Annotated in this window: 36 protein-coding genes (1 of these 36 running past the window's edge); 20 read left to right on the forward strand and 16 right to left on the reverse strand. The window is 50.7% G+C overall.

The features are described from left to right. The 5 genes from eno to AAIG39_RS02525 all read left to right on the forward strand — a co-directional run. Nucleotides 1–334: the end of a phosphopyruvate hydratase gene (eno, locus tag AAIG39_RS02505; RefSeq protein ID WP_343193119.1), read on the forward strand. 938 nt of this gene lie to the left of the window's left edge; the window shows 334 of its 1,272 coding nt (coding positions 939–1,272); its start codon lies beyond the left edge, outside the window; the stop codon is at nt 332–334. Between the two features lie 131 nt (nt 335–465). Continuing rightward, nucleotides 466–1,776, forward strand: a complete 1,311-nt coding sequence (tcuC, locus tag AAIG39_RS02510) for a tricarballylate/proton symporter TcuC (RefSeq protein WP_139223022.1) — start codon at nt 466–468, stop codon at nt 1,774–1,776. 69 nt (nt 1,777–1,845) lie between these two features. Beyond that, entirely contained in the window at nt 1,846–2,805 is a 960-nt protein-coding gene (locus tag AAIG39_RS02515) for a D-2-hydroxyacid dehydrogenase (protein WP_249572694.1), read from the forward strand. 29 nt (nt 2,806–2,834) lie between these two features. Further along, nucleotides 2,835–3,617 (forward strand): 2-keto-4-pentenoate hydratase, encoded by a 783-nt coding sequence (locus AAIG39_RS02520; RefSeq protein ID WP_090082779.1) that lies wholly within the window; start codon nt 2,835–2,837, stop codon nt 3,615–3,617. A gap of 27 nt (nt 3,618–3,644) precedes the next feature. Further along, a complete protein-coding gene (locus AAIG39_RS02525) occupies nt 3,645–4,409 on the forward strand; it encodes an HpcH/HpaI aldolase family protein (RefSeq protein ID WP_090082781.1) in 765 nt (254 codons plus the stop codon). A gap of 71 nt (nt 4,410–4,480) precedes the next feature. Here AAIG39_RS02525 and AAIG39_RS02530 read toward each other — a convergent pair whose 3' ends face one another. Then, nucleotides 4,481–5,509 carry a LacI family DNA-binding transcriptional regulator gene (locus tag AAIG39_RS02530; RefSeq protein ID WP_343193120.1) on the reverse strand — a complete coding sequence of 343 codons (1,029 nt, stop codon included), beginning with the start codon at nt 5,507–5,509 and terminating at the stop codon, nt 4,481–4,483. A gap of 434 nt (nt 5,510–5,943) precedes the next feature. Here AAIG39_RS02530 and AAIG39_RS02535 point away from each other — a divergent pair, with 434 nt between their 5' ends. Both AAIG39_RS02535 and AAIG39_RS02540 read left to right on the forward strand, forming a co-directional pair. After that, entirely contained in the window at nt 5,944–7,326 is a 1,383-nt protein-coding gene (locus AAIG39_RS02535; RefSeq protein ID WP_343193121.1) for a D-arabinono-1,4-lactone oxidase, read from the forward strand. Continuing rightward, nucleotides 7,323–8,156 (forward strand): glycosyltransferase family 8 protein, encoded by an 834-nt coding sequence (locus tag AAIG39_RS02540; protein WP_343193122.1) that lies wholly within the window; start codon nt 7,323–7,325, stop codon nt 8,154–8,156. The genes AAIG39_RS02535 and AAIG39_RS02540 overlap by 4 nt, the downstream gene beginning before the upstream one ends. An 85-nt stretch (nt 8,157–8,241) precedes the next feature. Here the strand turns inward: AAIG39_RS02540 and AAIG39_RS02545 are convergent, their stop codons facing one another. The 3 genes from AAIG39_RS02545 to dgcN are packed head-to-tail and all read right to left on the reverse strand — an operon-like array spanning nt 8,242 to nt 11,095. Next, on the reverse strand, nt 8,242–9,090 hold the full coding sequence (locus AAIG39_RS02545) for a D-amino-acid transaminase (RefSeq protein WP_249572700.1): 849 nt from the start codon (nt 9,088–9,090) through the stop codon (nt 8,242–8,244). A 26-nt stretch (nt 9,091–9,116) separates the two neighbouring features. Further along, on the reverse strand, nt 9,117–10,094 hold the full coding sequence (gene dgcA, locus AAIG39_RS02550; protein ID WP_090082795.1) for an N-acetyl-D-Glu racemase DgcA: 978 nt from the start codon (nt 10,092–10,094) through the stop codon (nt 9,117–9,119). Beyond that, nucleotides 10,094–11,095, reverse strand: a complete 1,002-nt coding sequence (gene dgcN, locus AAIG39_RS02555; RefSeq protein WP_249572701.1) for an N-acetyltransferase DgcN — start codon at nt 11,093–11,095, stop codon at nt 10,094–10,096. Before dgcN ends, dgcA begins: the two co-directional genes overlap by 1 nt. A 651-nt stretch (nt 11,096–11,746) precedes the next feature. Between dgcN and AAIG39_RS02560 the strand changes: the two genes are divergently transcribed. From AAIG39_RS02560 to AAIG39_RS02590, 7 genes are all read left to right on the forward strand, one after another. Then, nucleotides 11,747–12,883, forward strand: coding sequence for an ABC transporter substrate-binding protein (locus AAIG39_RS02560; RefSeq protein ID WP_090082801.1), 1,137 nt, complete (start codon nt 11,747–11,749; stop codon nt 12,881–12,883). Nucleotides 12,884–12,909: 26 nt separating this feature from the next. Then, complete coding sequence (locus AAIG39_RS02565) at nt 12,910–13,809, forward strand: branched-chain amino acid ABC transporter permease (RefSeq protein WP_047371670.1); 900 nt, start codon at nt 12,910–12,912, stop codon at nt 13,807–13,809. Beyond that, nucleotides 13,809–14,858, forward strand: coding sequence for a branched-chain amino acid ABC transporter permease (locus AAIG39_RS02570; protein ID WP_090082804.1), 1,050 nt, complete (start codon nt 13,809–13,811; stop codon nt 14,856–14,858). The genes AAIG39_RS02565 and AAIG39_RS02570 overlap by 1 nt, the downstream gene beginning before the upstream one ends. Then, nucleotides 14,845–15,627: an ABC transporter ATP-binding protein gene (locus AAIG39_RS02575; RefSeq protein ID WP_090082806.1), complete on the forward strand. Its 783-nt coding sequence runs from the start codon at nt 14,845–14,847 to the stop codon at nt 15,625–15,627. Before AAIG39_RS02570 ends, AAIG39_RS02575 begins: the two co-directional genes overlap by 14 nt. Beyond that, nucleotides 15,620–16,315 (forward strand): ABC transporter ATP-binding protein, encoded by a 696-nt coding sequence (locus AAIG39_RS02580; RefSeq protein ID WP_090082808.1) that lies wholly within the window; start codon nt 15,620–15,622, stop codon nt 16,313–16,315. Before AAIG39_RS02575 ends, AAIG39_RS02580 begins: the two co-directional genes overlap by 8 nt. A 230-nt stretch (nt 16,316–16,545) precedes the next feature. After that, nucleotides 16,546–18,237, forward strand: coding sequence for a hypothetical protein (locus AAIG39_RS02585; RefSeq protein WP_090082811.1), 1,692 nt, complete (start codon nt 16,546–16,548; stop codon nt 18,235–18,237). Nucleotides 18,238–18,264: 27 nt separating this feature from the next. Next, on the forward strand, nt 18,265–21,102 hold the full coding sequence (locus AAIG39_RS02590; protein ID WP_343193123.1) for a DUF4062 domain-containing protein: 2,838 nt from the start codon (nt 18,265–18,267) through the stop codon (nt 21,100–21,102). A gap of 6 nt (nt 21,103–21,108) precedes the next feature. Here the strand turns inward: AAIG39_RS02590 and AAIG39_RS02595 are convergent, their stop codons facing one another. From AAIG39_RS02595 to AAIG39_RS02605, 3 genes are all read right to left on the reverse strand, one after another. After that, entirely contained in the window at nt 21,109–24,825 is a 3,717-nt protein-coding gene (locus tag AAIG39_RS02595; protein WP_343193124.1) for a tetratricopeptide repeat protein, read from the reverse strand. Between the two features lie 77 nt (nt 24,826–24,902). Further along, nucleotides 24,903–26,258 (reverse strand): MFS transporter, encoded by a 1,356-nt coding sequence (locus AAIG39_RS02600; protein WP_090082818.1) that lies wholly within the window; start codon nt 26,256–26,258, stop codon nt 24,903–24,905. 117 nt (nt 26,259–26,375) lie between these two features. Beyond that, nucleotides 26,376–27,419 carry a sialidase family protein gene (locus AAIG39_RS02605; protein ID WP_343193125.1) on the reverse strand — a complete coding sequence of 348 codons (1,044 nt, stop codon included), beginning with the start codon at nt 27,417–27,419 and terminating at the stop codon, nt 26,376–26,378. Between the two features lie 553 nt (nt 27,420–27,972). Between AAIG39_RS02605 and AAIG39_RS02610 the strand changes: the two genes are divergently transcribed. The 4 genes from AAIG39_RS02610 to AAIG39_RS02625 all read left to right on the forward strand — a co-directional run bounded on the left by AAIG39_RS02610 (nt 27,973) and on the right by AAIG39_RS02625 (nt 33,119). Continuing rightward, nucleotides 27,973–28,482: a hypothetical protein gene (locus tag AAIG39_RS02610; protein ID WP_343193126.1), complete on the forward strand. Its 510-nt coding sequence runs from the start codon at nt 27,973–27,975 to the stop codon at nt 28,480–28,482. A 165-nt stretch (nt 28,483–28,647) separates the two neighbouring features. Beyond that, nucleotides 28,648–29,052 carry an MBL fold metallo-hydrolase gene (locus tag AAIG39_RS02615; RefSeq protein WP_343193127.1) on the forward strand — a complete coding sequence of 135 codons (405 nt, stop codon included), beginning with the start codon at nt 28,648–28,650 and terminating at the stop codon, nt 29,050–29,052. A gap of 137 nt (nt 29,053–29,189) precedes the next feature. Then, nucleotides 29,190–29,771, forward strand: a complete 582-nt coding sequence (locus tag AAIG39_RS02620; protein WP_343193128.1) for a histidine phosphatase family protein — start codon at nt 29,190–29,192, stop codon at nt 29,769–29,771. A gap of 405 nt (nt 29,772–30,176) precedes the next feature. Continuing rightward, complete coding sequence (locus AAIG39_RS02625) at nt 30,177–33,119, forward strand: ligand-binding sensor domain-containing diguanylate cyclase (protein WP_343193129.1); 2,943 nt, start codon at nt 30,177–30,179, stop codon at nt 33,117–33,119. 94 nt (nt 33,120–33,213) lie between these two features. On the opposite strand, the gene AAIG39_RS02630 is transcribed toward AAIG39_RS02625, so the two are convergent. The 5 genes from AAIG39_RS02630 to AAIG39_RS02650 form a co-directional block, all read right to left on the reverse strand. Further along, on the reverse strand, nt 33,214–33,597 hold the full coding sequence (locus AAIG39_RS02630) for an STY0301 family protein (RefSeq protein ID WP_343193130.1): 384 nt from the start codon (nt 33,595–33,597) through the stop codon (nt 33,214–33,216). A 155-nt stretch (nt 33,598–33,752) separates the two neighbouring features. Further along, nucleotides 33,753–34,118, reverse strand: a complete 366-nt coding sequence (locus AAIG39_RS02635; protein ID WP_343193131.1) for an STY0301 family protein — start codon at nt 34,116–34,118, stop codon at nt 33,753–33,755. Further along, nucleotides 34,105–34,506 (reverse strand): BPSL0067 family protein, encoded by a 402-nt coding sequence (locus AAIG39_RS02640; protein ID WP_090082834.1) that lies wholly within the window; start codon nt 34,504–34,506, stop codon nt 34,105–34,107. Before AAIG39_RS02640 ends, AAIG39_RS02635 begins: the two co-directional genes overlap by 14 nt. 246 nt (nt 34,507–34,752) lie before the next feature. Further along, the gene (locus AAIG39_RS02645) at nt 34,753–36,057 is read right to left on the reverse strand and encodes a type II restriction endonuclease (RefSeq protein ID WP_249572710.1); all 1,305 of its coding nucleotides are present in this window, start codon (nt 36,055–36,057) and stop codon (nt 34,753–34,755) included. A gap of 210 nt (nt 36,058–36,267) precedes the next feature. Next, a complete protein-coding gene (locus AAIG39_RS02650) occupies nt 36,268–37,287 on the reverse strand; it encodes an alpha/beta hydrolase fold domain-containing protein (protein WP_343193132.1) in 1,020 nt (339 codons plus the stop codon). Nucleotides 37,288–37,898: 611 nt separating this feature from the next. Between AAIG39_RS02650 and AAIG39_RS02655 the strand changes: the two genes are divergently transcribed. After that, complete coding sequence (locus AAIG39_RS02655) at nt 37,899–39,542, forward strand: hypothetical protein (RefSeq protein WP_343193133.1); 1,644 nt, start codon at nt 37,899–37,901, stop codon at nt 39,540–39,542. Nucleotides 39,543–39,754: 212 nt separating this feature from the next. Here the strand turns inward: AAIG39_RS02655 and AAIG39_RS02660 are convergent, their stop codons facing one another. Continuing rightward, nucleotides 39,755–40,909 (reverse strand): MFS transporter, encoded by a 1,155-nt coding sequence (locus tag AAIG39_RS02660; RefSeq protein ID WP_343193134.1) that lies wholly within the window; start codon nt 40,907–40,909, stop codon nt 39,755–39,757. A gap of 135 nt (nt 40,910–41,044) precedes the next feature. On the opposite strand from AAIG39_RS02660, the gene AAIG39_RS02665 reads away from it, so the two are divergent. Next, nucleotides 41,045–41,533, forward strand: a complete 489-nt coding sequence (locus AAIG39_RS02665; protein ID WP_343193135.1) for a MarR family winged helix-turn-helix transcriptional regulator — start codon at nt 41,045–41,047, stop codon at nt 41,531–41,533. 419 nt (nt 41,534–41,952) lie between these two features. Here AAIG39_RS02665 and AAIG39_RS02670 read toward each other — a convergent pair whose 3' ends face one another. The 3 genes from AAIG39_RS02670 to AAIG39_RS02680 all read right to left on the reverse strand — a co-directional run. Continuing rightward, complete coding sequence (locus AAIG39_RS02670) at nt 41,953–43,407, reverse strand: hypothetical protein (RefSeq protein WP_343193136.1); 1,455 nt, start codon at nt 43,405–43,407, stop codon at nt 41,953–41,955. A gap of 27 nt (nt 43,408–43,434) precedes the next feature. Further along, nucleotides 43,435–44,160 (reverse strand): hypothetical protein, encoded by a 726-nt coding sequence (locus AAIG39_RS02675; protein WP_343193137.1) that lies wholly within the window; start codon nt 44,158–44,160, stop codon nt 43,435–43,437. A gap of 2,253 nt (nt 44,161–46,413) precedes the next feature. Next, nucleotides 46,414–48,465: hypothetical protein (locus AAIG39_RS02680; protein ID WP_343193138.1), on the reverse strand; the 2,052-nt coding region annotated here is incomplete at its 5' end.

Consider the following 48,465-nt stretch of genomic DNA (forward strand, 5'->3'; position numbering starts at 1 on the left):
TTTCGTGACAAATGGCGAACGTGTAAAAGCGGCAGCGAAAATAGGGGCCTGTAACGCCGTATTATTAAAAGCCAACCAGTCTGGCACCATTACCCAATTACGTAATGCCTTTGCCGAAGCGCAAAAAGCAGGATATGGCTCGATTGTTTCCGCGCGCTCAGGTGAAACCGAAGACAATATTATTGTCCACCTCGCATTAGGTTTGAATGCCGGGCAATTAAAAGTGGGCTCAATAACCCGTGCAGAGCGGACATCAAAATGGAATGAAGCTATTCGACTGGAAGAGACGAATGCTCTGGGATTTTTTGGCATAGCCGCATTAAATCATAAATGATTTTTTAATTTTATTCCGATTAGCTGAACAGGCGTTATCTCCGGGCCCTACGCATTGACCTGAATTTTCGATGTCTGTTCTGGTTGTATGAGTTTTTCCAAATTGTCGATATATAATTTCAGGAGATTCAAATGACCGATTACAGCGGCGAGGCTCTGCCTGCAGCCAGAAAGAAAATGCAGATTAAACCCATTGTTCAGGTGGGTGCCGGAAATGCCCTCGAAATATACGATTTTATGGTCTATGGCTATTATGCACGTTATATTTCGCAGGCTTATTTCCCGTCAGATAATGAATATGTGTCATTAATGCTCACGCTGATGACATTTGCTTTAGGCTTCTTCGCCCGTCCGTTTGGGGCCATTATTCTCGGGGCTTATACCGATCGTCACGGTCGCCGCAAAGGGTTAATCATGGCCCTGACCCTGATGTCGATCGGTATTTTGTGCGTCGCCATGACGCCGACCTATGCCTCAATCGGCATAGCCGCGCCGATCATCGTCATTCTCGGGCGCTTACTACAAGGTTTCTCGGCCGGTGCGGAACTGGGTGGCGTTGTGGTCTATCTGGCAGAGATATCGCCGCCGAATCGCCGGGCATTCTATACCTGCTGGCAGGTGGGTTCTCAGCAGTTTGCGGTCATGGCTGCCTCCATTATCGGCCTGGTACTGCTGTACAACATGTCCACCGAAGATCTGCACGACTGGGGCTGGCGCGTTCCGTTGTTGATTGGTTGCGCGGTTATCCCGTTGATGTTCTGGCTGCGTTCAAACCTGCAAGAAACCGAAGTTTTCGCGAAGAAGAAAACCACACCAACCATTAAAGAGATTTGCACAAGTCTGGTCACCGGATGGCGTACCATTGTGGTCTGCATGGGGATGGTAGCGATGGCAACCGTCACCGCGCAGACGGTCACGACTTATGCACCCACCTTTATCAAAAGCCTGAACCTCGGTGAGAACGTTGGCTTTATCACGCTGTTCTTTGTTGGCCTGTCGATCCTGTTCTGGCTGCCGATCACGGCGATGATCGCTGACCGGGTCAACAGAAAAACTATGCTGATCGTGGTGACGTTGACCGGTGCCCTCACCGCATGGCCGATGCTCTCCTGGCTGGCTGCCGACCCGACAGTGTTTAAATTCGTCGTCTTTGAGTTGTGGTTCTCCTTCATGTACGCCTGCTATAGCTCCGTACAGGTTGCCGCGATGGTAGAACTGGTACCGGCGCATGCACGTACGGCGGGTTACTCTTTTGCCCAGGCTGTCGCCGCCGCCGTACTGGGTGGTCTGACGCCAGCAATTTGTACCTGGCTTAACCACACCTTTAACAGCAATGCGATGGTGGGGGTATGGCTTGGATTTAACGCCGTATTGAGTTTGTTGGCCGTATTAACCCTCGACCATAAACAAACAGCAATTAATCAGACCAAAGAATTACATTAATTGCTGACTAAACAGCAGTACATCGATTAAGTTGATGTACTGCTACTAATAAACTGGAACAGGTAATGTATGAAAATTGTTATTTTAGATGGTGGCGTTCTTAATCCTGGCGATTTGTCGTGGGACGCACTTTCGCAACTGGGTGAAATATCCGTTTATGACAACTCGACGCCGGAAGAAGTGGTTAAAAGAATTGGCGATGCGGAAATTGCAATTATCAACAAAGTCGTATTAGGCGAAAAAGAATTCAGCCAGTGCCCGAATCTGAAATTTATCGGCGTTACGGCGACCGGCTATAACGTTATTGACCTTACTGCGGCAAAAGCCCACGGCGTCACGGTCTCGAATGTCCCGACGTACGGCACCTCTACCGTCGCGCAATTTACAACCGCGCTGATGCTGGAGCTGTGCAACCAGGTTGGTCTGCACAATAACGATGTCCACGCAGGCGGCTGGGGGAATAAACCGGATTTCTGCTACTGGCTCAAACCGATGCTCGAAGTGACGGGCAAAAATGTGGGCATCATTGGCTATGGCCGCATTGGTCAGGCGTTCGGCGCCGTGGCACAGGCGCTGGGTATGAATGTACTGGCTTATGACGAATACCAGAACAAAGCGCTGGAAAACGACCGCGTCCGCTACGTTGACCTCGATACCCTTTACGCCGAAGCCGATGTTATCAGTCTGCACTGCTTACTGACGCCCAAAACACAAGGGATGATCAACGCAGAATCCCTGCGCAAGATGAAGAAATCCGCCCTGCTGCTTAACGCCTCGCGCGGCGATCTGATTAACGAGGCTGACCTTGCCGACGCGCTCAATAATGGCGTGATTGCCGGTGCCGCCGTCGACGTGCTCTCCAAAGAACCGCCGGTGCCTGATAACCCGATGCTGAGCGCGAAGAATTGCATTATTACCCCACACATTGCCTGGGCCTCGGTGGAAGCGCGCGGACGCATTCTGGCGACCACCGTTGACAACGTTAAAGCTTATCTGGCCGGAGAACCGCAAAACCAGGTCGGCAACTGATATTACGTGATAAATAAAGAGATAGAACAATGGAAAACAACATTATCAAAGCAGCGGATTTGCTACGCCAGGCCTGGGAGAACAACGAAGCTGGCGACCCGATTCGCGACCTTGTCGACAGTGAAAATCTGACGACCGCCTACATGATTCAGGACTATAACGACAAAATCTGGCAGGCGCAGGGCCGCCGTCTGGTTGGACGAAAGCTGGGCTTAACCAACAAAGCTGTGCAGAAGCAGTTCGGCATTTCAGACCCGTGTTATGGCAACATTTATGCCGACATGGTGCTGGTCGACGGTGCGGAAATCACTAAAACGGCAGTCAGCGATCTGCGAGTGGAGACCGAGATTGCCGTCGTCCTGAAAAAAGACCTGACGCAAACCGGGCACACCATCCTCGACATCATCAACGCCGTTGATTACATCCTGCCCGCGTTTGAGATCTGCGACAGCCGAGTCACCGGCTGGAACGTGAAGTCCTGTGACTTCGTCGCAGATAACGCCGCTGCGTGTCTGGTGGTACTTGGTACCAGGCCGGTGTACCTCTGCGACTGCGATATCACTCGCAGCGAAATGGTCACCAAACGGGCGGGGGAAGTGGTTTCACAAGGCAAAGCGACGGCCATTCTCGGCCACCCGCTGCATGCGCTGAAATGGCTGGCAGATGACCTGGTGCGCATTGGTAAGCCCCTGCGCGCGGGCGAGTTTGTTATCACCGGCGCTATCGGCCCGGCGGTGTCCGCAAGACCAGGCGATGCCTTTGACGCGGAAATCACGGGTGTGGGCCTTATCAGCACCCGCTTTGCCGAATAAAGGAGCGCAGGCTTAAAGGAGGCCGTTATGGAACTGCAAAAAAATCATTTCAGGCACGCCATAAAAAACAACACGTTACAGTTAGGCCTCTGGACCCAACTGGGCAGCTATATCGCCGCCGAGATCCTCTCCGGCTGCGGTTATGACTTTATTGGACTCGATGCGGAACATGGGCCGAGTGAATATATCGAAATTTACTCGCAGTTGCAGGCCTGTGCGGCTGGCGGACCGACTCAGCCCATCGTTCGCATACCTAACCACGATATTTCACTGATTAAGCGTTATCTGGATGCGGGGGTAAATACCCTGATGGTGCCGCAGGTGGATACCGTTGAGCAGGCAAAAACGCTGGTGTCCGCCGTGCGTTACCCGCCTCGCGGCGTGCGCGGCTACTGTGGCGCGCCGCGCGCATCCGGCTTTGGTCGGATTAAAGACTACGCCACTACCTGCGAGGAAGAAATTTGTCTCATCGTGATGCCGGAAACCACCCTGGCGCTGGAAAATATTGAGGCGATGGCGGCCATTGATGGCATTGATGCCTTCTTTATCGGCCCAGGCGATCTCGCCGCCAGCCTCGGCTATATCGGTCAGCCGATGCACCCGGAAGTTATTAAAGTGATTGAAGAAACCGGCAGGCGCATCAAAGCTGCCGGGAAGGCCGTCGGCATTCTCTGTACGGACGAAGCGCAGACTCGCCGTTATATCGAGCTGGGTTTCCAGATGATCGCCATTGGTTCTGACCAGGGGCTATTGACCAAAGGCGCGGAGCAGTTGCTGGCGAAATTCAGATAGTTTCCCGAAGCACTTGTATTAGCATTGGTTTTTCTTTTCCGGATGAGCGCGGCAGCCCCATCCGGTTTTTTTTAGCAACGGGCGATAAACGCTTTTGTGGAGTCGCCAGTCACCAGCGAGGGGGTAAAAATCTGGCTGTCGGTAGAGGCATAAAAGGCCTGCGGGGTGAGTGTTTGTTCCTGATTCATCAGGCGATCAATGATGGCAACACAGGCGTCAGCAATCTGTTTTTCGGGCAGCGAAATATAGGTCAGTTTCATCTCCAGCAAACTGCTCCAGGAGACATCGCCATAGGCCACCAGCGAAAGATCGTCAGGGATGCGGATACTTTTCTCTTTCGCGGCCAGTAAGATACTCATGGCGTAACGTGGGCTGCCGAGCACCAGGGCAGTGGGTGGCATGTCTGCGGCCATAATGCGCCTGAAAGCGTCACCGCCAAACCCGGCCTGCGGTGGGCCGACATGGATAAGCGCCTGGAGCGCCGTTTGTTCTGCCAGCGTGAAACATTGCAAAAAACCCTGCAAACGTTCATAGCCGGTGCTCAGCTCTTCGGAAGAGCCAATATAACCGATACGCTGGTGCCCAAGCTCACGCAAGTGTTTTACCGCCAGCGAAATGCCGTGGCGATCGTCAATGGCGATAACGGGCGCCTGCAGGCTGCGGTGTCTACGCAGCAGCTGGACGCCATTCGTGCGGGTAATCAGCTCTTGCGTTTCCGGGACAGGGTTGGCCGTCGGCGCGAAAATAATGCCATCCACGCGGGCGGTCATTAAACGCAACAGCGCGGTATGCTCCATTTCCGGCTTGTCGCTGGTAATGCCCAGCATCATCTGCCATGAGCGTTCGGCGGCAACATGCGCGATGGCATTGGTAACGGTAATAAAAAAATCGTTCTGAATATCGGGGATCACCAGACCAAATGCGCCGGTACTGGCATTACGCAGCGCCCGCGCGGCACTATTGGGAATATAACCATATTCTCGCGCAGCCTGTAACACACTCTCTTTTGTGGCCTGGCTAATGGCGGGATGATCGTTTAAAGCCCGTGATACCGTGGTATGAGATAAGCCCAATATTGCAGCCAATTTTTTTATTGTCACTGCGTCACCTTAATGTCGTCCTGGCTCGGATTTCCCGTCATCAATTCAGAAAGCCGGGGATTAAATTATAATCCCTACAGTTTTTCGCTGTGAAAATGCATCAATAATATTGTGCATAAGCCATAATAACAGATTCTTATATCTGGCACTATCATTTTGCCATACTAACATCTGCATGAATTAATTAGACATAGTGCAAACTTATAAATATTTTAACTTGCCTTAAGAGCCGTTCTTTTATTAAGCGAAAATTAAGGGTTATTAATATAAATAATGAAAAAGAAGGTTTAATTCCCCTCAAAACCCCCTCTTCCCTGCATTTCTTACCTGCCCGTAGTACTGTTTTTTCACAAGAACAAGCGAGACATTCCTCACATTTTTACATGACGGGCTATGCTGTCAGAGAGGATAAATTTAATCAGAAGGAGACGCCAATGACCACCCGGCAACCGCTTTTCCCACGTCGTCAGACGCAACCCGTTGCAGATGAGCACACTGTCCTGAACTGGGCACAAAACGCCACGCTGGCACAGGAACGCGCGGTTATCGCGCCAGAAAATGAAGCGCAGTTGCAACAGGCTATCGCCAGTTGCCGGGGGCGAGTACGTATCATGGGCAGTCGTATGTCTCCGGGCAGGATGCTCGCGATAACCCAGCCGCAGGATATCCTGATCGATCTCTCCCGTCTGCGGGGCCTGCTGGCGGTGAGCAACGATAGCGTCACCTTTGCCGGAGGTACCCCGCTGCATGAGGTGTATGAAGTTCTGACATCCATGAACCGCATGCTCAACGCCTCGCCGGGAGTGATTGCCTCACAGACGCTGGCCGGCGCGATCTCTACCGGCACGCACGGTCAGGGTATGCAACAAAGCTCACTGGCGGATGACGCTCTTGCTATCCGGCTGATTGATGCCGCGGGCCAGATTCATACGCTGGATAATCAGCACCCCTGGTTTGCAGCAGCACAACTGGGGCTGGGAACGCTGGGCGCCATTAGCGCCGTCACGCTCCGCACGCGTCCTTATACCCAGTTTACCTGTTTTAAAAGCGCGCACAGCGCCGATACGCTCGAAGAGGATTTGATTACCTGGAATCAGCAATGGTCATTCAGCAAAGCCTGGTGGTTTGTGGATGAAAACAAAGTCCACGCGTGGAATGCCCGGGAAGCGAATAACACTGAGCGTCAGGCCTGGCGGGAGAACCATGGTGATCTGCTGGCGCTGGAAGAGACCAGTGACCAGATGAATGTTGCGGTGGAAAACACCCTGCAACATATGCGCAACGACACCCGTATCCTGGATGAGAACGGCAAGCCGTTTCGTACCGTGACGCGCTTTAAAGATTTCTCCGACGTGACTGGCGATATCTATCAGGTCTTCTGTCGCGGCATCGCCACGCCGCAGATCAATATTGAGATCGGCGTACCGATGGACCGCGCCCCCGCTATTATCACCCAGATCCGGGAGTGGCATGCCCGCGAACAGCCCCATATGCATTACCCGATCATTTTGCGCTGTACCGGGCCATCAAATGCCTGGCTGAGTCCCGCCTGGCAGCAGCCCACCTGTTTCTTCGGTTTTGTGGTCTATTACGCCGAAGATGGCTCACTTTCCGAAGAGGGGTTGTCCTTTTTACGCGCGGTCGAGGCACTGCTGGCAAGCGAGGGCGGGAAGCCACACTGGGGGAAATATTTCGACGCCAGTTTATATGACTGGCCGACGCTCTACCCGCAATTACCCGCCTTCCGGGAGGTACGCCGGACGCTCGATCCTGGAGGGATCTTCCTCAATGATTTTATGGCGGAGCTGTTGTCATGAGTGCCGCGTTCGCCTGGGTGACGCTGCTCACCCAGCCCGGCTACGTACCGGGCGTGGAGGCATTGCGCCACTCGCTGCAAAAAAGTGGCTCACCGTGGCCGCTGGTCGTGATGGTGACTCCTGGCATCGAGTCCGGGATACGCAGGTCGTTAAGCGATGCCGGATGCGTGATTCGTGAGGTACCGATCCTTGGACCCGACCCGGCGCTGGCGCACCGCTACGCCAATGCCCGCTTTGCCGAGGTATGGAGCAAACTGGCGGTATGGACCCTTGAGGAGTATCAGCGCGTGGCATTTCTCGACGCCGATATGCTGGTAGTGCAGAACATGGATGAGGTGTTCGGGTTACCGCTTCCGGCGGGCTTTATTGCCGCCTGTCACGCATGCCGGTGTAACCCCAATCGTATCGCCAGCTACCCGGAAAGCTGGCAGCCTGAAAACTGCTACTACAGCTGGTGTGAAGACCCGCAAATGACGGCACACCCACCGGCCACGCTGGATAACTATCTTAACGGCGGGTTTCTGCTGTTGACGCCGGACAAGGAGGTGTACGACAGAATGGTGACGCAGTTGGCTGCCATGGCGGATATCTCTGGTTACGTGTTCGCCGAGCAGGATTTTCTCAACGACATTTTCCGCGATCGCTGGATACCGCTGCATTATGGTTATAACGCGTTAAAGACCCTGAGTTTGCAGCACCCACGAATGTGGGATTTCAGCCAGGTCAAGAATGTGCATTACATCATTGATAAACCCTGGGAGAAGCCCCCCACGCCCGGCGACAAATGGTATGCATTGCACCGCCTGTGGTGGGAGTATTACCCGCATTGAGGGGGGTTGGATTTGTGCGGTCTGCTCTCCGGGGAGAAGAAGATAACCGAAGCCCGGATAAGGCGAAGCCGTATCCGGGAACCTGTTACTCCACCATTTCGAGGTAAATGCTGCGCAACAGTTTCGTTATCTCCCCGGCCTTACCATCGCCGATTTGCTGGCCGTCGACGCTGACCACCGGCCAGACGAAGGTAGTGGCGGAACTGATAAACACCTCGCTCGCCCGGCGCGCCTCTTCCGGCGTAAATAACCGCTCTTCGAAGGTGATGCCGTGCTCCTCACCCAGACGTAACAGCGCTTTACGGGTAATACCATGCAAAATGTTATTGCTCAGTGGCCGCGTGACGATGGTTTTATCCGCCGTCACGATATAACAGTTGCAGGAGCTGCCTTCGGTAATAAAGCCATCTTCCACCAGAAACGCATCATCCGCGCCGTTGGCCTCGGCCCAGGCTTTTGCCAGACACGGCGCCAACAGCTGTACGGTTTTAATATCCCGCCGCTGCCAGCGAATATCCGGGCAGGTCACCACACGAATGCCCTTACTGGCAGCAGGATGGTCTACCACCGCACGCGACTGGGTAAACAGTACCAGTGTGGTAGGGGTCTGTGACGGTGGAAAGTGAAAATCACGATCGCCACTGTTACCGCGCGTCAGTTGCAAATAGATCCCCCCTTCCGTGAGATCATTCTCCGCGATCAGGCGCTGATGGATCTCGCGCAGATCGTTTTCCGAAAGCGTCAGGGATAAGCCCAGCTCACGACAGGATCGCGCGAGCCGTGCAAAATGGCCGGCGAAGTCCACCAGCTTGCCATTCACCACCGCCGTGACTTCATACACCGCGTCGGCAAATAAAAAACCACGATCAAAAACGGAAATTTTGGCCTCTTCTTCCGGCACATACTCCCCGTTGAGGTAAACCGTGCGTGACATGTCTATCTCCTTACATCATTACGCCACTAACCCCATAACGCCGGGGTCGGGGGGAAAAGTTCGCTGCCGTCATAACGCAACCCATATTCACGATCTTCGGCCAGCAACAGCGGCCCGTCGAGATCGACCACACTCGCCTGCTGCGCCACCACCACGGCGGGTGCCATCGATAATGATGTGCTGACCATGCAACCGACCATGATCTGCAGGCCAAGTCGCGTCGCCTCTTCCCGCACGCGCAGCGCTTCGGTTAATCCGCCGGTTTTATCAAGCTTAATATTCACCATCTCGTAGCACCCGGCGATAGCGCCAAGAGAGTCAAGATCATGGCAGGATTCATCAGCGCACAGTGGCACAGGATGGGGCAACTGAGCCAGCACGGCGTCTTTGCCTGCCGGGAGCGGCTGCTCAATAAGCGTGACGCCAAGCCGCGCCAGCTCAGGAGCCTGACGCAAATAGATCGTCTCATCCCAGCCTTCGTTAGCATCCACAATCAATCTGGCTTGCGGTGCCCCTTCCCGCACGGCGCTCACACGGGCAATGTCCTCGTCATCAGCGAGCTTGAGCTTAAGTAGCGGACGCCAGGCGTTTTCCAGCGCCATCTGCTGCATACGCGCCGGAGTATCAAGGGATAAGGTATAGGCAGTATGCAAACTGTGAGGCGCGGGCAATCCGGCCTGCTGCCAGATACTCACTCCTGCTGACTTACATTCAAGATCCCAGAATGCGCAATCCAGCGCATTACGCGCCGCCCCCGCAGGCAGTGCGCTCTGCAATTGCATACGCGTCATGCCCGCCGCCAGCGCGGGGCGCAGAGACTCGATTTGCGCGATAACGCTCTCAACCGATTCGCCATAACGCGCATAGGGCAAGCATTCGCCGCGTCCGGTAAATCCCTGTAGCCGGAGGGTGACGCTCACCACATCGGCCACGGTGCGGCTTCCCCTGGCGATAGTGAACGCATGGCGCAATGGCCAGCGCTCATGGGCGATAGTCAGTTCCATTAGAGTGCCGCCAGCTTATCAACAATCGCGCCAACGCCCTGGCGGAAGGGGTCCACCACCGGCAGACCATGACGGGCTTCCAGCACGGCCATCAGCGCCAGCGCATCGGCGTCACTCAGGGCGGAGGTGTTCAAAGAGATCCCCACAAAACGGGCATCCGGGTTGGTCAGCTGCGCCATTTTCAGGTTCAGCGCCATACAGTCAGCAATGTCCGGAATCGGATAATCCACGCCACGCATATGGGTGCGGGTCGGCTCATGGCACAGCACCAGCGCATCCGGCTGTGCGCCATGAATCAGGCCGGTCGTCACACCCGCGAAAGAGGGATGAAAGAGCGATCCCTGCCCTTCAATGATATCCCAGTGATCGGCCTCGTTCGCCGGGGCGAGCGTTTCTACCGCGCCGGAGACAAAATCGGAAACCACCGCGTCAACGCTTACACCCGCACCGCTAATCAGAATGCCGGTTTGTCCGGTGGCGCGAAAAGTGGCTTTGCCGCCGCGCGCCAGAATCTCTTTTTCAATGGCCAGCGCGGTATACATCTTGCCGCAAGAGCAGTCCGTTCCCACCGGCAGTACGCGTTTGCCGCTACGTTTGCGCCCGCTGGCAACCGGGTATTGCTGCGTCGGATGGCGAACATCAAACAGATTGCGGCCCAGGCGCTCGGCCAGCGCTTTCAGCTCGGGAACATCGGCCAGTTTATTATGCAGGCCAGCCGCTAAGTCCATTCCCTTTTCCAGCGCCGAACTCAGTACTGAAATCCACTCTTTTGAAATAATACCGCCACGGTTAGCAACACCCACCACCAGTGTTTTTGCGCCCGCTTTAACCGCAGCATCAATATCCATATCCGTTAATTGACAATCGGCATGGCAATTCGCCATACGGTATTGACCTACGCAATATTCCGGGTGCCATTGTTTAATCCCATCGGCAACTTTCGCTGCCAGTTGGTCATGCGCATCACCAAGAAAAAGCAGATAGGGCTTTTGAATATTCATTATTTATCCCCCTCAGGATAAGACTGAAAATAAATTAACGCAGAAATAACATTTCTGAAAAAAATTAAATAAAGGCTGACTGTTTATGCAGAATAACAAGGGTTTTATTATTGTCAACTGTCGCTATCGCAGGCTTTATTTACCATGTTTATTGCGATTAGGCAGTGTTTTATTCTGACAAACGAAATGAGAAAAACGCTTGTGAAAATATTAATCTTTAAATCCCCCCTATCCCTGGACCCAGGTAGTAAAAATATTTATCACAATGTGATCTAATCACTATTCATGCACCAACAAGGCGCAATGCACTATTTTAGCGATCCAAAATAGTGCTATTACACGCGATAAATCTATAAGAAGAATGGATGAGAAAAATCCAATTAATGGATGTAAGGTGAATCCGTTATTGATGGAAATTGCCACCAGAAATATCTCTGGAAAATCAAAAGGTCTGGCCATTAATTAATAATCTTTTCTTCCGGCTTTCGTTTCTAACGGAAATATCAGGCTCGCGCTTACGGAAGAAGTCAGTACGACATGCAGCGCATTCCAGACGACGCGGCCGCGTGGTGCCAGGCGTATCAGTATTCAGTGTTACGCGGTATTTGATGATTCAACATTCACAATTAACTGACGGACGGTGAGGTAACAATGAAGAGTTTTTGTGGGAAAGTCTCTTTAATGGCAGTACTGATTTCCGGCCTGGCTGGAGCGCACAGCGCACTGGCGGCAGAGATTAAAATCGGTGTGGTACTCCCCCTGAGCGGACCGCTCAGCGGATATGGTCAGCCTTCACAGAAAGGCCTGGAACTGATTCAGAGCATCACCCCGACCCTGAAAAATGGCGACACCGTCAAGCTTATCGTGATTGATGATAAAAGTGACAAAGTCGAAGCCGCAAACGCCATGCAGCGCCTGGTTTCCAGCGACAAAGTGGACGCTGTGATCGGTGAGGTCACCTCCGGTAACACCCTGGCGATGGTTAAAATTGCAGATGACAGCAAAACACCGCTGGTCTCCTCTACCGCAACCAACGACCGCGTCACCCGCAACCATCCTTATGTCAGCCGCGTGTGTTTCTCCGATAGCTTCCAGGGGGTGGTGGGGGCCAATCTGGCCTCACGCGATCTGAATGCAAAAACGGCGGCCATCGTCTTTGACAGCAGCAATGACTACTCCGTTGGTCTGGCAAAAGCCTTCCGCGCCCAGTTCCTGAAAAACGGAGGGACTATTCCAATTGAAGTCCAGGCGCCTGCGGGCAGCAAAGACTTTAAAGCACAACTTTCCAGCGTGAAAGCCAAAAACGTCGACATGATTTACATGCCGATTTACTACACCGAAGGCGCGCTGATTGCCGTGCAGGCAAAACAGCTGGGCTTAAACAAACCGGTCGTTGGTGGTGACGGTCTGGCGGCGGATCCGGTGTTCTTTGATGTGGGTAAAGATGCGGTGAACGGTTACATGACCACCGACTACTACTCACCGAACGCCAAAGAACAGACCCCGGCAGGCGAAGCCTTTATTAAAGGCTGGGAAGAAAAATTCAAATCGCCAACCCATACCTGGGGCGCAATGGCGGCAGATGCCTACAACGTTATAGTCAATGCGATGAACCAGTGTAGCGATCCGCACGATCGCGTCTGCGTAAACGAGAAAATCCGCGCGACCAAAGACTTCCAGGGCGTAACCGGTACGTTAACCCTGAAAGACGGCGACGCCATTCGTAGCGCAGTGATTAACGAAGTGAAAGATGGTCAGCTGGCATTTAAAACTGTGGTGAATCCGTAAGCAGTAATATGAGGTTATTAAAGTAGATGGATGGCACCATTTTTCTCCAGCAGGTCGTCAATGGCATGAGTCTGGGCGGCATGTACGCCCTGATCGCCATAGGCTATACCATGGTGTATGGGGTCCTGCGCCTGATCAACTTCGCGCATGCGGATGTCATGATGGTCGGTGCGTTTGCGACCCTGTTTCTTTTTTCTTCTATTGGGCTGCCCTTCGGGGTAGCTATTTTACTGACGCTGGGGTTTTGCGGCCTGTTGGGGATGTTTATCGACCGGGTGGCCTATCGCCCACTGCGTCAGGCATCAAAAATCTCCATGCTGATCACCGCCATTGGCGTCAGCTTCTTCCTGGAAAACCTGTTTAACGTTCTCTTCGGCGGCAGCTCGCGTTTCTTTTCTGCTCCGGACTGGTTTAACAACACCCTGACCTTTGGCCACATCATCATCACTAACGTGGCGTGGGTCGTTCCGCTGATCACCGTACTCCTGCTGCTGGCGATCCTCTGGCTGCTCTACCGTACCCGCTACGGGATGGCGATCCGCGCGGTGGCATTTGACGTCAATACCGTGCGCCTGATGGGTATCGATGCGAACCGCATTATCTCGCTGGTATTCGCACTGGGCAGCAGCCTCGCCGCCCTGGGCGGTGTCTTTTATTCCATCAGCTACCCGACTATCGATCCATTGATGGGCGTGCTGATTGGCCTGAAAGCGTTTGCCGCCGCCGTGCTCGGTGGCATTGGTAGCGTTACTGGCGCGGTGCTGGGCGGGTTCATTCTCGGCTTTACCGAAGTGGTCGCAGTCGCACTGTACCCCGAACTGGGGGGTTACAAAGATGCCTTTGCCTTTATGTTTTTGATTCTGGTCTTGTTGTTCCGCCCGGTGGGCATTATGGGTGACGAACGTCTGGAAAGGAGCCGCTTCTAATGTTTAACGCTTCAACCACTCTCGGCGCTCAGGGGCGAAATCTGGTCATTATTGTGCTCGCTATCGCGCTACTGGCCGGGATGAATCTGGTTTTCAACGATTACATTATTCGGGTTATCAGCACCGTATTTGTCTTCATGATCCTGGCGGTGAGCTACAACCTGATTAACGGCGTAACCGGACAACTGTCACTGGAACCCAACGGATTTGTCGCCGTGGGCGCCTATGTCACCGCGCTGTTTATTCTCTCCGGCGAGAGCAAAACCGAGATGTTCGAGATGGCCGCGCCAAGTCCGTTTATCCTGATGTTGCATACCAGTTTCTTACCGGCGCTGTTGATAAGCGGTCTGTGCGCCGCGTTCCTGGCGGTATGCCTCGCGTTCCCGGTGTTTCGCGTACGCGGTGACTATCTGGCTATTGTGACCCTGGGGTTTGGTTTTATTATCAAGATCCTCGCTATCAATAATCCGCAGATAACCAACGGTGCCATTGGGCTAAATGATATTCCCCAGCAGCCCCATCTGCTGTTCTGGTGCGGGCTGTTCGCCCTTGCGGCATCGGGGATGATCCTGCAACTGGTCTGGTCGAAATATGGCCGCATGATGAAGGCGATCCGCGATGACGAAGACGCCGCCATCGCCATGGGGGTGAACACTTTTCGGATCAAAACCTGTGCGTTTGCCACCAGCGCCTTTTTCGAAGGTATTGGCGGCGGCTTGCTGGCCTCGCTGCTGACTACCATCGCGCCGGGATTGTTCGACTTTATGCTCACCTTCCAGCTATTGATCATTATCGTGCTGGGCGGTCTGGGTAGCACTACGGGTGCCCTGCTCGGCACTATCGTGGTTGTGGGCAGCGGCGAATGGCTGCGTTTTCTCGACCAGCCGTTGACGCTGTTCGGCCACGATCTGGGCTCCTATCCGGGGCTGCGTATGGTGGTGTTCTCACTGCTGTTGCTGATCATTATGTTATTCGCCCGCGAAGGTCTGCTGGGCAAGAAAGAAGTGTGGCAAGTCCGCTTCGGGAGACGCCGCCATGACGTCAAATAAAGTCATCCTTGAGGTGCAGGAGGTCGTCATGCAGTTCGGCGGCCTGCGCGCGATTGATAACGTCAGTTTTCACGTCGATGAAGCCGAGATCTTTGGGCTGATTGGCCCAAACGGCGCCGGGAAAACCACGCTGTTTAACGTCATTACCGCCAACTACAAGCCAACCAGTGGCAACGTATTGCTGGATGGCAAGTCGATCAAAGGGCTAAAACCGAACAAGGTGGTGAACGCAGGGATTGCACGCACCTTCCAGAACATCCGCCTGTTTAACTCGATGACCGTGCTGGAAAACGTAATGGTCGGGCTGGATCACAGCAGCCACTATTCGCTGCTGGAAGCGGCACTGCATATTGGTCGCTATTTTCCTGCCGAACGTGCCGCACGGGCGAAGGCAATGGCGCTGCTGGATTATATCGGTATTGCCGGGTACGCCAATATGCAGGCCACCAACCTGAGCTATGGCAACCAGCGCAAAGTGGAGATTGCCCGCGCGCTGGCGACGGGGCCAAAACTGCTGTTGCTGGATGAACCCGCCGCCGGGATGAACCCCAAAGAGACGGAGGATCTGGCAAACCTGATTTTCCGCATGCGTAAGGATTATCAGCTAAGCGTGTTGTTAATTGAGCATGATATGCCGTTCGTGAACGCCCTGTGTGAACGCGTCATGGTACTGGAATATGGCAAACCGTTGTTCAGCGGACTGATGTCCGACGCGATTCAACATCCGGAGGTGATCTCCGCCTACCTGGGGGACGTAGATTATGCTTAGCGCCCGTGAGCTAAAAGTGTTTTATGGCGTTATTCAGGGGCTGAAAGGGGTAGATATCGAGATTAACGACCGGGAAATCGTGACGCTGATTGGCAGCAACGGCGCGGGGAAAACCTCGACGCTGAACGGTATCGTCAACCTGGTGCGCTCCACCGGAACGGTCAATTTTCTCAATGAGGATATCTCCCGCAGTCAGACGCATCACATTGTCCGTAAGGGGCTGGCGCTGGTACCGGAAGGGCGAAAAATTTTCACCAACCTGACCATCGAAGAGAATCTGCGGATGGGGGCCTATAACAATCTGGCGAATTTCACCCATCTGCGTGACAGGATGTACAGCCTCTTTCCGCGTCTGAAAGAGCGCCGTAAACAGATGGCAGGCACGATGAGCGGCGGTGAGCAGCAGATGCTCGCCATCGCCCGCGCCTTGATGAGCGAACCGGTGTTATTGATGCTTGATGAGCCGAGTCTGGGCCTTGCGCCAAAAGTGGTGGGCGAGTTATTTGCCACCATTCGTCAGTTGCGTGAGGAGAACATCACCATCTTGTTGGTTGAGCAAAACGCTACGGCGGCCCTGAAAATTGCCGACCGGGCCTATGTGCTGGAAAACGGCAAAATTGTACTTTCCGGCGAGGCGAAGGATGTGCTCGCGAACCCGGAAGTGAAAAAGATGTACCTGGGGGGATAAATCGGGGCTTCCGGATGACGGCGCAACGCCTTGTCCGGGCTTGTCCTGGTCAACCTCTCCATCCGTGCAAAAAAACCTCTTTTTTCCGCAGGATGAGTTGAAATATTAGTAGTTTTCCCTCCGGGGAATAGAACGTATATTGACGCAAAGTCATCCATCTTGTTGCCGATACTATGCCCGTTCAATTTTCATCTTTACCCGTGACCTTAGGCGTCACGGGACACCGCGATGTGCAGGATACAGAGCAGCTTCTCACTCTGCTGGAGAGTGAAATCAGCGCTATTCAGACACGCTATCCCCACTCCCCTGTCATGGCCCTCTCTTCGCTGGCCGAAGGGGCAGACCGCCTTTTTGCCCGCGTAATCATGGAAAAAAGATTACCGCTGCATGTGGTGCTGCCTTTTGCCAAAGAAGAGTACGAGCGTGACTTCGCCGCCACGGTAGACGAATTTCGCGAACTCTACGATTACGCCCAGAAAACCGGCGGAATCTATTGCATCGATACGGTGATCCCAGGCTCTGAACCGATGATCTCCCTGGACCAAAACCCGCAGGGCTCTCTCTATCGCGACCTGCAATATGCCAAAGCCGGTATGTACCTGGCGCAGCGTTGTCACATCCTTTTCGCGCTGTGGGATGGCGAAAAAGCCAGAGGCTTAGGGGGCACCGCGCAGGTGGTTAACTTCCGCCGCGAAGGACGCATTCAGGATCACGACCTGGCCGCGCTAAATGCCAGACTACCCGGCATCAAACGCTACCTGGGCCAATCCAGCCTGCTGGATGTCCCGGACACGGGCCTGGTGTGTCACATTCACGTGCGCCGGAAAGCGGGAACCTATGCCAACGGCGCCACCTCCCCTTCCGTCTCCTGGTATCCGCCGCTGCCGGTTAAAGGCCAGCCGGAGGCACCGTCGATTCACGGCGAAGAGTCCTGGTACCGCAGCCTTGAACGCATGGATATGCTTAATGCGCGTGTCGCCAAAGAAGATGACGCTAACTCCAGCCTCGGTACATCGCATCTCTGTCATGCCGCTTTCGCCCATATCGACAGGCTGGCGAATAAAGAGATGAAGGATATGCGCAAGGTGTACAACCTCATCTTTGGACTGGCCGCCGTCATGGCTCTGGTGGGTAACCGTGTGCCGGGCGATGGCGAGCACTGGGTTATCACTTCGCTGAGCCTGTCGCTGCTCCTGCTGGTACTGCTTTCCGTCGCGCTCAGCCGCGTCCACAGTTCACGCGCCAACCGCAACGCCACCGAGCTGCGTGCGCTGGCAGAGGGGTTACGTGTGCAGAACGTCTGGCGCCAGGCCGGGATTGCGCGCGCCGTTTCGCTGCATTACCTGCGCCGCAGCCATGACAATATCGCCTGGGTACGCCGGGCAATGCTGGCCGCGAGTATTTACCCCCAAAGCGACGCCAGCACGCTTAAAGCGGCGATTGACGGGGTGAAAGAGAGCTGGGTGCGCGATCAGAAAAACTACTTCGAAAAAAACGTTCATAAAAAAGAGCGCAAGCACCGCCTGGCAAAACGCATGGCTTTCGGGCTGTTTATTTGCGGTATCGCCATCACTTCCGTGGTGCTGGCCTCCAGCCTGTGGGGGCTTACCGATGAGCACCTGGCGCATACGCTCCATTTCTGGAATATGGTGGGCGAGCACCTCGCCGAGTTTTTAATCGCCTGTGCCGCCCTCTGCGCCGCTTATGCGAAATTCCTTGGCTATGAAGAGGATATTGCGGACTACGAACGATCTGCGGTGCTGTTCTCTACGGCGCTGGAGAAAATGGAAGCCCATTCACCGACGCCGGATACCGAAGACTTGCAGGAAACCTTGTATGCGCTCGGTATTGAGACCTTACAGGAAAATGCACGCTGGGTGGCACGTACCACCGGACGCGATGTGGAAATTATTGGCGGCTAGCCCCCCCTATAGCGAAGGAATGGCACAATGACCCAGGCGACTTTACAGCGCGAAATCCGCGTATTTCTCTCCTCCACGTTTCGGGATATGGACGCCGAGCGCCACTACCTGGTGACCCGCGTCTTCCCGGAGATCCGCCAGATCTGTAATCAACGGATGATCAATTTCAGTGAAATCGATCTCCGCTGGGGGATAACCGAAGAGGCGGCCCACAATGGCCGCACGGTGCAAATCTGTCTTGAGGAGATTGAACGCTGTCGGTCGCTTGGCATTCCCCCCTTTTTTATTGGTTTCCTTGGCGAGCGTTATGGCTGGGTGCCACAGGCTGACGATCTTGCAGCCTACTGGCAGCAGTCACCGGACCAGCGCTACGCCGGGCTGATTCGTGATGCGCTGAAAGAAAATATCAGCGTCACGGAGCTGGAAATTCGCTTTGCGTTTCTGGCGCCACCGCCGGATGTCGCCCCCATCTCTTCTGTCAGCACGCCGCGTGTGCAGATGTTTTTGCGTGACCCGGCGTTAACCGCCGCTATGGCTAATGCTAACGCACCGCAGGATATCTGGTTTGATCGCCTGCCTGATGGCTCGCCGGACAGTACGCGTACTGCGCAACTGGCTTTCCTGAAACAGCGGTTGCGTCAGCATTTTCCGCAGACTATTGCTATTGACGGCTATGACAGCGTGGAACAATTCGGTGAGGCGGTAAGGACTTACCTGCTCAATGCCATCGATACGCTTTATCCGGCGGAAAAGATGCCCGATCGCTGGCAGCAGCGCACTCATGAACATGCGCAGTTCGCCGCCGTGCGTCGCCGGGCCTATGTGCCGCTCACAGCGTTTCGTCAGCAGATAGTCAGCGAGCTTAACCAGGGCTGGATGGCTATCTCCCCGGCCCCCTGGCTGATAACTGCCCCTTCGGGGATGGGGAAAAGCGCCTTTTTAGCGGACCTGGAAAGCACGCTGCGGGAGAAAAACCGCCAGGCCCCCATGCCGTGGGACGATGATTATGTGCCGCTTGAAATTAGCGAACTACTGAGCCAGGACGACAACTACCGCGTGTTCAGCCACTATATTGGCGCAGATGGCGACACGACCCTGGACAACTGGCGTAACCGCCTGTTCTGGTTTTTTGCCGAAGAGGGAGAGAGCACAGAACCCGCCTCCGATGACCATCACGCCTGGCAGCAGGTGATGGAAAGAGTTCAACGCTTCCGTCAGCGCGAGAATGCGACACTGGTACTGATTCTGGATGCCATTAACCAGTTTGATAAACCCGAGCTTGCGATTCACCGCCTGCAGCAGCTTGAATGGCCTTCGCGCGTGCTGCTGGTGTTAACCGCCACGCCAGAGGTGCAGTCACTCCTTGAGCAGCAAAAGATCGAATGGAAATGCCGCCCGCTCCCTGCTCTGACGCAGGAAGAGCGCGGAGCCCTTTGCCAGGCAAGCCTGAGCCAGGTCAGTAAGTCCTTGTCAGGGGAGCTGACCGGGCAACTTATCGCTGCGCCCGCCTGCAACAATCCGCTGTTTATGCGCCTGGTATTAGAAGAACTCTGTCTGCATGCAAGACACGAAGCGTTGTCGGAAAAACTCGCCGCGCTGCTGGCCTGTGCTGAACCTGGCGCATTGTTTATTTCGGTGTTACAGGCGTCTGACCACGATTTCAGTTTGCCAAAACTGGCGACCCGCGCCGCATGCGCCATTGCTGCTGCTCGTCGGGGGCTGACGCATGGCGAACTGTCCCGCATTCTGGCCATTTACCCTTCGCTGAAAGTCCCCGATAGCGAGTTAGTGCCGCTTCTGGCGCGACTTGCCCCGTATTGTCAGAACAGCGATGGTCGCCTGCGGTTACTGCATAACACGCTCAGTCAGGCGCTACAGAGCAACGATGAGATGGAAGAGTGCCGGGAGAGCATTCTCAGAGAGAACCAGGAGAGCAGCGGCGTTGCGCTGGCGGAACGAACCTGGCAGTGGCTGTCGCTGGGTGAGATCGATCCGGTCATACGCGAACTCTCGGATGTGATGGAGGTTATCCGTTTGCACGAGGTTGACCCGGCGCTGCTGCACACGGTCTGGCAGTTAAGCGGTATTTACGACGGACGACGTTTTACCCCGCGCTTTGAACAGTCGTTTGAATGGCGCGCCCCGGAGCCAGCGGCGCTGCAAAGCCACCTGCCCGCTGCGCTCTCCATCTTCACCTGGTTACGACAGAGCCGGGCGCAAGAGGCGGCGACCCAGTGGGCGCAGATGATTAAACCTGGCGTGGATGACGACAGGACGCCTCCGGGTCTGAAAGCGCATTTTTACAATACGCTCTCTGTGCTGGCACAAAAAAACGATAACCCCGCACTGGCAAAAGAGGCCATGGCTCAGGCGCTGGAAAATGTGTTTAATCCGGGTGAGGCCGGAATGAAAATGCTGGCAGTGACCATGTCGAATATGGCGAAACAACTCAATGCGTCGGGCAAAAGTGAACAGGCGCTGGAGCTTTTTCAGAAGGCAAAAGTGGCGGCCCTGCAACCCCCGCGCGATCCTGCCGTTCTCGCCAACATTATCATGCAAATCGCACAGATTAAGGCCCAAAGCGGCAACACCGCCGAAACGGAACAGCATCTGCAGGAAGCGGTCGCACTTATCGAACAGATGCCGCCAACACCGCAACGGCAAATTATGCTGTCATCGTTTTATCAGGAACTCGCCAGCGTCTATCTGACGGAAAACAACTTTGCCCGCGCCGCCGCGCTATATGACTACGCCATTGCTGCGGTACGCGCGATCTACAGCAGCGACGCGAGCGAGATACGTAAACTCGAAGAAAGTCGCGATCTGTTTTACCGCCTGGCCTGCGAGCACGGCCAGGCGGAGTAATCGCACTCAGTGAACGAGTTTATTCCAGGCACTGCGTAGCTTTTCACCCACGCTACGCTTTGTCTCATTTTGCGTGCTCACTGGCGCCAGCGGCTCTGCCGGGGGTTCATGGGTAATAGATACCGGCTTTGCGGGTATTCCAGGTTGTGCCGCCGCGGGCCATGCTGAGACGTCTACTTTGATGGACGTCTGCCATGACGGGGACGCCATGCTTACAGGCGTCTGCCCCCATTGTTCCTTGCGCCCGTTTTTGTCCAGCACGCCTCTTGCCACCAGCCATTGAAACAGTTCATTTTTTTGCGCCGATCCATCAGGCCACTTTGGCTCAACCATGGTAAAGAGCGTGCGGTACAAGGTTTCCGCAGCCGGATACTCGGCCAGAAAATAGTGCATTTCTGCTGCCTCTGCCACCGACTGCACCTTAAGCTCAAGATCACCATGGTCATGCTCAATGCGAACCGACATAATTTGCAGCAGCAATGCTTTCGCTTCCTGATATCTCTGCTGTGCTTTGTAGGTACATGCCAGATTCCGCATGACCTTGAGCCTGCCGGCATTCTCCGGGGCGAGTTTACCTTCCTGTAAAGCGAGCCATTTCTCCCATGAGGCTGCCGCCTCATCCAGACGATCTTGTCCCAGATACAGCATGCCCAGGTCATCAAGTAACCGTAACATCACCGGACTCTCAGGACGACTCAGTTCAGACTGTGTGGTCAGCATCGCTTCATACAGCGGGATTGCCTTTTCATGGCAATCATTTTCCATATAGAGGTTTGCCAGCGATTGCCGGGCGAATAACAGCTCTGCCTGACTATCCGGGAGATGCTCAAGCAAAGGGATCGCTTCGCGAAGCTGTGCGGCGGCGTCCTCAAGGCGTCCCATGGAACGGTACAACTCCGCCATATAAAACAGACCGGCAATAAAGTCCGGATGGCCCGGCGATAACGCTTTGCGCCGGATGTCCATCATCTGCGTAAACAGCGGTTCGGCTTTTTCGGCATCCCCCTGACGATAATAAAGTTCTCCCAAATCGTTCAGACTTGTGGCGATATCGGGATGTTCTGGCGGCAGAACCGTCTGGCGCAAGGCCAGAACGTCAAGCAAAACAGGTTCGGCTTCGTCGTAACGCTCCAGCTCCATATAAAGGCCGCCGAGGCTGCGCTTTAAGCCAATGAGATGGGGGTTGTCGCGGGCCTGCAGACGCGTTCTCACCGCCAGCGATTTATGCAGTAAGGACTCCGCCTGCTCATACTCTTCCAGTTGTTGATAACACTCCCCGAGGCTCTGGGCGAGGTTGGCAAAATCGATGCTGTTTTCATTGCTCACCGTTTGCAGCGCCTCCCGCAACAGCGGCTCTGCTTTCTCCGGCTGGCCCAACGCGCCATAAATTCCGGCCAGGTTGTTGAGCACGACGCCGATATCAGGATGTCCTGCTGGCAACATCTTGCGCATCAATGCCAGCGCATCCTGCAGCAGCGGTTCCGCTTTGTCATACTGCCCGAGCAGACGATAAAAAAGCGCCAGGCTATTAACCGTCCCCAGGGTGTTAATCAGATTAACCGGCGAGGCTTTACGTACCATAGCGGCAGCCAGTTCACTCCAGCGTGCGCCAATCAGCCAGAATCCGCGTTGCAGGAACCAGGCGCTCACCGCATTCATTGCCGGTGTAAACACCACCTCAGAGCGCCAGACACTCCAGTTTTCCACCAGCGCATGCAGTAACAATGAAAGGGTGCTTCGCCCGGCGCCAAGCGCGAGCATCGCCTGCGAGGCCAGCTCAGGATAGCTTTGTTGCAACGCACAAAAGGCGTCGACACGCCCGAGGGTCTCTACCAGTTGTTCATAGTTTTCCAGCGCCATCCACTGGTATGTACGCTCGGCCACCGAAAAGGCATCCTGCTGATTAAATCTGGCCACCAGCGCGCGCCGTGACGGAGACATCAGCGGCGACAACGTGGTCAGTGTTTGGGTAAAGATGGAATGCGTGATCCGCAACCTGCCATCTTCGTTCAGGCAAAACGGCGCGATACGCGCCAGTAAACGAAGCAAGGTCTGGTCGGCCATTTTCAGGGCTGACTGGTGCAGATGTGGCGCCAGCAGGATGGCCAAATCACTGTGCGATACCCCGGCGCGGGAAGCGGCAATCAGCGTCGTTGCATGACTGGCAAGGGAGTAACCCTCACTGCGAAAATCCCGGTCGGTTTCATTTAACAGCGCCAGGAACAGTTGTCCCGCATCATCATAAGAGAGTAATGCGCTCACCCGTGCCGCCAGTGAGTCATGATCCGCGTGCAGGCGTAATTCTTCCATCACCAGACGCAAAAACAGCGCGTTACCGCAGGCAGGTGCGGCGACCAGTTGCCCGACTAACGCCTCGGGTAGCTTTTTGCTGTACTGACGCAAAAACAGGGTAATGGCTTCACGGCGATGTTCTTCAGTCAGCTCCGGAAATACCAGCGTCGGCCACGCTTTCGGCAGCGGTTCTGTCGAGGTCACTACCAGCAATGTACCCGGTAAGAAACGCAGGCCGTTGAGGCGGCGCATCCCCGCGTCCTGAGGGGAAAACTGGTTAATGGCATCCAGCAGCAAAATGAGGGGCTTACCCATCTGCGTCTGGGCGCTACTTACCAGTTCCGCAAACGCCGCCCAGCGCGCGTCATCTTCGGCAGGAACATCAAACGTGGAGGGCAGATAAGGCGTGAGCGCCTGTAGCACTCGCTCACGCCAGCTTTCCGGCGTGTTATCGCCGTCAGCGCCAACAAAATGGGCGATGACCAACGCCTTGCTGAAAGTTTCAGAGGCCATCAGGTCGGCCATAAACGCGCTTTTTCCACGCCCGGAATCCCCCACCAGCGCAAGGCGGTTCAGGGTATCGTCCGCCTGTTCCACCTGCGGAAGCATGGCATCCAGCGTTTTCAGCGCCCATGTCTCAACCTGATGTTTAAAGGCCGGCAACGGCACATAGTTCTCGCGCCGGGAAAGCGCATAACATTGTTGCGCATGTAACCTGAGCTGCCGCTCATCCGGCACATCATCGCGAGGGAAATGGGTATCCAGCTCGGCAGATAAAAAATTGAGGATCTGCTGACCAAACTCGCTGATAGCCTGATAGCCATCAACACCGATGCACTCCGCGTGCGTCTCTCTGATTGCACTTTTCAGGGCCGCAAGTTTGTGGCGGCCTGCTTCTGTGCTTTCGTAGAAGTTGTCCGGTTCTTTCCCGGCAAGAGAAGCCGTTAAATCCGGATGGCGAAAATAGAGTTGTACCCGCTGCCTGCTGACACCGTCTCCATCGTCCATAAATCCAAAGCGCATCTCCAGTTCGGTGACGCTGATACCTTCTGCCAGCGCCGCTTCGATACGTCGGGCATAGGGGTTTTCAGCCTGCGCCGCCTGGTGCCAGTAATTTTCCAGTTCGTGGCGCTGTGGTATCCAGCCGTAGCGTTCACCGATAAAGCCCACAAAGAACGGTGAAATACCCAGCGCGCGACAGCGGGCGATCTCTTCGAGGCAGATTTGCACCGTCTGTCCGTTATGCGCATCCTCTTCGGTAATTCCCCAGCGCAGGTCAATCTCGCTAAATACCACCTGGCGTTCAAGACACTGTTGCCGGAACAGGGGAAAAACGCGGGTCAGTAATTCATGACGCTCGTTTTCCATATCCCGAAAGGTGGAAGACAAAAACAGGCGAATCTGGCGAGGCTGACTGGCTGACGTTGGCATTAGCGATGTTCCATGTGGTTGGTCGGTTGCGGTAATGCATACAAAACCGGAGCGACTGGCGCCCCGGCGTTCAGGTTTTACAGCGTATCTTTGGTCAAATCACGCTTTGAGGTTTCTGGTGCGCGCCATGCGGCCCAGGCGGCCACCAGCGCCGCAATGACCACATAACAGGCCACCAACGTCCAGTTGTTGTTATCAAGCGTCGTGAGCCCTTTGGCGATAAACGGCGTAAAGCCGCCTGCCACAATGGCGCCCAATTGCGCGCCAATAGAGGCGCCGCTGTACCGCACTTTCGGCCCGAACAGCTCCGTAAAAAAGGATGGCTGCACGGCGTTTATCGAGTTGTGGGCAATATTAATCAGCAGCACATACCCTGTTACCATCAGCGCGAAAGAGCCGCTTTCCAGTAACCAAAAGAACGGAAACGCCATGGCCGCTGCGCATAACGCGCCGAAAATATAGACCGGGCGGCGGCCAACTTTGTCAGAAATAGCACCGAAAATCGCATGCATCGGAAAAGCCAGCACGCAGGTTGCCATCACGACGCTCAGCATGGTTTGTTTATCCACCCCCAGCGTCCCCGTCGCATATGAGACAGCAAACACCGTACACATAAAGAACGGGACACTTTCCGCGAAACGCAACACCATAATCAGTAAAATGCTGCGCCACTCCTGGCGGATAACGTGTATAACCGGGCTCTCCTGTTTTTGCACCGGCTTGCTTTTCTTTTCCAGCTCTTGCTTTCGCTGTACATGCTGAAAAACGGGCGTCTCATCCAGACGGCGGCGCATATACAGCCCAACCAGCACCAGAACCACACTCAACATAAACGGAACACGCCAGCCCCAGGAGAGCAGATGATCTTCCGGCAGCAACATCACCAGAGCAAAGACCCCCGTTGCCAGTAACTGGCCGGAGAAACCACCGGTCTGTGGAATTGAACCCAATACGCCGCGACGGTTAGCGGGTGCGCTTTCCACCACCATCAGCATGGCACCGCCCCATTCACCGCCGACGAGGAACCCCTGCACAAAGCGCAGCAAAACCAACAGAATGGGCGCCCAGATCCCCATGGTCTCGTAGGACGGCAGGCAACCAATCAGAAAAGTGGCGGCTCCCATTCCCCCAAGGGTAATGAGCAACGTGATTTTGCGCCCCAGGGTATCTCCCATGTGGCCAAAGAAAATGCCGCCCAGGGGCCGGGCAATAAAACCAACGCCAAATGTCGCAAAAGAGGCCAGTAGTGCCGCAAGCGGACTGATATTGGGAAAGAAGATTTTGCCGAACACCAGTGCGCTTGCCAGGCCATAAAGCAAGAAATCGTAATATTCGATGGTGTTCCCTACCCAGCTTGAGATAACCACCCGGCGAATATTCGCTTTATCTAAATCCAGCTTTGGCGCTGCGGGCATTTCCAGAGAAATTGACATGACGCTAACCTTATTTTTGTTCGTCAAAACCTATTGCCACCGTCCGTCGCCGCCTTACTGTGGGCAATATGCCATTGTTATAACAAGTAATACGTTACAGCCTGCCCGCATGCGTTATCAGGCGAGCTGTAATTCACAGTAAATAATGTTCTTACGATTCCAGGTGTAGGTCAGGTGCAGCGTGTTACCTTCACTTACTATCGCCGGATAGGAGAACTCACCCTCTTCACTTTCCAGATCCAGTGAAGGTGACCAGCTTTCGCCATTATCCCCGGATAGACTCAGGGAGAGAGGGAAGCGCTGCCCCCAGTTACCGCTAATGGGATTGCAGGCCAGCACTAGTCTATTCCCGCCTGCCATCACCAGATCAATGCCACTGTTATTGTTGGGCAACGTGGTGGCATAGGCCGCACACCATGTTTTCCCGTTATCAACAGAATCACTGCGGTACAGCCAACCGCGCGTACTACGCATTAGCATGTGAATATGGCCCGGTGAGGATTCCCATAACGAAGGCTGGATAACGCCATCCCAGCGTAAAACGCGGCTCAGGTCATTTTCCCATAATGCTTCGTCTTTTAACCCCTGCCATAAATGGCTGTGCCGGGCGGCGTCGCTATCATAATGCTCAAGTGGAACCGGCGATAAATGCCAGCTTCTGCCGTTATCGTCAGAACGATCAACGAAGGCGTCCCAGTGCCGCTCATCTTCAATGGAACCTGCTGCAATCCAGGTTCCGTCAGCCGCTAACAGCATTTTATTTTTGACCGGCCCGCGTGGCAGCGCATCGCCTTTAACCAGCTCAGCGGGTTCACTCCAGCTTACCCCGCCATCGATCGATTTCACGTAGCGGGTTTTCCAGACATGTACACCGGAACCGACTTTATAAAACAGCCATAGCCCGTCAGGCGCGTTGAATAAAACGGGATTCCAGTGGGCGAGACCATCACAAGCAACAGTACGCTGTGGGGATTGCCAGACACCCTTTTCCCGGCGCGCCAGCCAGATAGCCGTATCGCCGCTACCCTCTTTTTGCCCGGCAAACCAGGCCACGAGCAGGTCGCCATCGGGTAATACAACCAGCGTCGATGCGTGACACTGGCGAAAAGCAACGCCGCATTCAGGTATCAGGCGAAGCTGTGAGATAAGCGCTAAAGACATAACACTCCCAGGGTATCGGACTCTGTTTCTTTATTTGCCATACCGAACGGGGTTAGCCACAACCCAGCTTGCATATTACTCGCGAGCAAAAGACCTGGTCGTGCTCATCAATTTAACTTAAGTGATGAAATATCGAAACGAGGGTCTGGATTCGGTGACAGCGCGGCGGGTATGTTATTACAGCAGAGGTCGTGCTGTTAACTTAAATAACCGACTATTTATCCGTTTTGACGGATGAGATTAGCAGGCGCATTTTCACAGAATTATCGCCGCATTTACCGGCCATAAATTTTATGTGGAAACAACTGCATCACAAAGGGGGTTATTTTGTCTGCCTGTTTGCCACGGATCACTCTGCATTGTCCGTATAATTCTGTCGCAAAAACGACGTTATAATACGCATTATGTGGCATAGCGAAATAACACCGGCTATTCAGCAAAGCGCGTCACGAGGGGTTAGACTGAGGGAAACTCGCCAGCAGAATAAAATGTCGTGTTGAGCCGATTCTGACAATGATAAAGTACAAAGAGAGCCGCGCAGGGAGAGCCGCCAATGAAAAAGTATTCTTACCCCTATTTGTTCACCGTCACCATTGCCGCTGTGGCAGCAATTTTTGGCTTTTTCGTCTGGCGCAACCTGGTTTATCGCACTACGTTCCTCTCCCACACGACCTGTCGGTATATGGTGATGGCCTCGCTTGCGACGACAGTGCTCGCCTGTTTTGCCCTGCGAAAACGCTTTGCCGCCAATATCAGCACACGAACGGAATATCTCAAAGCCTGGTGCGGTATGGCCCTGGGGATGGTGCTTATTTTTTCCGCGCTGTTCACCACACTCACCTGGCTGCTACCCGGTGTTGAATCGTCCTATATTGCCCCCTATCACTACAGTTCCGGCAGCTCACGAAGCTGTTCCGGCGCCCAGGTCTATGACCGCGATCTGGATGAAGAGATCCGTATCTGTGGGCCTTCCGGCAATCTCTATTCTGCTCGCACTCTGCGGGTTATAAAGCGGACCAACGCGCTGGGCATGGTGGTGATAGACGCGACCACGCTGCCCTGATGCCCTGGGATGCAACAGGCATATTTACCGTTAGTGACAAAATGGCAATGGGTGACGAAATATTCCTGGTTTCGCCGGAGCGCGACTGCGCGTAGCATGATGAAACAGCAGCATTTATTTACCGGATAAATGCACTATGCCTCATTGTCCTGAAAGGAATGCGTTATGACTCCTCACTCCTTTGCCTCTCATCAGATCGGCGATTTTCAGGTTACCGTTTTGAGTGATGGCGATATGACTGCCAGCCTGGAGCTGCTCAATGGCATCACTCCATCAGAGGCCGGTCAAATCCAGCGCGAGGCTGGTATAACCGCCCCCGGCAATATTCACATTAATGGTTATCTTATCCGTGGGCAGGGTAAAACACTGCTGGTGGATAGTGGGAGCGGCGGCTGGAACAATATTGAAGGCCTGGTACAGGCTCAAGCCACACGCCAGAAAATCCTCGCGCAGGCCGCCAGCGAAAAATGGCGGGTCGCCGGGATGCACTTTGCTCTGCCGGGCTTTGCGCATATTGCGCCGCAAGAGGATGGCTATCGGTTAGTCTGCCCGACAGCAGACTCGCTATAACTGCCTTCGCTGCTCCCGGTATCGGTGGCACAGGCACCCTATTCTTCGATAACGTTATTTGTTCTGACAGCGCGGGATGGAAGGATGTTACGTCTCCACTCCCTGATAAAACCTCTCTGACACGTGGAAAAAACACAATGAAAAGCTGGCTTGTAGCCCTACTTAGCGCGGCACTGATCTCTCCTCTGGCCGCATCGGCGGACAGCACTTATGTTTTCTTTCGTCACGGCGAAAAACCGGACAACAATAGCGGGCAGCTCACCTGCAAAGGGTTGAACCGGGCGCTGGCTCTTCCCTCGGTATTGCTCAAGCGCTACGGTAACCCGGATGCGCTGTATGCCTCTGCGCCAAAACAGAAAAAGACCGGCAGCTCCCTGCGCCCGCTAACGACCATCACGCCGCTGGCGATTCAGGTGTCCAAACCGGTGGTACTGCGTTTTCATGCAGATGACACCCGTGAACTGGTTTCCGCACTGCTGGCGCAGCAAAACCAGCCGCTGACATTTATCTCCTGGGAACACAAAAATCTGGTCACCGCTGCGCGAACTCTGATTACTCAAACCGGAGGCGATGCCTCACAGGTTCCTTCATGGCCATCTGCGGACTTTGATTCGATTTATGTTGTTCAGCTTGACGCGCAGCAGCATTTCAAATCCTTTACTCGTGATGCCGAAGGGCTGGATGGCGTCTCCAGCCAGTGTTCTTCCCCGGCGCAATAGTCGGGATAAAAGGAGTAGCGAGGGAAAGAATATCCTCGTTATTCCTTTTAAAATGCTGATGTTTCTTTTATAGGTACAATAATATGCGATAAAAATGGGCGAAAGCAGAAGAGTAGTGCTATTAATAATTCTATTTAAAAACAAGAAGACAATTCGGGATACAACAGCGCATTATCTTTAAATCAGCAGCATGAAAACGGCCCGTCTCCCGAGCTGAATACCAATACACCGGAGGGCCTGATTTAGTTTAAGGCAAAATAAATTTCGTGAGGAAAAATAGCCCCCCAAATATACATCTGGTATATATCGAAAAATAAAGCAAAGAGAGAAAATCCATTTTGCGACTTTAGCGCTGAGTCTTATCGGTATTCATAATGTAACCAGTAAAGACAGGGTGGTTAATTAATGCACAGAGCAATGCATAAATATATCGACACTTTCACTGATACCCTGCGCATTTTCTTTTTTGGGTTTCTCCTTGTTTTCTGCCATCCGGTACTGGCAGATGAACCACACATTGCATTAAGCGAATATTTTATTGAAACCTGGTCGACAAAAGACGGCCTGCCACACAATAGCATTAACGCCATCGCACAGACCCGGGAAGGTTATTTGTGGTTCGGCACCTGGGAAGGGTTCGCCCGTTACAACGGCAAAACCTTCCAGGTCTTCGAACGCGGCGGCGAAAGCGCAATGCCCGACTCCGGGACTCTGGCGTTCGTCGCCGGGCCAGACGGCAGCCTGCTGGTTGCAGGCGCACGCGGCGGCCTCTCTTCCTGGAAAGAGGGTGTCTGGACGCCCTATGCGGCGGCGCCGACGATGATTGGTTCCGCCATGCGCGACAGTAAAGGCAATCTGTGGGTTACCATGCCAGGAAAAGGCCTGCTGATGCGCCCCGCTGGTGAAACCCGTGCAACGCGGGATGTGCATATCATCGATAACGTCACCGCCAACAAAAGCGTGGAAGACGCGAACGGCATTATCTGGGCGGCGACCGACAACGGTCTGTATCAGGTGGTCGACAATAAAGCGACACTGGTGTCTCCCGCCAGCGGTTTACCGCAGGTTCGCGCCTTTAGTTTACTGGTCACAAACGATAATACCTTGCTGGTAGGCACCGAAGGCGGCGTCTGGAAGCGCGTCGGTGAAGGTTTTCAGCCACTACACCCGGAACTGACCAATGAAGTGGTCTCCACCATGATGCAGGATAAACGTGGAGATATCTGGTTCGGCACCATTAACCACGGCATCTTCCGCCTCAGTCCGGAGGGGCTGGAACATCTGAATATTGATAATGGTATTGTTCATAACCGTGTGCAAAGCATCCTGGAAGATCGGGAACAGAGCATCTGGATTGGCACCAACTCAGGATTAATTCGCCTGCGTCGTGCGCCGTTTATTACCGTTAGCACCCGCCAGGGGCTGAACGGCGACTATGTCCGCACCGTCATGACGCACTCGGATGGCAGTATCCTGGTAGGCACCAGTACGGGGCTAAACCGCATTAAGAATGGGCACGTCGAACAAATTAACTGGGATCAACACACGCAGCCTTCTGTGCTGAGTCTGGGCGAGGCCACGGACGGTAGCGTATGGGTCGGCACCTATACCGATGGCCTGCTGCACTGGAAAAATGGCCAGTTAACCCCGGTTTTACAGCAATCTGGTGGCCTGCCGGGCAACGAGGTTCGCGCCATTCTTACCGACCACCAGCAGAACCTGTGGATTGGTACGGCTTCCGGGTTGAGTGTCTTACGACCAAATGGCGCGCTCCATACCTACTCGGCAGACGATGGCCTTCCTGCCAGCTTTATTATGGCGTTGCAGGAAGACGAGCAGCGCCGCATTTGGGTGGGAACGGGGGTTGGAGTCTCCGTTTTCAATAACGGCAAATTTGAGCACATCAATATCTCTGCCATGGAGAATGCCGAATATGCTTTCGGCTTTTACAGCGAACCCGGCTATATGTGGATGACAACCGATCGGGGTTTGCTCCGCTATCGTAGCAGCGACGGCGCAATCGGTATGGTGGGGCGCAAAAATGGTCTGCCCATCGACAAACTGTTCCAGGTCATACCCGACAACATGGGTTACCTGTGGCTTAGCTCGAACCGCGGCATGATTCGGATAAACAAAGCCGAAGCCGTGGATGTTATTGAGGGCCGCAAGCAGCACATTGCTGTGACCACTTTCGGTGAAAGCGACGGCATGATCAGCGCGCAGGCCAATGGCGGCTCAATGCCCGCCGCCACGCGCGCTGGCGATGGCGGTATCTGGGTTGCGACCGCCCGCGGTGCGGTGATGGTTCACCCGGAACGACTAGGGGAATTTAGCAAGACGCGGTTAGCTGCGGTAGTGGAGTCGGTCGAGAGTAACACCACGCCGCTCAATAATGACTATACCTTCCCTGCCGGAACGACACGCATCCAGATTAACTATTCCGGTCTGGGCTACATTTTGCCAGAGCGGATTCGTTATCGCACCCGTCTGGAGGGCTTTGACCCGCAGTGGATCGATCGCGAAAACAATACGTCAGCGGAATATACCAACCTGCCGCCGGGGAATTACCGCTTCAACGTTTCCGCCAGTTACCCCAACGGGGAGTGGAATGGCACGAACACGGTTATCAACCTGCGTATTAAGCCGTTTTTCTGGCAGCGGCCACTCTTCCAGGCGCTGTTTGTGTTGTTGATTCTGCTGGCGCTGTTTGCGATCTTTCGCTGGCGTCTGAGGCAGGCACGCCGTAATGAAGAGCGTCTGCGAACGCTGATTGCCGCCAAGACGCTGGCCTTACAGGAGCAGGCTGAGGAGTTTGAACGGCAGGCTAAAGAGGATCAGTTAACCAGGCTGGCGAACCGTCGGGTCTTTGATAAACAGCTAATGCTCGGCTTCGACGATGCCCGTGCGCACGGTTATCCGCTGACGCTGGCGATCTTCGATATCGATCACTTTAAGCAGATAAATGACCGTTGGTCGCATGTGGTGGGCGATAAGGTTCTGCAAAGTATTGGGGACCTGCTGCGTAGCACCCAGCAGGATGCCAGGCTGAGCGCCCGCTGGGGCGGCGAGGAGTTCACTCTGCTGTTCCCTCATATGCCCATCGCGCAGGCCACGGCGATTTGCGAGTCGCTGCGCGTCACCTTATCGCAGAGGGATTATCGGCATATTGCCGAAGGGCTGCAGGTGACAGCGAGCTTTGGTCTGGCGGAATCGTCTTCTGCCAGTGACAGCAATGAGTTAATTAAACAGGCCGACCACGCGCTGTATATCGCTAAACAGACGGGCCGCAACAAAGTGGTGTGCTGGTCCGGCGAAGAGGATCTCGCATCCGGTCATTTCCAGATTTAGGTGGATGGCGTAATCCACAGCCAATTGAAACCCGACAGCGTTATTTCCTTTGCGGGAATAACGCTGTGTGAAAGCACACAACGATGCAGAAATACTATTCGCAAGCAGCCATAAGTTCGCCGGACTTATCAAAGGCAACGGAACATTTTTTTGCCCAAGCCGGGACAATTAACCCGACGGTCTGCTTCGTGTTCTTATAGCGGCATATAAAATAGAGCGATGTTTTATACTTTTTAGCCTCATCCTGATAATCAGGCAGCGTCCATACCGTCTCCCGGTCGTTATCCGGCATAAGATTAACGAAATCTTCTGGTGGCCCAACAAACAAACTGGCATCGTTTAAGGGGTGGGTTTTATCTTGCAGCGTTGGATGTGACGGACATAGCGTTGTGGTTGCCTGAGCCACTCCAATAGATAAAGACAATACCATTACCGACATAAAAAACTTATACCATGGCACGGTGGTAAACTCCGTCAAAGTGCGAATATCCCTTTATAATAACGGGTGGTGGCTGACATTCCTGATTTGTTCAGAGGCTTCGTTGAAGCAACTCTGCCCGCAGAAAAAACCCTGACAACCACCTCTCCATTTAACCTCCATCGCCACGGTGTTTTTTCCGTTTACGCCCGGGGTCACTCACAGCTCGCTAACACAGCGTCTTTCTTGCCATAATGGGCCGAGCATTTTTTTGCATCGGCAGGAACTTTAATTATTTCGGTTTTGTCTGTTCCTTTATAACGGCAGACCAGGAATAAAGAGGTGTTATGCTCTTTCACATAATCCTGATAATCTTTTAATGTCCATTCCCACGCATCAAGGGTGTCTGGCATTAAATCCGCTTTCTCTTCGGGAGGCCCCATAAAGAGACTGACGTAATTCATTGTGTATGTCTTATTATTTTCCTTTAACGTATCCGGACAATTTATTTTTTCGGCCTGAGCAATACCTGAAAACAAGAACATACTGGCGCTCAATAACAATAGGTTATTCCACGACATAATAGTTATCTCCATTGTTTTCAATGCGCGGCGTTTTTAAAAATTTAATGGTGCGTTCACTGACGGGCTTAGGAGCAACGACCAGACGTCCCTGGCTGTCGCGATGTCGCCCCACCCACTGATCCAACACTTTTATGCCTGATGCATCCTGTCCTAAATAAATAGCGGCGTGGGAACTCCCATCAGTATGGTTGCCATAGCGGCCATCCGGGTCAAACGTGGCTATCGCCGTACCGGGCGCAATGGTCATATTGCCTTTCACTAATACACCCCGTTTCCAGGCAACTGTGCGCGGCATGTTCGCCGCTTTTTGTGTGTATGCCACACATTGACCATTACCCACAGACTGACCGACATACGCTAATGGTGTTTTTGCGATATATGCCATGAAGTTACATCCGTCGAAGTTGAGAGATGACATTCTGCACCGAATGTAAAGTTATGCAAATAGAGGATAATGGCGGATTTTAAATTAAGAAAATTCCTGGATGGGAAGAGTATGTATTATATATTCATCAATATGTTAAGTACCTAAAACGATATACCATCCTTTTGCGTAATAGCTATACGGGTTAATCGCATCTCGCAAAGAAGGAAGTAAAAGGCGATCCTGACCATCGCCTTTATATCGGCTTTATAACAGTGCGTGAGAGATCTCTTTAATCGCTTTCATGCCGGAACCAAAACGCATGATGGCGTCCCGATGTTTTTCCAGCTCGCTGTAGGGTAACCAGGCCATATTCAAATCAGTGATACGACTGAACGCCGGACGCTTTAATTGTCCCCTGATATCATTCTCACGGCTATCAGGCGCCACCAGAAAGAGCTCAGTTGAGACAGACATATCATTGCCGTTGAGCGCTAAATCCAGCATACGGCAGATCCCCGAGTAAATTGACGTTGAGTGTTCCACTTCAAAAGCCGCGACAATCTGCTCGCTCTTTGGTGCCAGCCACAGAACATCAATCAGGCGTGTCGCCTCAGCACCTTTAGCTGACTGGATGCTTTCCGGAAGCGTTTTTAAACACCCCGTAGACAAGGCAATACCCTGATGAAGGCGTTTATGATCGTTGGCGGCAATCCACACGTCATACCCTAACGCTTTGCCAATATCACGCAACCACGCCTGAATTTCGGTGTGAGTACGTTCATTTTCACCATCCTGAATCTGCGCTTTGCTGGGTGTCGCGAGTGGCCGTACTGCCTCAAGGTATACATTCCAGTCCATGTCGGCAGTCGGCGAGTCATCCAGAGGTGGTGCCGGATAGCGGCCTGATCCAATATCAAAAAGTAACCCGCCAATAGCGCCCAAATCATTTGACAACATATCGCGGTATTTCTCATTCAGATCGAGGATTCCCTGACGCATAGCAAGAAAATGCGGCCAACTGCCCAGCTTAACTTTCGCACCTGTAAGCGCGTTGTAACCGTTAACTATCGCAGTATTGAAGGGAGGGATATGCGTTGGGTGAAGAAAATAGAGCAAGTTGGCAACAGCCGGCCCCAGCCCTTTAATTTTCAATGCATCAAGGTTATTGATGTGCTCCAGAATATCGTCCACACGCACCGCACAGGAACACTGATGTAAAAGCCTGGCAAACGCCTTCTGATTAGCGCTATTTTCATAAATATCAGGAATACGCAGTTTCGGTTTCCACAGAAAAGCGTGGTCGGCGCCTTTGAAGATCTGCTTCTGCTCCGCAATGGAGTGAACAATCGTCTCCAGCGAAGATCCCCGATAGGCAACACCAAATTTTTCCTGCTCAATTTCATCCACCACCACCGCAATACCACTGCGGATCGAGCGAAAATTTTTCAGTCTTTTTTCCCACAAAAACCATGTCTGATACGTGGCCCCGGGATCGTTGCGCCAGCGCTGAATTAAACGCTGGATTCTGTCTTTATCCGTTGACTTAGGTTGCAGAACATCATTTGCCATAACCATAACCAGTTTGTCTTTAATTATCATTGAGAGGATGGTGTGACCCATTGAAATGGGTAATAAGACGTGCTCTGACATTCAACTGCGGCATGACATTGCGGTGATTGATGTCCATCAATCTTTTGCAGGGGGGCGTAAAATAATCTGAGCCTGCCCTCTCCTTATAAAAAGGCTATCAATGACAGGCTCAGCGTCGGACAACGGAGATTACAGAGTGGATTTTTTGTCTGTCTTCGCTGGCGCGTTCTGTTTTGTCGGTGCGCCCAGCGTGTGCTTAAACCAGGCGACAACATGGTCAATCACCTGCGGCTGATACCAGTGAATATCGCCATGCTCCGCCCCCTCGACCAGGACATATTCAGCGGTGTCATTTTTGGCTTTCAGCGCCTGATACAGTTGCGCACTTTGCTGCGGAGAAACCAGCGTATCCGCGCTGCCGTGCATAATTAAAAACGGCGGTTCATGGCCGGAAATATGGCCCATTGGGCTTGCGGCGAGCGCTTTTTTCGGGTCGCTGTCGATAGTCGCCCCGGCAAATGTGCGAAACGCCGTACCATGGACCAGTAATGCTTCGGTCACCGCCGCAGAGCGATGCACCTGCTGTATCTGTTCCGGGAAACCTTCGCCAATATTGAGCAAATTCGAGATGCCATAAATCGTGGCGACACCCTGAACGTCAGATGACTGCCCGGGATAATCTCCTTTGTCATACTCTTTTTCGCCATTGGTGGTGCCCAGCATTTGCGCCAGCCATCCTCCGGCGGAATCGCCCAGCACGGCAATACGGGCAGGATCGATGTTGTACTCTTTGGCATGTGCCCTGAGGTAACGTACGGCCGTTTTCCCGTCAACCAGAGGAGCCGGGAATTTATCCGGTATCACACGATATTCGGCAGCAGCAACCACATAACCTGCATTCGCCAGCGCCATACGCATCGCAATGTATTTATCGTGATTGGCAGTCATAAAACCACCGCCTGGGAAGTAGACAATCGCCGGTTTCAGATCATTATTGCGCGGCACCAACAGTGACATCCTGAGCTGCCTGATCGCTACGCCATCTTTTACCTGCGAATAAATCACGTTGCTGAATAAATCGATTTGATCCTGCGACGGCGTGAATTTCATTATCTTTGCGCCCTCGGTTGATCCGGGTAAGGGGTTAGCCATGGAAACAGCGGATGACAACAGCATACAGCCCGCCAGAATAAGGGAAGTTGATTTCATAATATCCTTCTTGTGTAGGGTAATTTTTCCCGATCCTGACGCAGGATATCATTCGAATTAACCGATGAATAATGCAAGAAGTTGATGTAATTGATGCAAAAATCCGATGAGTTGCGCGTGAGATTTTCTGGCGCGGATGATTTTACAACCAGATGCTTAGTGTAACGAACCAAGCTTCATATTTACGGGCTCAATGAGGTTCAGAAAGGCCAGCCTGGTTGCAGTGCAAGATAACTGTCGACCATCTGGCGATAAACGAGGCGAAAAAGTAATTACACCTGATCCCGTCAGCCTGCGAATAATCCGATTTACGCAGCAATCTCGCCCCGAAAACGTTGCAGGGAACAACTATGTAGTGGAGTAAGGTAATAATGGTAGGTTGCGTGGTTTTTCTGTCCTCAACTGTATAAATAACGAAATCCACAACACGAAAAAAACCATGCTATTACGTCGAAAAATAGCGAGACGGGTCAGATTACAACAATTCATTGTTGTCGGAGCATTACAAAGGGACGTATGTAGATAAACCTTTGAAAAAATCATATACAAGTAATAATTTGATCCCGTAGAGTATCACAAAAGTCACAAAATTTGTGTGGACCCAGACCTTTATGGACGTAAAACTGCAACCTATGATGGAAAGAGAGATGCGCGATAAAATGACCACTCAACGGTGGTCGTTCTTTTTTCTGAGCTTAACATTAGCGGCTCTATTCATTCCAATGCTCCACCATAACTTATGGGGAGGCGATGATTGGGGACCACATTTATTACGCATGCAAGCTCTCAATGCACAGCTTGACCATCAACAATTTCCTCCCCTTTTTGACTACTGGACAGAAAATCAGTACGGTTTATCGTGGGGAGCATTTTATCCCCCACTGAGTACTTTATTACTTTTTATAAGCAGAATTTTTCTGTTTGGCTTTGAAAATAATGCGCTACAGATGAAACTCACCCTGGGATCAATTATTCTAATCTCAGCATTTTCAGCATACTATTCAACTAAACGGGAGTTTTCCTCCACAACTGCTGGCAATATCAGCGCAACACTTTTTATTAGCTCAAGTTATTTCTTATGTAATTATTTCCAAAGATTTGCTGTTGGGGAATGTCTCGCAATGGCATTCATGCCATTGCTTATAAGGGGGTGCAATGCATTATTAACAGGTGATAAAGATCGAAAACTGATTCCTTTATCCTGCACATTAATACTATTATCAAACATCCCCAGCTTCATCGTTGTGTTAATTTTCTTTTTCATATTTTCGTTGATAAATATTAAAAAAATCATTACACGAGAAAACATTGTTTTTCTGGCAAAATCAGCTCTGGTTAGTCTAATAATTTCCAGCTTTTACTGGTTGCCACTGCTTTATCATATGCATTACTCTGATATCTTTGCATTCACCAAAATGCAGAAATCTTATGAGTTTATAAATCAAACCAGGGTTAATATTCTGCATGTATTATTTGCCACGAAAAATACAAGTGGAACGATTGGATATAGCTTATTTCTAAGTCCTGGAATTTTACTTATCGCCTTATGTTTTATTGCACTATTCACTGATAAAGAGCGCACATCAAGATCTATGCTGCTGATCGCTGGCATTCTTATATTAATGCTATGCCCTGTTTTCTCATGGAACTGGATACCAGAAAAAATATCCTTATTACAGCTAATACAGTTCTCCTGGAGATTATTGAGTTGCATCACTGCAATCCTCTCTCTTTATGCTGTACTACCTGTGTTGCAATGGATGAATAAGTCAAAAAGCTGGCTAATTATTTTACCTATGCTCATCGCATTGCAAATCATATTCCCGATTCACGGTGCAATTTTTTCCACGCCGCCAGAATATAGTTCAAATATTTTATACCGTGACTATGTAAACAATAATATTAAATTCCCAATAACTCATGAATCACTCAACGAAGCAGGATCCTTTGTTATTGAAAAACCGAATGGTTTTAAGAATGGATATCCTTATTTTAACGTTGAAGCAGAAAAATCGACTACCCTGACCCTACCTTATATTATGTATTCTGGTTATTATGTTATGATTGATAACAAAAAAACACAGCCAATATATTTAGATAGTGGCTTTATAGGCGCGAACGTAGAAAAAGGTATGCATACCATCACTCTGGGATATGATAAAAATATTTATATCATCCCTGGGTTAATTAGTTTAACGATGCTTTTAATTATTATCATTTCAGAAAGTCGATTATATATACGACGACACCGCTAAAAATCTTTAGACGGCCACGCATAGTGATTTTTCGTTGTTCATCACTCGCGTGGCACTACAAAAAAAGTTCAGCATGGCTCGAAGGTTGCGCAGAAAATACACATGTCGTTTGCGAATAAGCCCATCTGATCGCCAGATATCTTCTGCTTTGAGAGTAAAAATAATATCAAAGCAGAAGATACCTGGCAGAGCGGGAATAAGGCCGTTATTTTTTACCTGTCCAATATGGGCTTAAAGCGTAATGCTATCGCCATCAACAGGATGACGCCTGCACTCATAATGAGCCACGCGTTAGTCAATGACGCACCGCTGTCACGTACGATACCGGCGATTAATGGCATCAGCGCCGCAATGAGATATCCGCCGCCCTGCACCCGTGACAGTAATTTCCCTGCCTCGGCCGGCGTTCGCGCGTGATCAAATGTCACGATGAGTGATAGCGGGAACAGCGCGCCAATACCGCTACCGAGTAGCAATGTTGACACAACTGGCGTGGTGCCCGGAAAAAATACAAGACACATCAGCCCTGCCAACAGCATCAATAACACGATGAGCAGCGGAACACGGCGGTCAGGAAATCGCGTTATCAGGGCTGAAATGGCAAAGCCAGCCGCAACTTCGGTTAACGTAAGCCAGGCGAGCATATACCCGCTGCTGCGTGCGCTCCAACCCGCCTGGATATAGAGCGGCGGAAGCCACGCCAGAACCAGGGTATAGGCGCCAGTCCCTATGCCAAAAAACACCAGTAACAACCACGTCCGGGATGACGATAAGGTAACCTCTGCGGACACCGCTTTTCCTGCCTGGCGGTGCCTGGCCCATAACAGCCAAAATATCAGGGCAAAAAGCGCTAACAAACCGGCTATTGCCAGCGTAGGCTTTAGATCAAGTCGGGTAAATAAAGGCTCGGCTGTGGCGGCAGCCAGCGCCGCGCCAGCCATAATACCGGTGCTAAACAGCGACATAAAAGTGCTGGCCGATTGCGTATATTCCTTTTTTATAAGGGCTGGCATTAACGCCTGGATCATGCCAATACTGGCTCCACCTGCTAAAGCCGTGCTCATAAGCCCCGTGAGTGACGTGCTAAACCCCCTAAATAAACAGGCGAAAAGCAGGATCGAAAGCCCTGCCGTAATACCCAGAACTGCACCGGTCCTGGCTAAAAGCCATGGCCCACTGAGCGCAACCAGCCCCATCATTGCTACCGGCAGAGTGGTTAGCAGGCTGAATTCTGTGGCAGATAACCCTGCTTCACGCTGTAAAATCGGAAATAACGGCCCGATGGAAGCCAGAATGGGGCGAAGATTCAACCCGATCAAAAAGGCGATAAATGCGAACATTAAGGGCGAAGAGGCAATACGTTTCAAAACAATCTCCTTATAGGCATCTGTTTGCTCCAACAAAAAAATGCCGCGAGCATTTATCTTAACATTAAGATAAATGCAGTCCTTGTGTAAGATGGACCGCACAACTCGATAAATAACCCTGATAAAGGTACGAACATGCATGACCATTTAGACTTCGTTGTCAGCCAGTGGGAGAGCGCAATGCCCGAACTGGACGCCTCTTCAATGAAAATTTTTGGCCGGATGTTGAGGGTAATGAAGCATCTGGGAAAGATGCGCGCCCAGGCGCTTGAGCCGTTCGGCTTTCGGGATGGAGAATTTGACGTTCTTGCCACTTTGCGCCGCTCCGGTGCGCCTTATTGCCTTTCGCCAACACAGCTATATAAATCACTGCTGGTCACTTCCGGCGCGATGACAAATCGTCTTAATCATCTGGAAGAGCAAGGGCTTATTGAGCGAATTAATGATCCCGATGACAAACGCAGCACGCTGGTCAGTCTGACATCCTACGGGCGAGAGCGTATCGAACAAGCGTTGACCGTCCACACTGAAACGCAAAACGCGATACTGGCCAACTTATCCGACGCTCAGCGACAGCAGCTTGAATCACTATTAAAGGATCTGTTACTGACATTTCCGGACTGAGATTGCGGGGGTGATTGCGGTGCTCGCTAATATCAATAAGGCCGGGTACACATCAAAGGCCATCCACTCTCTCAGGCGGTGAAGCGATATTTCATGTGCCGATATCTCTACACAGCGGGAACCACATTAAGGTACTGGGGACATCGCACGCGATCGAATCAGAATGTCTCTCTGATACACGCGTTATGAAAGCCTTTATTTAAAATTGAGTCTGCCGGAAGATCTTTTAATGTAACTGGTACAAATGAGGGGCGAAATTATCTCCCGGGCAACCAGTAAGAAAGAGTGTTAATGAAAGTGACAGTAATATTTTTCTCACCCGGGGAAGACTCTTAAAACTGTTCTATATTTATCTGACAAAGAACGGAAAAAATTCAAAAGAGGTGCCTGATTAACTCCAGGCCTTTCCCCTTAGAAAATTAGCCCACCAGACGTTTTCTTCTCAGGGTTAATATATGATCTGCCAGTATGTCAACCTTACGCATAAGATCAATGTAATGTCCATTTAGAGCCGATCCGGGTGTTAACTGTGGATTTTCCTCAAATGATTCTGCGGCTCTGTTTTCCAGACCCGCTGAGTTCTCCTCTTTTTCATAACTCAATACTTCACCAGACTGGTAGCGTTCAATAGCGCCTGTATTATACTTCAAAGCAGATTTTAAATAATACACAGAAGAAATTAGTTCAGAAGAAACAAGTTTGTTTTTGAGTGCAGAAAGTAAAGGATATATTTCACTTTTGGGTAAATCAGAGCCAAACTTTGTGTAATCTATGACTAACTTTAACGATGACTTATTATTCCCTAATGCTTTTATATATTTTAGAATAGAAGATGACAATGCAGATATTCCAGCATCCATATCTAAAATGCGACCACCTTCAAAGAATAAATCATGCGCATTCTCTGAGAGATTAATCCAGGCCTGCATATTCTCTTTCTCAGGATGGCTTCCCCTGGTCAAAAGAGATTCATTGCCAAGATAAAACTCAAAATATGGCGTGTATGTATTCAAGCTTCCTTTTCGTTGCTTAATATTAGTATCGCGCCCGCCAAGATGTTCATATAATTCATGAGCAGCTTTCGATCCCGACGAGAACAAATGACGCCTCATTATTTCACCATTTACATTTATATCTTCGGTTGTTTTACTGTGATTTATTTTTCTATAATGCCTCCCATTCAAAACAGTATTTATTTTTTGCTCTGACAGCAGAGTACTTACATGAACGAGCTCTTCCCAGAGATCAGATTCTCTAATGATGAAATTGTCATGCTCGCTTTCTTCTTCTTTTTTAAAAAACTTGCGATGCTTATTTAATATCCCGAGTATTTTTTCATGGCCCTTCTCAACACATTGTTTCAGCCTGGCGATCAGGTCTTCCATCTCACTTAGATGGTTTGCCCTTCTCACTTTTAACTGACTTTCATCAACCGCGTGCACCTTCAGTACCTTTAAGTCAGGGCTGCCGAAATTCTTGTAAACCTCCATCTTGTCACTTACCAGGCTTACAAGATTTTGCAGGTGAACATACATTGCGGTACTGATGCCCTCACCCAAAGAAAGGCGTGTACCTTCGGCTTCACCAACCTCGGCGTTCCAAGAGGTTTTACTACGCTCACTAAAACCAAACGAGCCGATATTTGAAAATGAATCGATGAATGGTTTTAATTCCTTATTGGGGGATTGTGCAATACGCTCTTGCAATCCAGCTTCGTCTACCGGAAGAGTAACTGCAAATTTTGTAGGCGGTACATATTTTTCAGGCAACATATAAGCCACTTCAGGAACATCTTTTTCCGCTGTGTCTGTCTCGACCGGAGTATTAAGACCTGTTTTACCCGCGCTCCTGATTTCCCTCAACAGGCGTATCATATTCTCCGAAAAGATATCTTCAAACGGTCAACTATACGGTGAAACATGGCCGGTAAATCTAAACTGAGGCCGCCCTCCCCCTAAACTTGTGCGAAAATTATGCAAGGCGAGATTAATAGCCAACTGTTGATACTCCGGTCGTTTTTCTACTAATCGGGCAAGAATTTCCCCTTGTGATTTATAGTCCCCTAATTTCTTAACTGAAACATATCGACGACTTAAACTACCCTTTTCGTAAAGACCTGATTCCTTTCCAGCTAAATGACTCTCCTGCTCTCCATCGGATTCGTCAGTAACCTCAACATTATCAGAAAGCCAATCCTTTTCTGGAACCAGAGAAAATTCCTTCATAAGACTATTCATTAATTCCGCTCTATACTTTTTATCACTTTTACTATTTTGTTTTATTTGAAAATCTTTCCAGGCATTATTGAGATTAGCCATTGCCAACTCATCACCCTTAAATTCCGAGGCAAATTGTATTCTTAATGAAGAAGGATCCTGCGCATTAAGGAATGCATTTTTCAGGTTCTGCCGTCTTTTGAAGATTTGTTGCTTTTCTCTATTTTTTTGCTTTCTTTTATCTTTTTTATTCAACTGGATGACTGTTGAACCTGGTTGCTGTGGGGATATGACTGATGGCCGATTATCAGCCAGGACGACACCACGCGTACCTTGTTTTTTCTTTTGCATCACAGAATTAGCAACAGAGATATGTTTATTTGTTTTTGGTTTCTCTGCTTTTGCATACATACCGCAACCTCCTGACTTTCCTTTAGGTGAATCGGTGTCGACATTGGCTTGTATGAACATTACACATGCATGGAAAAAACGAGTTTACCCGGTCCGTATACAACGAATCCATTATAGCATGGCAATCCAGTGGTTAAATTTTCTTCAACTGACTATGGCTGTACTGATCATAGCCCTTTGTCACGGGATGCTCGTCCGCAATCGTTTATTACCAGGGCTGAAGACGAAGAACGCAGGCTGGATATGGTGAAGTTTATTCATCCAACTCATTGCTTGCGCTTGACCCTGCTCGGGCGCTTAACACTTTCAGGCTCAAGTCGCTGAATTAAGCCTACATAGCGTTAATGAATAAACGCAATCAATCCCTAATGCACGATAGCGATTCGAGCCAGTTCACCCGGTCGGTAGACTCAGATCAACACAGTGAAACGTAACCCCGGTATAACCCTCGGCGTTCAAATCGACTCAGAAATTCAGGTAAGGTATTAATTTAGATGGTGCGATAATAGGAGTCGAACCTACGACCTTCGCATTACGAATCAGAAGCACCACATGTAACTGCATGTTTTAACGAGCATTGACCGCATTCACACAGCCAATGCTAATGGCACATAAAGAAAGAGAATGTATAGTAACTTCTAGTGTATGTCACATTTATGGCACAACTGAATCACAACAAGTTACATGATCGGACAGTCGTCGAACTCACTCGTCCGCGTGTCGTTGATGGTGTACGCTTCCAAAACTACCTCTTTGCATGCTGCTCCATCTGGCGCTGCACACCCAAAAGCAACGTATGCGTTAACGCAAACCAATAGTGATGATAGAATGATGCCTTCGCACTTAATAATTTAAGTTAAATTTTTTGAATAACGGAATGAAAATACTCATGCACAAGAATAATTTTTTTGACACGCTCCGGCAAATGACCGCGTTGCTTGTTATTTTTAGTCATCATCATGTTTTTTATAGGTGCTCCTGAAGGCCAATTCTCGGTTTTGTTTCGCCTGGCGGGTTGAGCGTATTAATATTTTTTCAATCTCTGGGTTTCTTGTCATATAGTCATATCTTCGCACTGGTGGATATATTGGCTTTAAGAAAAAGCGTGTAAGAAGGATTTTCCGGCACTGACAATGTGCGCATTTCTGATGGTCTTTTTTTCTCGCCCCCTTTTATAAAGACAATGTATTCAATTATATTTCCAGCAAAGAAGCAACATCAACATTTCAAGAATTGCTTTCCTGTTGTCTGGTAATATCACTAGCATTGTTGATAGTTATAAATTTATCGGACCTATCAACGGAACGTTGTGGGCGCTTTCCATAGAGTTCATGTGTTACATTCTGATTGATGCATTTCTTTCAATTAATAAATCCTGGAAGACGCCATTAATAATATTGCTTGCACTATGTGTCCTGAACGTGTTACTCGGTGAGGCTGAAAAACGCTTTCATTGTACAGCATTAACACAGGATGGATTATTTCATTTGGGCTGTGTTTCTCACTCGGTTCTTTAATGTCAATGACTATTGAATCATGCAACCATCCAAAAACAAAATTATTAATATCAACTATTTTTTTGTCATTGTTTTACATATTATATGGAAGCAAAGAGATATTAATAGTAGGTTATTTATCGATTACATTTACAACTTTAGCGCTCGGAGTTAACGTTAAAGATTTTATTGTGAAAGGCAGGTTTGATATCTCTCACAGGATTTATATTTGTGGTTGACCTGTTTAGCAGATAGTGGCAAAAAATTTAATCCTGGCTTCTATACATCAATGTTGCTGTCAATAATTATAACCATAATGCTTGCGACAGCTGAATGGCTTTTAATTGAGAAGCCATTTACGTGCAAATCAAGAGCGATTAGCAAGTAAATAAGTATGGGCGCTTGTGCGCCCATTTCATTATGATGCGTATACCGTATTGTTTCCCAAATCCAAATCCTGCGTTCCGTTAAGCGAAACCGATGCTGACGGAGCAGTGCCTGCATAGATAACAATGTAATTTCCCGAACCACAAGCCAGCCACAGCGTATTGGATTTGCTAATTTTTTTCGTTGTTTGCAACTATGTGTCAATTTTGTGGCACATTCTTGTCACATGCATTCTCTCTTCCTTTATTTGCTTCGAATCACATGAAAGGTGAATCCTCGAACCCACTCAGCCATCGTCATTAATGACGTAAGCCATGATCCCGCTTCGTGTCGTTATCCTCAACAGGAAGCGGATGTCAGTTATTATGCTTTAGTGGTTGATACGTATTGCATTTGGGTATCCAACAATCGCCCCATCCAAAGATGCTCCGCTGAGTTCAATATTTATAAAGTCACCGGCACGCCATGCTCGCATAACTTTACGTGTTTCTCCATTAGAAAACGTCACATAATCGCCTTCTTTGATATTAATACCAGACGAACTCATAAGAAAGAATCCAGGCATGGATCTGCTAATTCCGTTTAACCAGTTTTGATCAGTAAAGTTCAGAAGCTTAACAATACGTTCCCCATATGAAGATGGGAACCACTCATTAGACTCATCAATTATTTTTTTTGCGGCACATGATTTGATATTTATCCCAGTAATATCACCTGTGGGCCTTAAAGGAAGAGTTCTGGAGTCATTAGTGTCGCCATTTATATAAGCAGGAAAATTAAAGACGGATTTGTTTTTATCAATCGCCACATAACCGCCAGCACCTATAGCATTGTTAAGGTTATTTTTAATCATATAGAACCCTAACCCTTTCGCTTTTGATAGGTCATATGTTATGGATACTTCATAATAACCTTGCTTCGCATCATTCAAATATACAGTATTATTAACTACAGAACATGTTTGTTCTTCCCATGTTTTGGGCGCATCCTTTACCCACATATCTGTGTTAATAAACCTTTGCTCAAGGCGATAATTTTTTAAAATATAGCCATAGAAGTCCCAGTTGGAGCTAAGCAACCAGTTAAGCCATCCCCCGGCAGTATATGGATTCACTGTAATTGCAACATCTGCATTTTTGAGAGACTCATTGAAAAGCATTCTTTTTTTACCAAGGGCGTGAATGATCGCGTCAGTTGGCGCATCAGAAAAAAGATTGTTATACGCGCTAAAAAGCCCCCAGTAATCCTCTACTACCTTTTTATCTTTTGCATCTTGATTAAGATATGTACGCCACTCTACAGGAACATAACCGCCAAGCTTATCGGAAAAAAAATAGCCATGTTTTACTTTTGCATCTTTTATTTTTTGACTTGTAACACCTGCCGTGAATAATAAAACAACAGAACCAATAAATATTACATAAAGTGGAACATATTTATAATGAGCGTCAAATAAAGGAAAACGATTCCTTAGGTTAAGTAAGTGAATGCATAAATTTAGAACATAAATCACGCACAAGCAGTAACACCAAAAATTGTACGCATTAGCGTATTCATAATCAATATGCCCTCCAACTGCTGATATTATTGCCCCGAGCAGCAGAGAAATCCCTATAGAGAGCTGAAAAATGTGCTTTATATTTTTACTTTTTAAATATAAAACAACACAAAATGGCAAAGCGAATAATTTCCATCCTATAGCGGGAATTAAGAAGTTGTTAATTAGATCTGGAAAAGAAAACACATGGTTATAGTCAGACCACGGTCCAAAATACCAACCCTGATCAGATGCAATGTCTATGTTATACTTTATCATTGAAATGACATGTCCAAACGTCATTGCCGCTGATAACAACACATACCATATTACGCACATAGACCCAAAACTAAAAAATGTTTTTATATTTAATGAATTTTGACGCTTAAGGCAAAAAATATACAGCAGACCACTAATCATGGCCGTTGGATAACCGAAATCATTGCTCCATGATAACGCAACGCCACATATAAAAGAAGCAGCAAAAATTTGCCTTTTAATATCTGTCAATTTATTTACTATAATAAAAATAAATACAAATGCGGCAGGCGATATTAAAGCTCTGAGCGGCCTAAGGCTATTTCCCGGGGTCACCCTCTCAAATAAAACAATATTTAACGTATCAAAAGTACAAATTATAAAGAAAGAACAAAACAGGGAGAAAATCACTGAGATCACTGCATTTGAATTTCTTGAGAAATAGCAAAATGCAAATAATGAAAACGACAATCCAAAGAAAACCATAAAGTGTGCTGCAAATACTGATGCGCTCATATCGCCACCAGCAAGCAAAAATATAGGATATAGAACCCATGTTATAAGCAGCCCAAGGTACGGAAAAAAATCTTTTCCTGGTATATATCCTTCATTTATCCTGTAAAGACC

The sequence above is a fragment of the Phytobacter palmae genome (assembly GCF_039409775.1).
In the GTDB taxonomy this organism is placed as follows: domain Bacteria; phylum Pseudomonadota; class Gammaproteobacteria; order Enterobacterales; family Enterobacteriaceae; genus Phytobacter; species Phytobacter palmae.

Excerpts from the sequence above, each read along its gene's own strand:
- tcuC (WP_139223022.1), top strand. The coding sequence starts at position 466 with ATGACCGATTACAGCGGCGAGGCTCTGCCTGCAGCCAGAAAGAAAATG.
- AAIG39_RS02515 (WP_249572694.1), top strand. The coding sequence starts at position 1,846 with ATGAAAATTGTTATTTTAGATGGTGGCGTTCTTAATCCTGGCGATTTG.
- AAIG39_RS02520 (WP_090082779.1), top strand. The coding sequence starts at position 2,835 with ATGGAAAACAACATTATCAAAGCAGCGGATTTGCTACGCCAGGCCTGG.
- AAIG39_RS02525 (WP_090082781.1), top strand. The coding sequence starts at position 3,645 with ATGGAACTGCAAAAAAATCATTTCAGGCACGCCATAAAAAACAACACG.
- AAIG39_RS02535 (WP_343193121.1), top strand. The coding sequence starts at position 5,944 with ATGACCACCCGGCAACCGCTTTTCCCACGTCGTCAGACGCAACCCGTT.
- AAIG39_RS02540 (WP_343193122.1), top strand. The coding sequence starts at position 7,323 with ATGAGTGCCGCGTTCGCCTGGGTGACGCTGCTCACCCAGCCCGGCTAC.
- AAIG39_RS02545 (WP_249572700.1), bottom strand. The coding sequence starts at position 9,090 with ATGTCACGCACGGTTTACCTCAACGGGGAGTATGTGCCGGAAGAAGAG.
- dgcA (WP_090082795.1), bottom strand. The coding sequence starts at position 10,094 with ATGGAACTGACTATCGCCCATGAGCGCTGGCCATTGCGCCATGCGTTC.
- dgcN (WP_249572701.1), bottom strand. The coding sequence starts at position 11,095 with ATGAATATTCAAAAGCCCTATCTGCTTTTTCTTGGTGATGCGCATGAC.
- AAIG39_RS02560 (WP_090082801.1), top strand. The coding sequence starts at position 11,747 with ATGAAGAGTTTTTGTGGGAAAGTCTCTTTAATGGCAGTACTGATTTCC.
- AAIG39_RS02565 (WP_047371670.1), top strand. The coding sequence starts at position 12,910 with ATGGATGGCACCATTTTTCTCCAGCAGGTCGTCAATGGCATGAGTCTG.
- AAIG39_RS02570 (WP_090082804.1), top strand. The coding sequence starts at position 13,809 with ATGTTTAACGCTTCAACCACTCTCGGCGCTCAGGGGCGAAATCTGGTC.
- AAIG39_RS02575 (WP_090082806.1), top strand. The coding sequence starts at position 14,845 with ATGACGTCAAATAAAGTCATCCTTGAGGTGCAGGAGGTCGTCATGCAG.
- AAIG39_RS02580 (WP_090082808.1), top strand. The coding sequence starts at position 15,620 with ATGCTTAGCGCCCGTGAGCTAAAAGTGTTTTATGGCGTTATTCAGGGG.
- AAIG39_RS02590 (WP_343193123.1), top strand. The coding sequence starts at position 18,265 with ATGACCCAGGCGACTTTACAGCGCGAAATCCGCGTATTTCTCTCCTCC.
- AAIG39_RS02595 (WP_343193124.1), bottom strand. The coding sequence starts at position 24,825 with ATGCCAACGTCAGCCAGTCAGCCTCGCCAGATTCGCCTGTTTTTGTCT.
- AAIG39_RS02600 (WP_090082818.1), bottom strand. The coding sequence starts at position 26,258 with ATGTCAATTTCTCTGGAAATGCCCGCAGCGCCAAAGCTGGATTTAGAT.
- AAIG39_RS02605 (WP_343193125.1), bottom strand. The coding sequence starts at position 27,419 with ATGTCTTTAGCGCTTATCTCACAGCTTCGCCTGATACCTGAATGCGGC.
- AAIG39_RS02610 (WP_343193126.1), top strand. The coding sequence starts at position 27,973 with ATGAAAAAGTATTCTTACCCCTATTTGTTCACCGTCACCATTGCCGCT.
- AAIG39_RS02615 (WP_343193127.1), top strand. The coding sequence starts at position 28,648 with ATGACTCCTCACTCCTTTGCCTCTCATCAGATCGGCGATTTTCAGGTT.
- AAIG39_RS02620 (WP_343193128.1), top strand. The coding sequence starts at position 29,190 with ATGAAAAGCTGGCTTGTAGCCCTACTTAGCGCGGCACTGATCTCTCCT.
- AAIG39_RS02625 (WP_343193129.1), top strand. The coding sequence starts at position 30,177 with ATGCACAGAGCAATGCATAAATATATCGACACTTTCACTGATACCCTG.
- AAIG39_RS02635 (WP_343193131.1), bottom strand. The coding sequence starts at position 34,118 with ATGTCGTGGAATAACCTATTGTTATTGAGCGCCAGTATGTTCTTGTTT.
- AAIG39_RS02640 (WP_090082834.1), bottom strand. The coding sequence starts at position 34,506 with ATGGCATATATCGCAAAAACACCATTAGCGTATGTCGGTCAGTCTGTG.
- AAIG39_RS02645 (WP_249572710.1), bottom strand. The coding sequence starts at position 36,057 with ATGGCAAATGATGTTCTGCAACCTAAGTCAACGGATAAAGACAGAATC.
- AAIG39_RS02650 (WP_343193132.1), bottom strand. The coding sequence starts at position 37,287 with ATGAAATCAACTTCCCTTATTCTGGCGGGCTGTATGCTGTTGTCATCC.
- AAIG39_RS02655 (WP_343193133.1), top strand. The coding sequence starts at position 37,899 with ATGGACGTAAAACTGCAACCTATGATGGAAAGAGAGATGCGCGATAAA.
- AAIG39_RS02665 (WP_343193135.1), top strand. The coding sequence starts at position 41,045 with ATGCATGACCATTTAGACTTCGTTGTCAGCCAGTGGGAGAGCGCAATG.
- AAIG39_RS02670 (WP_343193136.1), bottom strand. The coding sequence starts at position 43,407 with ATGATACGCCTGTTGAGGGAAATCAGGAGCGCGGGTAAAACAGGTCTT.
- AAIG39_RS02675 (WP_343193137.1), bottom strand. The coding sequence starts at position 44,160 with ATGTATGCAAAAGCAGAGAAACCAAAAACAAATAAACATATCTCTGTT.